Below are 57,671 nucleotides of genomic sequence, written 5' to 3' on the forward strand. Positions count from 1 at the left end.
TATTTAACGGGTAACTCTATATCTGCAAATAATTTATCTACGTCATCTTGGTTACGTAATAAGCTTGCTCGCTCTACTCGCTCTTTAGTTAAGTGCGGAGCAAAACGTTCGATAAAATCATACATGTAAGTACGTAAAAAGCTGCCCTTTCTAAAGCCAATTTTGGTCGTGCTAGCTTCAAATAAATGGCTTGCATCAATACACACTAAATCTGTGTCGTTTTCCTCGTTAATTGCCATAGAAGCAACAACACCTACGCCAAGGCCTAATCGTACGTAAGTTTTAATAACATCAGCATCAGTGGCTGTAAATACAATATGAGGTTCAAGTCCGTGTGCGCTAAATGCTTTATCAAGCTCTGAGCGACCAGTAAAACCAAACACATAAGTAATAAGTGGATACTGAGCAATATCTGCAACCGTCAGATTATTTACTTTTTTTGCTAATGGATGGTCTTTAGCTACAACAATACTGCGGTTCCAATGGTAACAAGGCAACATAACTAAATCTGAATACAAATGCAGAGCCTCTGTGGCAATAGCAAAATCGGCATCACCACGTGCTGCAGCATCAGATATTTGCTGTGGTGTCCCTTGGTGCATATGAAGTGATACCGCTGGGTATTTTTTCATAAAGCCTTGAATAACGTTAGGCAAAGCATAACGAGCTTGGGTATGTGTAGTTGCTATGTTTAACTTCCCTTGGTCAGGTAACGTATGCTCATTAGCGACAGCTTTAATACCTTCTACTTTAGAGAGTATTTCACGAGAAATATTAATAATATCTTCGCCGGCACCGGTTACATGCGTTAAGTGCTTACCACTGCGACCAAAAATTTGCACCCCTAACTCATCTTCTAACATTCGTACTTGTTTAGAAATTCCTGGCTGCGAGGTAAATAAACTCTCAGCAGTCGCTGAAACATTTAATTTATGATTTTGTACTTCTACTATGTATCTGAGTTGTTGTAATTTCATGGCTGCAAATTTTAACGTTATTATTCATATTATTTATAAAGGCAATACCACTTAAAACCAAGTGTTATTTACATAAAATAGTACTTTAAGGCTTTAGGTATGCAATTATCTGATTAGAGCTCAAGGCTAGCATAATAAATATGCTTGAGGTAGCGATGATTATTCAGCTTAAATTTATAAGCCCTTAGGCTTATTACCGTTTATAAAGGGTTGAACCTATCAATTTTTGGTATATATTTTAAGTTAATCAGCGCAAAGCTACCCTGTTAACACATATTTAATGTAAGATTATAAAATTAGCTTATATATCCGAGAATTACACCATGATCGTTTCTATTATAATAGTGCTTATAGTTGCATTGATTGTGATTGCACTTTGGGTAAGTGCTGTACAGCAATATAAAGAAAAACAAGAAGCTGAACGCCGCAAAGAACTAACCAAACAAAAAGTAATACTTGGTGAAACCGAAGAAGCACTAATGAATAGTGTAAACATACCACTATCTGAAAACATAGTGCGCGCATTACAACGCCGTATTTACGAAGCACTCAATACTATGGTTATTAATTCGCCAAATTCTAAAGCATTAAAGAGCCGTCTTAGCGAAGCAAAAACACATTTATCCAACCCTGTACAAAACAGTAATAACGAAGTTCTATCTTTGCCTAATAATGATAAGCAGCTGGTAAGTTTAATTCAAGGCATTAAAAGATTACGCGCTATTCTACGCTCAGAATATAATAAAGGTCGTGTAGATAGCCAAATTTTTATAGTTGAAGATAAGCGTCTCGAAAAACTTCAACTGCGAATTAATATTGAAAATCAAATAAAACGAGGTCTATCTGCTCGCTCAGCCAATATGGTTGGCTCTGCTAGACAATATTTTGAAAAAGCACGCGCAACGCTTAATGCAGTCACTTACTCTGATGAATATATAACATCTAAGCATCAAGAAATAGAAGGTTATTTAGAAGCTATAAGTATTGATCTCAGAGCCTCTAACGCAAGCGCACTTAAAAAGAAAACCGAAGAAGAGCAAGACGACTTAGACATATTGTTTGCCCCGAAAAAGAAATGGTAGTGTTTTTATAAAAGCATTAAAAAGCCTGCACAAATTAAATTTGTGCAGGCTTTTTTTATTTTTCGTTAGCCATTAAGACAAAAATGCAAACTTGAAAACAAACAAGGCTGTTAATATCCAAACACTAATACTGACTTGATCTTTTTTACCACACAAGACTTTAACCGCGGTGTAAGATATAAAGCCAAGCGCAATACCGTGCGCAATCGAGAACGTTAATGGTGTCATTAGCAACACAACCGTTACGGGAATTGCATCGGTCATATCATCCCAATTTACAAACTTTAAATTTTGCAGCATCAACACAGCTACGTACAAAATAGCGCCCGCCGTTGCATATGCCGGTACCATTTGTGCGAGCGGTGCAAAAAACATCATCAGTAAAAAGCAAATGCCAACAACAACGGCAGTTAAACCCGTACGCCCGCCAACAGATACACCAGCGACCGATTCTATATAAGATGTAGTAGTCGAAGTACCTAGCATTGCACCTGCGATAGTTGCTGAGCTGTCAGCACTTAATGCGCGCCCTAAACGAGGCATATTGCCCTTTTCATCCGCTAAACCCGCTTTTTGGGTTACAGCAACTAACGTACCTGAAGTATCAAAAAGATCGACAAATAAGAAGGCAAAAATAACACTCATCATTGATATATCAAAAGCGGCTGCAAAATCTAGCTGCATGAAAGTAGGCATTATTGATGGTGGCATAGCCATAACACCGTGATATTCAACAAGCCCAAAACTTAGAGCAATGCCAGTCACTAATAAAATACTAATAAGTACGCCACTTTTAAAATCGCGGTATAAAAGCGCTGCAATTACAAAAAAACTTAGTATTGCCAATAACGGCCCTGGAGAAGTAATGTCACCCAACTGCACTAATGTTGCTGGGCTTGAGACAATAATGCCTGCATTTTTAAGTGCAATTAATGCTAAAAAAGCACCTATGCCCGTAGCGATAGCTCGCTTTAGCACCAGAGGTATAGCATTAATAATCCACTCTCTGACTTTAAATAAACTTAAAAACAAAAATATACAACCCGACATAAATACAGCCCCTAACGCGGCTTGCCAGGTATAACCCATGCCTAACACGACACCATAAGTAAAAAAAGCATTTAGTCCCATACCAGGGGCTAATGCTAATGGATAATTAGCCCATAAACCCATTATGAAACAGCCTATCGCAGCTGCTATACATGTCGCTACAAATGCAGCCCCTTGATCCATCCCTGCCTCAGCAAGCATAGCTGGGTTAACAAATACAATGTATACCATGGTTATAAAGGTAGTTAGGCCAGCAACGCATTCGCGTTTAACTGTTGAATTATTTTCGCTCAGTTTAAATAAGGCTTCGAACATAATGAACTTGTGATAGTAAAAAGTGGCGAGATTTTAACATAAAAATTATCTTTTACAGGACATTTTACCTTGCTATATACTAAAATGTTAAAATAGTTAAAATAATAAATGAACCAATATGCTTAAAACAACACCTTGTGAGCAAGACTTAGAGCAACAGCTAGATAATATTTTAGGTTTTGTTACTCAACCCGAAAATACCTCTGTGCCCGTTGATAATAAAAAAAATGAGCAAAGTACTTTAAATAAAGCCCTATACTATTTAAAAAATAATCAACCTCCATTAGCTGCAAAATGGATGCGACTTGCTGCAATGGCGGGAAACCATAGAGCACAGTTTTATTTAGGTTTATTTTTTGTGAAAGGTGAAGGCGTGCCACAAAGTGTGTTTCATGCTGCTGCTTGGTTAAGCTTAGCAAGTAGTCAAGGCTACGCACCTGCCACTGCAGCGGTTACAGATATACGTAAGCATATTGAAACTAAGCGATTTAAAGATGCCCAATGTTATGCAGCAAGTTTGTACGAACAAATCCATCAACTCCAGTTTTCTCATATGATCCCTCGCACGAGTGAAAACACATAAGCTAACTATGGAAAAAGTACTGTATACAGTGTTTGAAAGTACTGTGTATGGTCGTAGCAATAGGCCTATACAGTATAAAAGCCAATAATGAAGACACCACTAAAAAATTTATTTTAAGATTACCCTCTCAAAAATAAAAATGTAAAGCCATGATTAATAATCAATTATAAATTAAAAACAAAAATAAATGATTAAAAGCTGAATAACTGTACAAATAAATAGCATAAAATGCTTGCACGAAAGCACTGTATAAACTACTGTATATGAATACTGTATAAAAACCCAGTGAGTGAAATTATGTTACAGACTATTACCGTAAGAACAGTTAAAAGTTACCAACAAGATGAACAAAGCGATTGCGTAAATTTGATTCAAATTGAAGATGAAATTTCAGCGACCTTTGAGCTTTTAAAAGTATTACACCAATACAATAGTTCTAATGCTTGGACGTTATTAATTGCTCCAGACCATGTACCGAGTAAAGCTTTACTTGATTCATGCTCAATTGATACAAGTAAACTCTTAGTAATTAGGCAAAAACACCTAGTAAATTTAGAGTACGTATTAAATTCTGCATTACATAACGGAAATTTTGCAGCAGTAATTACCTGGACCGATATAGTTAATAACCAATTACTTACTAATCTATCGTTCGATTTGAGCAAAACGAATACAAAACTATACTGTTTTACTAAAAATGCTCAAACAACAGAGATACCACTCGCCCAACAAGCTTGTTAAACTAATGTTTTAGACTCTGTATTATTATTATGACCTCACTCAATACCACATTATGTTTTTGCAGCAGTGGGCACGATTATGCCAATTGCTGCGAGCCGCTTCACTTATATGTTAAGCAAGCTGACACTCCAGAACAACTTATGCGCTCACGATTTAGTGCTTATGTTATTAAAAATGCAAAATATGTTTATCAAACCTACGCTGAAGAAAAACAAGCTGAAAACCCTGTTAAAGAAATCAATGATTTTGCTAACAGTTGTCGATTTATCAATCTTGATGTAATTAGTTCAAGCTATGATGAAGACACTGGCAATGTAGAATTTAAAGCCCAATATTTTTATCAAAACTTATTTTGTGAACTTCACGAAAAATCGCAGTTTATTAAAGAAAATTCCAAATGGCGTTATTTAGATGGTGCTATATACCCAGTTGAAGATATTAAAGTGGGCAGAAATGATGATTGCCCGTGCGGTAGCACTAAAAAATATAAAAAATGCCATAGCGTGTAATAATTTTATTTGATCATTTATTACCTACAAAGTGTTTTTAAGTATCACCTAGGGCGTATTGAACTTTGTGGATTGAAATTTGTTCAATCTAGGGACGATTTAATCGCGGCGCGAGGTTTGTAACCTAGTGGGCTAAGTAAAAACCGAGCAACAAAGAGTTAATCGCCCCTATAAAGAACCCAAAGGGCAGCGCATGTTTGGCATTTTTGCTGCGTTATCGCCTATTTATGGGGAATAACCACACTACATAGGCTCTGCCTTGCCTAAAAACCAAACATACAGCTGCAAAATTAATCACGAAAGGTCAACACGCCCTAGTCTTATTGGCTCGCTAAGCTTAAAAGCACACTTTGTTACGCCCTTGTGTTTTAGACTCATACATTTTTTCGTCTGCGATCTGCAACGTATTTTTGTTACTTTCGTAAGGTTGTAAAGTTGAACCGCCAATACTAATGGTAACAAACCCGTACTCTGAATATTTATGAAGGATTTTTAAGTCGATTATATTTTTTTTGATTTTATCGGCAACACAAATTGCACCTTCAGTGCTTGTATGAGGTAAAACAACTACAAACTCTTCGCCGCCATAACGCGCTACAAAATCTGTTGGCCTTTGCAAACTATTAGTAATAGTTTGTGCAACAAGGTTTAATACCGTATCACCTTGCACATGACCATAAATATCGTTGTATTGCTTAAAGTAATCTATATCGATAAGTAATAGTGCATAGTCGACTTTTTCTCGTAAGGCACTTCGCTCCATTTTACTAAAGTGTGCATCAAAATAGCGCCGATTAAACACTTTAGTTAAATCATCTAAAAATACTTTTTGATTGAGTAAGTCGTGCTGTAATTTTAATGTTATATGTGCACGAACTCGCCTAAATAATGTTTCTGTATTAATTGGCTTTTTAATAAAATCAACAGCTCCAGCTTCCCAGCACTCTTCTTCTTCATTTTCAAATGATGTAACAAAAATAACCGGGATATCTTGTGTTTCAGTATTATTTTTTAATTTTAAGCATGTTTCAATACCGCTCATTCCACCCATATTAATATCGAGCAGTACTATATCGGGTACGTCTACATTACAAATTTCAATCGCCTCTTCACCACTTCCAGCGGTTACAACATTAAAATGCTCAGATAATATTTTTCTTAATACAATTAAGCTTAATAACTGATCGTCAACTACAAGTACTTTAGAGTTCTTCAAACTTAATTTTAATTGATGGTCAGAGTAATTTATCGGCATGATACAACTATTTTATTTTATTAATTAAATACACCCTATAGCACTATGTTTTGTTGTGCAAATGTTAATAAAGTAGTTGCTACTTAATTACCAATAAGAATTAGTCCATCGAAAACTTTTAAAGTATAAAAACAAAAAATGAGCCACTTGGGCTCATTTTTATAACTTCTAATACTTAATTAAATTAAGTATTATTCGTCATCATCTAAATCTAACTGTTGACGCTGAGCAGGTCGAGCTAAAATCTCTACATAGAAAGAGGTCAAACCTTGCTTTTCAATTTCGCCAATTTGGTTACTTAATTCAGCAACGTGCACAACTTGCGCATCTTCAGCTGTATTACCAAACTTACAGTCAAATGCCCAATAGTCAGCATCTTCAGGTAGCGTTTTATTACGCTCTCTTTTCAAATATTTTTTCACTTCGTGCTTTGCAGCATCAACCATACGAGGGTATTTGATTTTCTCGTGATTTAGCGTGAATGTTTTCTTCATTACGTTCCTAATTACCTTGGTTTAATGATAATGGCATTTCATGTCATACCATTTGACGCCATTATAGCAACTGCATTTAATTTTTGGATGCTTTTTTTTCATTAAATCAATTATTAGCAAATATATAAAGCAGACCCGTTATAAAGCATATATTAACTGATGATTATTACAATCATATATCACACCGCAATAAGCTGAAGTGGTTGATGTATTGCATCATTATTAAGGCTGTCATAAAAAGCTGCTGCATCTATTGGTGGATTAGCTAATTGCGTTTGTTCGCTTTTAATCCTTCTTCGAACAGCAAGTTCACAGTTATCTATTATATTAAGTGGAATATGCTTAGCATCATTTCTAATCGCAAGCGGTTCAGGGTTTAAGCATTGTATTAGCTTAATGCTCGTCATGCCGCTACGCTCTCCTTCTTGAGATATTAATGCAGCATTGAATTGTCCAACCAACATATTATATTCATCAGAGGCTAAAAGTTGTTTTGGGCCTGCGCCAAATTGCTTTCTTAATACCTCTTCTTCTATAACTAAATTATCTATTTCAGTTTTTGGTAAATGAAATTGACTAAAGTCGAGTGCGTCATGTGACAACATTGCTAATAATAGTGAAAATTCGCCACGACGATTTTCATGCACACTATTATTGAGTCGACTGTTTAACTGACTCTCTGTGATTAACAAATCATCTATTTGCATAGTCTTTAGCCGATTGTGGTAACTGATAGATATTTATCGGCTTTATTTCAATTTTCTTTAGCTTTTTTCTTTACTTAAATACGCAATTTGCTATTATCAGCGCCGTTGCATTGGAGGGGTTCCCGAGCGGCCAAAGGGATCAGACTGTAAATCTGACGGCTCAGCCTTCGCTGGTTCGAATCCAGCTCCCTCCACCACTTTTCTTACCGCTAAGTTAAGTGGGGCCAAATGCAATAAAATTAGTGTGGAGGGGTTCCCGAGCGGCCAAAGGGATCAGACTGTAAATCTGACGGCTCAGCCTTCGCTGGTTCGAATCCAGCTCCCTCCACCACTTCTCTACTATTCCTATATTCCTATATTCCTATATTCCTATATTCCTATATTCCTATATTCCTATATTCCTATATTCCTATATTCCGCAGTATCAAAACACCCACTGCAAACTCATACCATTTTGTTTTAACCAATTAGAGGATGCTTTGTAATCGGGGAAAAATGCCTCTACTCGTTGCCAAAAAGCTTTGCTATGGTTCAAATACTTTAAATGAGCAAGTTCATGAACAATCACATAATCTATAGCATGATAAGGAGCACCGATAAGATGCAAATTAAAAGTGAGTTCTCGCTTACTATTACAACTCCCCCACTTTCGCTTATAAACCCCTATTTTTAGATCGTCCGGTAGCTCTTCATTCATCTGAGTGCAAAAATACGCTAAACGCATTTCTATATAAGCAATAAGCTGCTCTTTTAGATAAGTCTCTAATAGCTGTTGATACTTTTGAGAAGTGTTTTTAACTCGAGGGGATAGTGTAATGAGCAAGTAGTCATCATACTGGGTTACTTTGGAATCTTGGCCTGAGTCCAGTTTCAAATAAATAGTTTCTGAAAAAACACTGATTTTTTTAGACTCAAAAGGATATTGCTTAGTGTCCTCAATTAAAAATTGCTTTTTTAATTGCTCTGCAACCCACTCTTGTTTGTCAAACAGCCAAGTGTCAATTTGCTTTTTTGCGACAAAATGTGGTGCATACACAGTTACCTTTTGATTGTGTACTTTTATAGCAACTGTTTTGCGCCTAACACTTTTCTTTAACTTATATTCAAACACTCAATTTCTCATAAAATTTTTATTATAACTCAACCCTGCGTAGGCTAAAAACAGGCGTATTAAAACTTAACATTATAAAATCTGTGATATTAAAACAAAAAAACAGATTTAGAAAAACAATAATTGCTGATTAAAAAGTAGTATAAAGTTATAAAGACATTATTTTAGACGGTTAACTTAATTAAAAGTTTATTTATTAGTAAATTAGATTAAACTTATGCAATAAAGACTATATTTTGAGCCATTATGTTATCAGCTTTTTTCATTACTGACCAAGATCCAAGCTTAATTATTAATGGCGTTTATGATCCTGTTTTAGTTTCAATGTCTATCTTGATTGCTATTTTTGCAGCTTTTTTTACGACCCGTCTTATTGATTTAGCAAAAGAAACTGAGTTCCCTGGTTATCAACGTATAGCAAATATGACCGCAGCGACTGTTTTTTCAGCCGGTATTTGGAGTATGCATTTTATCGGTATGCTCGCGTTTTCATTGTGTACCAACATTAGTTACGATCCAACCATTACACTGCTGTCTTTTTTACCTGCATTTTTTGCTTGTCAGTATGCAATATCGATGCTGGTGAACAGTACTGGTAACTTAAAAATATTATCTATTTGTTCCGTACTGTTTGGCGCTGGTATTGGCACTATGCATTACAGTGGCATGGCTGCAATGGAGCTTGCCCCACTTCTTCGGTACGACCCTCTCACATTTGGTTTATCAATTATAGTTGCCGTTGTTCTTTCTTTTATTGCTTTGTACAGTCGCTTTAATCTTGAACGTGTTTTACCAGGCCTAACACCGCTGCAAAATAATTTAATCAGCGCAACAATTCTTGGGTTAGCTGTTGCCGGCATGCATTACATGGGAATGGCTGCTACGCGATTTGTTGCAACGTCCCCCCTCATTTACGATGATGTAAACGCTAATGCGGGCCTTACTTTTGTTGCTATTGCTGTAGCAACAGCAACAATTGCAATCACGAGTATTGTTGCTGTTATAAATGGCATGGTTCGATACCGTATGTTGCTCGAAGAAAAGTCAGCAGACGAGTCTCGCTTAAACGCAATTTTAGGCACTGCCATTGATGGAATTGTAACGATTGATCATACAGGCATTATTTTAAGTTTTAACGAATCAGCCAGTAAAATTTTTGGCTGGCATGAAAATGAAGTACAAAATCATAATATTAAAATGCTAATGGATGATGCTATCGCGATGCATCACGATAGTTACCTTTCTAAAGCTAAAAATATTGATTTAGGCAAAGTAATCGGTGTTAACCGTGAAATTTTTGCAAAGCATAAAAATGGCCACTTATTCCCGATTCGCTTGGGGATTGGAGAAGTTAATCAGCCTGGGCAAAATCCTCTATACGTTGGCTTCATTACAGACTTATCAGAGCAGCGAGCTTTACAAAAAAGCCTTGAAGAAAAAGAACAAAAATACCGCTCTTTAATGAATAACATGCCAGGTGTGGCTTTTAGATGTAAGTTTGATGATAACTGGACCATGCTTTTTATTAGTCCGAGTATCAACGATTTAACGGGTTATAATCCAAATGAATTTACTGAACATTGCATTGAATTTAACGACCTGGTTTTAAAGTCCGATCAGCAGCCTATTGTAGATGCCGTAACAAAAGCAGTAGATGAAAAACGTCAGTATTCAATCGAATACAGGATTCGCCACAGAAACGGCAAAATCTTATGGCTTTTAGATAAAGGCAGTATCGACTTTGACCCCCAAGGCCAAGCAAAGTGGATTGATGGTGTTTTAGTTGATATTACAGAACGCAAAGAATATGAAGAAAAACTAGAGCAAGCTAAATTTAAAGCTGAAGAAGCCGCTCATGCAAAGCAATCTTTTATGGCTAATATGAGCCATGAAATACGCACACCTATGAACTCTATAATAGGTTTTAGCGACCTGTTAATGGACACCCCACTCGATCAAGAACAACAAAAACATTTAGTGACCGTAAATAATGCAGCGCGTTCATTACTTAGATTATTAAATGAAATTCTCGATTCTGCTAAGCTAGAGCGCGGTAAGCTCACTATTGAGCCAATACACTTTTGTTTAAAGCCAGTAATAGACAGTATTATTTCTACTTTTTGGCTAGAAGCTAAAAAGAAAGATTTAGAACTTAAACTTCATATTAAAGAATCAGTAAGTGCTACTTATTACGGTGACCCAGATCGACTCAGGCAAATACTTACTAATTTAATTGGTAACGCTATTAAGTTTACCGAAAAAGGCTCTGTTACCGTAACCGTTGGCGTGACACAAAATCAGCATCTGTTTTTTGAAGTACAAGATACAGGTATTGGCATTGCAAAAGATCGTATTCAAGCAGTGTTCCAACCTTTTGAGCAAGCCGATGGCACTACTACGCGCCGCTTTGGTGGAACAGGTCTTGGTACAACCATAAGTAAACAACTTGTAGAGCTTATGGGCGGAACAATAAACTTAGTAAGTGAACTAGGTAAAGGCACCTGCTTTTACTTTTCATTGCCGCTTAGTTTAGGCGACGAAACTAAAATAGATCATTTTGATGGTCTACACACACAACTGCCTGCACTTAGGGTGCTAGTAGTTGATGATATAGAGCAAAATACAGAACTGCTTTCTTTACTCCTGTCACGCGATCAGCATGCAGTTACCAAGGCATCAAACGGACTTGAAGCGATTAAAGTATTTGAAAATCAAGATTTTGATGTCATTTTAATGGATATCCATATGCCATTGTGTGATGGCATACAAGCAACACAAAAAATAAGAGCAATAGAAAACCAAAGACAAATTAAATACACGCCAATTATTGCGCTTACAGCCAGTGTATTACAGCAAGATAAACTCACGGCTAAAAAAGCAGGCATGAATGGCTTTGCACATAAACCCATTGATATAAATCAGTTAAACCAAGAAATAGCACAAGTGCTTGGCCTTGGTATTGCAAAAGAAATGGTTATATCGCAAAGCGATCCTAAAGCACAGCACATAGATTTTGAAAAAGGGCTCGCACTCTGGGGCTCTAAATGTAAGCAGCTTACCGAGATTACTAAATTTATTAGTGATAGTAATAAGCGGTTCGAGATGCTCTTTAATGATAAATTATCAAATATAAAAGATTCCGATAGCCCCATTCACGCACTCAAAGGTGTTGCTGGTAACTTAGGCCTAATAACATTAATGAAGTTATTAACGGATTTAGAACAAAAGCAAAGTGATGCTAAAGTTATTAGTACTTTAGACGATATAAAAAGCGAGTTACTTGTCATCTCACAACTGCTGTCATCAAATACCTGCAATAAGCCAGGTAGTAACTCTGAAGATAATAGTTCAGACACGCTATCAATCGATGAAATTAAGTCATTGTGTGAAATACTTTATCAAGATGTACAAAATGCAGAATTAAATGATGAACTACTAGCAAAACTGCAACGCGGCGCACCTTCTATCTATAAAAATGAAGTTGATGATATAGCCGAGGCCTTTGATGAATTTGATTTTGATAAAGCACACGTAATTCTAGAAGCCTTACTTGAAAAACTAACAAATAATGAGTATTAATTAATGGACTTTACGTCAGATAGGCCACGAGTATTAATTGTTGACGATGAGCCTGCAAATCTAAAAGTAATGCGCGAAGTGTTAGGTAATCAATATCGTATGTCGTTTGCTAAATCGGGTGACGCTGCACTGGCATTACTTGAAAAAGAATTACCAAAGCTAATTTTACTCGACATAATGATGCCAGATATGAATGGTTTTGAAGTCTGTCAAATAGTTAAAGCTAACCCTAAAACATCACATATCCCCATTATATTTGTAACTGCCCTTGGCGATGAAAGCGATGAATATAAAGGCTTTGAGCTGGGAGCTGTAGATTATATTACAAAACCAATAAGCCCTGCTATTGTAAGAGCAAGAGTTAAAACACACTTATCGTTAGTCCAGGCTGAGCAATTAAAACAAGCTCATGTAGATTTAGTACAACGCTTAGGCCGCGCTGCTGAATATAAAGATACCGACACTGGCGAGCATATAGTCCGTATGAGCCAATACAGTAAAGTATTAGCGTTAGCGCTAGGGATGCCAGAACACCAAGCTGAATTACTACGCCAAGCGGCACCAATGCACGATGTAGGGAAAATAGGTATCCCCGATGCTATTTTATTAAAACCAGGGCGCTTAACCAGCGAAGAATTTGAACACATGAAAAAGCATGCTCTAATTGGTGCACAAATTTTAGCAAACTCATCTTCTCCTTTATTACAACTTGCGCATACACTTGCAATTGAACACCATGAAAAATGGGATGGTTCAGGCTATCCAAATGGTATAAAAGGTGAAGATATATCAATTGAAGGAAGAATTGTTGCCGTTGCTGATGTTTTTGATGCTCTGACCTCAAAACGCCCTTATAAAGAGGCATGGAGTGTAGAGAAAACAGTTTTGCATATGCAAGAGCAAGCAGGAGCTCATTTTGATCCCGCTCTCATCGAACTATTTGTAAAAAACTTAGACGATATTCTTGCTATAAAAAATGCAAATCAAGAAAGCTAATTATTTTTAGCGCTGTGAGAGCCAAGCTCAACATTTGGGTAGTAAGACTTTATATAACGATAGTCATGTGAGGTAATTTCATGGCTATTACCGCTTTCATCTTTAAAGTACATAGAAAACGTTACGCCATGATCCGCTAGCACTGCTTTTATGTTTAAACTCTCAAGATGATTTAGCCACTGTATAAATTGCTCCCCCGTGGCTAAAAATGCAATTCCTTTGCTGCGTCCTTCGCCTTCAAAAAGAGCTAAACGCGTGGTCGAACTAGAATCTTCAAGGGTTAAAGGCCCTCGTCCGTCCTCATCCCAAAAGGCAAGTTCGGGTACTACACTAAAACCTAAAACACGCTCATACCACTTAACCGCATTCGATAAGTTATCAACATTTAAATGGCAATGATCAATCCCCGATAATTTAGGTATGTTTGTATTATTCACGTTACTCACCAATTTCTGACTTTAATTGCTCTAAAAACTCACGCATATATGCTGTACGTCTATTTGCCTCGGCTTTAGCTGATGGCGTATTCATACTATCGGCAATATGTAATAACTTTATAAAAAAGTGATCAAGTGTGTATGTTTTATCATCAGCCTCGCGTTCAATACAAAAAGGGTCTTCTGGGTTATACAATAAACGACTAATTGAGCCGCCTACTTTCATACACCGGCTCACGCCAATAGCACCCAATGCATCCATTCTGTCGGCATCTTGTACTATTTGTGCCTCAATTGTTTTAATTTTTATATTTGCGCTGAAGCTATGCGCCGCAATGGCATGATGAATCTCATCAAAAAGTGACTCGTCATAATTAATAGATTTTAAAAATTCCAATGCCTTATCGGCTGCCATCGTAGAAGCTTTTGCGCGATCGGGATGGTTTTTAGCAACTGCCACACAGTCGTGCATCCATGCTGCAGGCAATACAACTGACATGTTTGCCTGCTCTGCATTACATAACTGTATTGCAACGCGCACCACCCGTTCTATGTGGGTAATATCGTGAGCTACATCGGCACACACCAAAGAGGTTATAAATTCTCTACATTGTGAATTAAGTATTTCTAAATCGGGGCTTAAAACGGCGTCAGGCACTATTAGGTTCCAAAATCTAATGAATGGATGAATTATCCGTACTTTACCGTGCTTTATGCTCCCCTTGCAAAACATTCATTGTATGTTGAGCCCTGCTTGACTAAAATACAGCGCTTATTTATTACTACTGAGAAGCCCTATGTCATCTGCCGTTTACCTACAAGCTGGTCGCGATAAATCATTAAAAAGAAAACACCCTTGGTTATTTTCAAAAGCCATCAAAAAAATTAAAGGTAAACCAGGATTAGGCGACACAGTAACAATTCACGATAGTGAAGGTAAATTTTTAGCAACGGCTGCTTATAGCCCTCATTCACAAATTCGCGCACGTGTTTGGAGCTTTGACGAAAAAGAAGTCATCGACCAAAACTTTTTTGAACGCCGTTTACGTCGCTCATTAGAAGCACGTAGCCAAGTAATTGAAGAAGGCGGGTTAACGGGCTTTAGATTATGTGCTGCTGAATCTGATTACTTACCAGGCGTTACAATCGACAAGTTTGATAATGTATTAGTGTGTCAGCTACTAAGTGCTGGCGCTGAGCGTCATAAAGGCGAGATTGTTGGCGCGTTGATGTCTATTTTCCCGGGCAGTAGCATATACGAGCGCTCAGACGTAGAAGTACGTACTAAAGAAGGCTTAGAGCCAATTAAGGGTGCTCTGTGGGGGAATGAACCAACACAGCCAGTTCTGATTGATGAAAACGGTTTTAAAATTGAAGTCGATATAATAGACGGACATAAAACAGGCTTTTACTTAGATCAACGCGATAGCCGCGCCGCACTTGAACGCTTTTCAAAAGGCAAAACGGTACTTAACTGTTTTAGTTATACAGGTACGTTCTCGTTGTACGCCCTACGTGGTGGATGCGAGCATGTAACTAATGTTGATGTATCGCAACCGGCTTTAGATACAGCAAAACGTAATGTTGAGCACAACAACTTAGATTTAAACAAAGTAAGCTTTGTTAAGCAGGATGTATTTAAGTTACTACGCCAGTACCGCGACGAAGGCAGACAGTTCGATACCATCGTAATGGACCCACCAAAGTTTGCTGATAATAAAGCGCAGCTAACGGGTGCGTGTCGTGGTTATAAAGATATCAACATGATTGCTATGCAAATATTAAAGCCAGGCGGAACGTTACTAACATTCTCATGCTCTGGTTTAATGGAACAAAACTTATTTCAAAAAGTAGTCGCCGATGCGGCACTTGATGCAGGTAAAGACCTACTTATAATGGAGCGATTAAACCAGGCAGCCGATCACCCAATTGCTGGCAGCTACCCTGAAGGCTTTTACTTAAAAGGCTTAATCTGTAAGGTTTTTTAATATCTAATCATTGAGTTTAACTGGATTCGACTTAGTTAAACTGAATGATTTCAAGTCCTGCGGTTACCGTGCCATCATCTTCTTTGCTGGCACGTATTACTTTTGCTGTTGCCTTTAACGGCTCAATACTTGGATGAGTAGATGCTATATCGACAGACAAGATAGTGTCTAGTTCGAGAAAATCATCCAAATGAAGTGACAATCCCGTTGCACTTAAATCTACACACTCTGCGGTATAACTCAAGCCGGCTATTGGTTCTATACTCGTTAAATTTGCAGTCGTATTTACCTGCATACGCCTAAAATTTCGTTTGTCATCGTTAAACATAAGTTCCCTCTAAACAACTGTATTAATTTCTTCTAATAAAACGCCCACTGAAAATGGTTTTACAACATATGCGTTGCAACCAGCATCAAACCCTGCTTTTTTTTCAGATGGAGACTCAAGACCTGATACCATAACAACAGGAATATTTTTTGTCTCAGGAGTATGCTTAAGCATCCGACATGTATCATAACCATCAAGACCAGGCATACAAACATCAAGCAAAATTATATCTGGCGGATTCGCAATTGCCGATGCAAGGCAACTTTGCCCTGAATCTGCATAACTAACATCAAATTTCGACGCCAGTGCAGCTTTAAGCATTTCAAAATTAAAATACTCGTCATCTACCACTAATAGCCGCTTTGTTTTATGTTCAATCGATGAGGACATAACTATGTCGCTTCCTTTTCAAAACAAAAATAAATCCTTCTATTAAGGTACTAAGCTTAATAGAAAATGCAAGTTTTATTCTATCTCTTTTATCGCATTGAGAACCCGTTTAGCCGATATTGGGTAAGGTGTGCCAAGCGTTTGAGCAAATAAAGACACTCTAAGCTCTTGTTGCATCCAAAAAATAGCGGTTACTTCTTGTGGTATAGGCAAGCCTTTAGGTGTTTTATTAACTACTTTTTTATACTCTTGAGCAACTTTATCCAGTTCCAATACACATAATCTATCTCGATTAGGATCTACAGGCAGTTTTTCTAGACGTTTTTGAATCGCTTTTAAATAACGAATTAAATCCGTTATTTTATCTGCTCCATGTGCGCTTACAAAACCTTTAAATATAAGCGACTCAAGCTGTGATTTTATATCGCCATGTGCGGTGATCATGGTTAAATCTACTCGCCCTTTCATTTTTTTATGCAGCGTATGAGCAATACTTAATACCTGCTCAACTTGCGTTGCAATAGATACAACCGCATCACCGAGCTCACCACGTATTTGCTCTTTTACTGTTTCAAATGCTTTTTCGTCGCGTATATCGCCGTGTTTCACTAATAAGCTATCAACGCCTGCCGCTATACAGTCATCAATTAAATCAGCTATTTTACCAAATGGGTTAAAATACAAACCCAGCTTTGCCTTATTCGGTAAGTTTTGTTGTAAGTATTTAATTGGCGACGGCACATTTAATAGAACTAAACGGCGCAAACCTTGTTGATGTGCTTGCTGTGCTTTGGCTTCACTATCAAAAAGCTCCACTGCAGCAGCTGATTTTTTATCCACCAGCGCAGGGTATGCTTTTATTTCGTATTGACCTTGTTTTTTCACATAAGAAGCGGGTAATTCACCAAAGTCCCATTGTGTTAGGTCTGATTTTTCAATGCCTTTATCGGCTACTTTAGACAGCGTTTCGGTGACTTCACCTTGCAGCTCTGCTTTAAGTTTGGCTAAATCAAGTCCTCGTGCAAGTAACTTATCGTGCTCATCACGTACTTCAAACTGCAATCGTAAATGCGGTGCAAGCGCGGTCAAATCCCACGCTTCTGCATCAACTCTTACACCTGTCATTCTTAGTAAACGCGTAGTTAAGGCATCAATTAAACCACCTTGCATTGGCTCAATAGCTGCAAGCACTGCATCCGCATAATTAGGTGCTGGCACAAAATTACGGCGAAGCGATTTAGGCAATGACTTTATAAGCCCACTTATTAGCTCATGTCTAAATGCAGGTATGTGCCAGTCAAAACCACTCTCTTGCACTTGATTTAAAAGCGCTACCGGTATTTGTACCGCAACACCATCAACCGCTTGTCCTGGATCAAAGTGATAAGCAAGCGGCAATATAATATTGTCTTGCTGCCATGTATCAGGGTAGTCAAACTCAGTGATATTACTTGCGCCGTGCTGCATTAACTCTTCGCGAGTCATGTGTAAGTAATGTTTGTTTTGTTGTTTTTGTGTTTTATACCATTTTAAAAATGCAGCGCGGTTATTAATTTCTTTAGGTATTTTTTTATCGTAAAACTCAAATAAGGTTTGCTCATCAACTAAAATATCACGGCGACGTGATTTATTTTCCAAAACTTGAATATCTTCAATAAGCTCACGGTTAAATGCTAAAAAGCTCTCGTTTAAGCCCAGCTCTTGCTCAACTAATGCGGTGCGTACAAAAAGCTCTCGGCTCACTTTAGGGTCAATATTGCTATAAACACAGCGGCGTTTATTTACAACGAGTAGGCCATACAGAGTTTGCTGTTCAAACGCGATTACCGCACCTGGTTTTTTCTCCCAGTGTGGCTCGGTGTAACTACGTTTTACTAAATGCTGTGCTAATGGTTCTACCCAGTTAATATCTATTTTTGCATTTGTACGGGCATATAACTTACTGGTTTCTACCAGCTCTGCCGACATTATCCATTTAGGGCTCTTTTTAAATAAGCCTGAACCCGGAAAAATATGAAACTGGCTATTACGTGCGCCTTTGTATATTTGTTTCTCATCTTTAAAGCCTATATGGCTTAGCATTCCGCTTAATAACGCTTTGTGAACAAGTTCGCCATCAGCCGCTTGGCTGGTTGCTTTCATGCCCATTTCGTTACACACAGTACTTATTTGATAAACAATATCTTGCCACTCACGCAGGCGCATATAGGCCAAAAAGTCTTTTTGACACAACTTTCTAAACTGGCCGTTGGTTAGCTCGCTTTGCTGCCCTTCTAGGTAATTCCATAAGTTTAAAAAAGCGATAAAATCTGAATCTGGGTCATCAAAGCGCCCATGCTTTTCGTTTGCTGCGGCACGTTTTTCTTGTGGGCGTTCGCGGGGATCTTGAATCGACAACGCCGCCACAATAATAATCACTTCACGCAATGCGCCAAGTTTGTGAGCGGTGAGCACCATTTTAGCTAAACGAGGGTCAACCGGTAATCGGCTAAGCTCTCTACCCGATTGAGTTAAACTGGTTTTGCTATCGCGTTTGTCTGGTTTTACTGCTTGTAGCTCTTCTAATAACGATAAACCATCGCTTATATTACGGCTATCTGGCGCTTGCACAAACGGAAATTGCGCCATGTCGCCAAGCCCTAACGCCAACATTTGTAAAATAACCGAGGCAAGATTAGTACGCAGTATTTCAGGGTCGGTAAACTCCGGGCGCGATAAAAAATCATCTTCAGAGTACAAGCGAATACAAATACCGGCCTCAACACGTCCACAACGACCCATACGCTGATTAGCACTTGCTTGCGATATAGGTTCTATTGGCAAGCGCTGCACTTTTGTACGATAGCTATAACGGCTTATACGCGCAGTACCTGGATCGATTACATAACGAATACCCGGCACCGTTAGTGACGTTTCGGCTACGTTAGTTGATAAAATAATATGACGACGAGAATGCGGTGCAAATATACGGTTTTGCTCTGCGTTAGATAAGCGCGAGTAAAGTGGCAATACATCAGTGTGTTTTAAATTACGCTTGCTAAGTGCATCAGCGGTATCGCGTATTTCACGTTCACCGTTTAAAAATATCAGTATGTCGCCAGGGCCTTCTGCGCACAGTTCATCAACCGCATCAAATATACCTTGCAGCTGATCACCCTCGGCTTCCATATCTTCTTTATTAATATCGGCCGTTGGGTTGTAACGTACATCAACGGGGAAAGTACGACCCGATACTTCTATAATGGGCGCATCATCAAAGTGCTTTGAAAAGCGCTCAGGATCAATGGTCGCAGACGTAATAATTATTTTTAAATCAGGGCGTTTTGGAAGTAGGTTTTTTAAGTAACCTAAAATAAAGTCGATGTTTAAACTACGCTCATGCGCTTCATCTATAATGATGGTGTCGTATTGATTTAAAAAACGGTCTTGCTGAATTTCTGCCAGTAAAATACCGTCAGTCATGAGTTTAACGTAGGTGTTATTAGAAACCTGATCGCTAAAACGAATTTTAAAACCGACTTGCTGACCAAGTTCACACTTCATTTCTTCAGCAATACGATTAGCCACTGTTCGCGCAGCTAATCGGCGAGGCTGCGTATGACCAATCAAGCCATCAACACCACGGCCAAGCTCTAAACACATTTTCGGTATTTGCGTTGTTTTACCTGAGCCCGTCTCACCGGCAATAATAACCACTTGGTTATTTGCAATGGCGTCTTTAATTACATCCTTTTTTTGACTTACTGGCAATTGCTCAGGGTAAGTCACTTTAGGAAGGCCCGCTAAGCGTTTATCACGTAATTCTTGGCTACGGGTTATATCAGCCGCTATTTTTTCAAGCGCGTTGGCATGCTTGTTTTCATCGGTTATTTTTTTTACGCCATGTAAGCGTTTTTTAAAAATAAATTGATCTTTTTTCAAGCACGTTTTTAGCTCGCCAAACAACTGACCTAGGTTAACCACCCGCATACCTTATAATATTAATAATAGAGCATTAATTGTATCAAACTAAATGCTCAGGGTTAATCCTACAAAGCGCATAACTGCCCAGATATATGTACTTATGCGCTATTCGTCGTTAAATATACCTACATAGGTCGCTTGTGTGTTCGATTTACTCGCGCGATACATACCCGAGGTATTAAACGGTAAGCTAATATTTCCCTTCGTATCAACAATAATTACACCACCCGTACCGCCAATCGGCGCAAGTACTTGGTTAATAACTTCATCGCCTGCTTGCTCAATCGTTTTATTTTGATACTTAACACGTGCACAAATATCACTTGCTACGTTATAGCGAATAAAATACTCACCATGCCCGGTTGCCGATACAGCACACGATTCGTTTTCAGCAAATGTCCCGGCACCAATTACTGGCGCGTCACCCACACGGCCATAACGTTTTGCGGTCATACCGCCTGTTGATGTACCCGCTGCTAAATTACCGTTTTTATCAAGAGCCACGGCACCCACAGTGCCCATTTTATAGTTATTAGGTAATGCTTTGTGCGCTGCTTGATACTCTTTGCTGGTTGCTTTGGCTTTATCTAATTTTTGTTTTGCTTTTAAAAGCGCTTTGTAACGAGGCTCAGTATCAAATAAGTTATTTTCGATAAGCTCAATACCTTGCTCTTTAGCAAACTCCTCGGCGCCTTGGCCGCTAAGCATTACATGCACAGAGTTATCCATTACCAAGCGCGCTAACTTAATCGGGCTCTCAATATGTTTTACACCTGCAACAGCGCCGGCTTCACGGTTTCGACCATCCATTATGGATGCATCAAGCTCATGCCCGCCATCATAAGTGTATACCGCTCCGCGCCCTGCATTAAAATAAGGCGATTGCTCTAATACTGTAATGGCCGCTGTTACCGCATCTAAGCTTTCACCGCCTTGCTGCAATACTTTATAACCGGTCTCTACGGCCTCTGTTAATTTAGCGCGGTACTGCTTTTCTTGAGCCGGTGTGAATCGTGCTTTTTCGATTGTCCCTGCCCCACCATGAATCGCAATGGCAAACGGCGTCTCTGCAGCTAATGCGCTATTACTTAAGGCTATAAGGCTGCTTGCAAAAATTGCTAATAAGGGTGTTTTCATAATAAATTCTTTTATGGGGAAGTTATAAACTAATGTGAATGGTTGCCGGCTTAATTTCAACTAAAGTGAGTTTAATGGCATAAAAAAAGCGCCTTAAGGCGCTTTTTAAAATTTAACGTGTTTGTAATACCAATTTTATTAAAAACATGATCATTCTAGCGTATTAAATAGCTCACTAACTACGTTGAAAATTATTTATATAGAACAACTATGTATCATAATTTTAGCCTTGTTATTGAGCCATTTTCTTATCGCTATAATAGCTCACTAATTTAATGCAATTGGTATAATTAAGCTTGTTTAGCTTTTAAACGCGCTAAACGTGCTACTTGATGCGTAGACGTTAAGAAAGAATAAATTGGTGCGAGGTAACCGCGTTTACGAAGCTCAAGGAAATCAGCATCGCTTAACTCGTTTAGCTTTTTCTCATCGATAAGGTAAATACCGTTGATGTCTTTTTTCTCGCCTTTAATGTCTACTGTTAGCGTTTGTGCAATGAGTAGCTCTTTATCAGCAAGGAATTTAGTGAACGCTTCAGTTACTTGAGAAAACTCAATGAAAGATACAAGCGCTTCTTTACGACGTTTTAAGTAATCTGTTTCTTCGCCGTTTTCAAATAATGCATTGCCTTCGTCTTCACCAACAAGCGAACTTGCTTCGTCAATTACGATACCGTATTGATCTTGATCTGGGTGTTTAACTAAGCCCAGTGGGTAACGAGTCGTTGCCATAGGTGCAAATGCTGCAGTCCATTTACCATCTTCTACAAAAAGGTTTTCGCCTGGCTCTAAGCCAAACATAGCAACAGCTTGAAAAGTGCCGCTTTCGTTATTTTTAACGAATGACATTGGAAACTCGTTTGCTACGCGTGCAAACTCATGTGCTACTACTGGCACTAAATGTTGAGTTTTCATAAATTCTACATTGATGCCGTTTTGAATTTTAGTGTTGGCATGTTTTTCGTTGTGTAAAGGCTGTACTTGTTGCTCCGCCATGTTACTGCTCCGTTTATTTTAATTTATATGTTTCATTGTTAATACCTTTAGGCTAATGCTTTTGAGCAAGAAAAGGAAGGGAAACTTTTATGACAACGACCATGAAAAAATAAAATCTAACCAAATCTTAGCGTTGCTAAAAAACACACAACTCAAATTCATAAATTTTGTGCAAAAACAACACACTTCGTGGTTGATTTTAATACAAACCAAAGTTACTCATTAACATTGGTTAACAGTTCAGGACTATTTTTTTGCCGTGTTTAGACTTAAATTTGAGCAAATAAAAAAGGCCGCTTACATAAGCGGCCTTTAAAAGTTAAATTAGCACCTAAATTAAGGTGCCCAATATACTTCAATATTTATACTTGGGTGATTAAGCACAGCGCGCAGTGGCATGTCGTTAACATCACCTCCCGCTTTTGCTTGCTTATAAACAGCGAGTTTTTCTTCACCGCTAATTAAAAGCTTAACCACTTTAGATTGCGCAATGGCATTTAAAGTAAGTGTCATTCGCTCAGTGATACTACCCGTCACATCACTTTGTATTGCATTGATAGCACACACTGATTGTGTGGTTGTTAAACCGTGCTCTAAACCGTCTGCATTTGGAAATAACGACGCGGTATGGCCATCTGGGCCCATGCCTAAAATAGTTACATCGTATGGGCTTTTTAGTTCGCTATAAGCCTCTTCACACTCTTGTGCGCCCTGCTGGGCCGTTGCAGCTGCGTTCTTCATCGTAATAAAATTAGCTGCGCTACCGTAGTTTTGTAATAATGTACTTTTAATAAAAGCTTCGTTACTTTTTTCATGGCTTGGCTCTACCCAGCGCTCATCAACCATAGCAACATCAACATGTTGCCAGTCTAAATCAAGCGTTGATAAATGTTTATACGCAGGCGCAGGAGACGAGCCTCCCGATACCATTAATACAGCACGGCCATCGTTTTTAATACCATCACGTAGTGATTGCTCAAGCGTTGCAGAAAGCTCAGCTGTTAACGCGTCTTTATCGTCAAAAAACTTTTCAACTAATGTTGCCATGCTTATACCTTATCGCCTGTGTTAAACCATACGTGGTTTTTTTCTGCCAATAATTCATCCGCATCTTCAGGACCCCAGCTACCAGAACGATAAAGCGCAGGTTTGCCTTTGTCTTGCCAGCGGTCAATAATTGGATCAATCCATTTCCACGCTTGACGAACTTCATCACGGTGAATAAATAACGATGGGTTATTTGCAGCAGCATCAAGCATTAAACGTTTGTACGCATCTGAGTGAAAGCCATTACTGTAAGCTTGTGAAAGCTCAATGTTCATTGTTACGGGTTCAAGTTGCATTTGAAGGTTATCAAGACGCTTAGACATAAGCGTTAATTGAATGGTTTCCTCTGGCTGCAAGCGAATAACAAGACGGTTTGGCTCAATGTTACCCACGTTATCTTCGTAAATATTGTGTGATACTTTTTTGTATTCAACCACAATTTCTGCACAGCGCTTAGCCATACGTTTACCCGTACGAAGGTAAAATGGAACACCCGCCCAGCGCCAGTTATCAATATGCGCACGAATAGCTACAAACGTTTCTGTTTTACTAGAACCTTCATTTAGCTCTTCTAAGTAACCCGGTACAATTTTACCGTTTAAGTCACCTGGTACGTATTGACCACGCACAATATTTTCATCAACATCACCACCTACTAGTGGGCGAAGTGCTTCTAATACTTTTAATTTTTCGTTACGAATACTGTTAGCATTAAGCTTATTAGGCGCTTCCATTGCAACTAAACACAGTAGCTGTAACAAATGGTTTTGAACCATGTCACGAAGTGCGCCCGCTTTATCGTAAAAACCAGCACGGCTTTCAAGGCCAACCGTTTCTGATAAGCTAATTTGAATGTTATCAATAGATTTAGCATCCCACATATTTTCAAACAATGAGTTTGAAAAACGCAGCGCCATTAAGTTTTGTACTGTTTCTTTACCTAAGTAATGGTCAATACGGAAAATTTGCTCTTCGTTAAAAAACTCTGCAATTTTTCCATTAATTGCTTCAGCAGAATCACCGCAATAACCAATTGGCTTTTCAACAACAACACGTGATGTAGGGGTAATTAAACCTTTAGTTGATAATATTTCACAACATGTGCCGTAAACAGCAGGCGGAAGCGATAAATAAAACACGCGAGACTTAGTACTTTCGTGCTCATCTAAAATGCCTTTTAGCACATCCCAGTTGTCATCTGCTTCTGTAACATTACTTACCACTGGCACTAGAAAAGTAGAAAACGCTTTCCAATCTTTAGCGTTAAACTCGCCTTTGCTTAAAAATTCTTGTAATGCTTTATGCGCTGTTTCTATGTATTCAGCACGTTTAGATTCTTCGCGCACTGTTGGTAGGATACGTGAGCCTTCAGGTAAGTTACCTTCTTGATATGCTCTGTACATTGCAGGTAGCAATTTGCGTAACGCAAGATCACCACCGCCCCCAAAAATTATAATATCAAAAGGATTAAGCATAGTTACTCTCTACGTTGTGATACCCAGTACATTTTATAAATGCGCGGGTATGCCTATTTATTGCTAGATTAGATGGCTTTCATAGCTGTACTTAAATAAAAGCCTGCTGAATTGTTCTGTATCGATGATTTATTGTTATTTTTTATCATTGCGCTTATTAAATGAGCCTTAGGGGCCCTGTATCTCCTCTCACAAAAATACAGACCCTAAGCACTCCAGCGCTACCCGTTCAAAGGTACTCGGTTTACTTACTTGAGTAAGCGAATTTTTTATTGCGTACGGTTTTGCTTATAGTACGCCATTAAGCCGTTTGTCGAACTATCATGAGCGTGTTTAACGCTTTCATCAGTGAGTTCACTTTCAATTTTAGATGCTAAACCTTTACCAAGCTCTACACCCCATTGATCAAACGAACATATTTCTAAAATAATGCCTTGGCAAAATATCTTGTGCTCATACAGTGCAATTAAACGACCCACTGTTTTAGCATCTACTGTATCTAATAGCATAGATGTTGTAGGGCGATTGCCTTGATGAATTTTATGATTTAATAACGCATCAATCTCTGCTTGCGATTTACCCTTAGCGGTTAAATCAGCGGTAACCTGCTCTGCATTCATACCGCTCATCATCGCTTCTGTTTGTGCAAAGAAGTTTGATAATAAAATATCGTGATGCTTATCAACATTCACTTGTGGCTTAACTGATGCAATAAAATCTGCAGGTACAATTACATTACCTTGGTGTAAACACTGATAAAACGCGTGCTGACCATTAATACCCGTCATGCCCCAAATAATTGGAACTGTAGTATAAGGTACCGTTTCGCCTGCAAAGTTAACGTGTTTACCGTTACTTTCCATTTCGCCTTGCTGTAAATAAGCAGGCAACATATGCAGTGCTTGATCGTACGGTAATATAGCTTGGGCTGTATAGCCTAAAAAGCTTGTGTTCCATACGCTAAGTAATGCCATAATTAATGGTATATTTTGTTCAAACGGCGCGGTTTTAAAGTGCTCATCTACTTCAAAGGCACCTTCTAAAATGGCTTCAAAGGCTTCATAGCCTAAATATAAAGCAATTGGTAAGCCTATCGCACTCCAAAGTGAAAAGCGACCGCCAACCCAATCCCACATAGTGAATACGTTTTCGTCGCTGATACCAAAGGCTGCTGTTTTTTCTAAATTTGTACTTACCGCAACAAAATGTTTAGCAATTGTGCTTTCATCTTTTGTTGTTTGTAAAAACCAATCAACCGCTGTTTTAGCGTTTGTCATGGTTTCTGACGTCGTAAATGTTTTTGACGAAATAACAAATAATGTTGTTTCAGGGTCAATAGCTTTCAATATAGACGAAATTTGTACGCCGTCAGCATTAGATACGTAATGAACATTTAACGTATCATCAGCAAGTGCTTTTAACGCCTCGGTTGCCATTTGTGGGCCAAGGTTAGAACCACCTACACCAATACTTACAACATCTTTTACAGCTTTACCGGTATAGCCTAGCCATTTGCCACTACGAACTTTTTCTACAAACACTTTAATTTTAGCTAATTCGTTATCTACTGCTTGCGTTACGTTCTCGCCATCAACAATTAATGGAGTATGAGTGCGATTACGAAGTGCCGTATGTAGTACTGAGCGATCCTCAGTGATATTTATTTTTTCACCGCTAAACATTTTATCGCGCCACGACGCAATATCGCATTCTTTAGCAAGCGACATTAAGTTAGCAAAAACATCGTTATCAATAAGTTGCTTAGAATAGTCGAATAATACGCCCGGTATTTGAGTCGAAAACTGAGAAAAGCGCGTGTCATCTTGTGCAAATAACGTTTTTAGATGTGTTTGTTTCATCTTAGCTGCACTTTGTTCTAGTGCTTGCCAACTTGCTAGTTGCGTTCGGTTAGACATGGATATACCCTCTAATTCTTTCAATCTATTGATTTGAAAATATTTTTTATAAAAGCGAAAATACTAACATTGCTTTTTTACACTAAATTAAAGCGTAAATAGTATAACTAAAAATGCAAAAAAAATGCTGTTTTTATAATTTTAGATGCAGATGATAACGCAATTTTTAGCTTTTGACACCGGTATCATAAAAATTTTATAAATTAATTTATCCGCAGTTTTAAAGGTACCAGCTAACATTAAGCCCTAAAAATGAAATATTAATGAATTTTCACAAGTCCTGCCATATAAGCCCCGCTAAAATAAGTCCCGCTAATTACTTTTTATAATTATTCACTAATTGCTATGGCTTGCTTATCTCTAGAACAAATAAACCTTAAAAACAAAAAATCGGCCCTAAAGCCGATTTTGTACTAATTACAAACGTTGTTTAATTACTAAGCGCTAAACCGCCATTTAGGTTATAAACGGTTTTATATCCTAGTTGCATTAAGTTAATTGCAGCAACTTTTGAGCGGTTGCCACTACGGCATAATAAAATGTACTTGTTATTTTTGTTTAACTGGCCTTCAAATACCGCATTTGCCATTCTGCTAAGTGGTATATTTAATGTTTTTTCATCTAGCGTATTAAATAACTGAGCAACATTATTTGCTCCGTGCTCATACGGCTCCCGAGTATCTATTAAATATGTATCGCTGGTGTTTAACATTGTTTTAGCGTCATCAAAATTTAATTGCTGTGTATCAACCTCAGGTAACGCATTTACATAACCACACAATTGCGTGTTATTTACTTTTTTTGAAGCATCGTACTGCTGCTTTTGCACTGCAAATTCATCAACCGAAATACTGCCGTTCACTAGCGCGTTGAGTAATGGCGTTTGGCTTTGTTGTACAGCCCAGTTCATGGCAAAACATTGCTGGTAGTCATGCCCTGAGCAAATAATACTGCTGTTATTAAGTTGCTCACTTATTACTAAAATAGAGTGTGCCATTGCTTTTGCATCCCCACCTATAAGCGATGTATTACCAAGCCCTGCAGGCAATATTAAATCACCACAAAAACAGTAACGCGTTTCACCATTACTGTTTTTTAATAAATAACTTATGCTATCTTTGCTGTGCCCAGGTGTCGCTACTTTTTCAAGTACTTCATTTGCCAAACCAATATTTGCTGTATTTAACGGCCAACCTAGCGAATCAACCTCGCCTTTGACAACTCTTGATGCAAGAACGCTGGTAAGCAAATTAGTCGCAGACTCTCGCTCTTGATGAAGATGAGTATTAAGCACCGCTGATATAGTTAAGTTTTGTGTGTTCGCTATTTTTTCAAAACGCGGAATAAGCTCAATAATAGGGTCTATTATAACTGCGTGTTTATCATCGCTTACATAAAGCCAACTACATGCCCCTTGATGCCTAAATTGAGTTAAACCAAGCGCGCATACTTCTTGTTGTGGTGTAGTGCTGTCAGACACAATTAAACAGTTTGCTTGCAAAATTGCTTTTAATGCGCGAATACGCACACAAGCATCATCTATATCGTGCTGCGTTGCCGCTGGCCCAAACGATAGCCTAATCGCATTTTCGCTTTGCCACTTACTTGCCCCCATTGCATCTAAAACAAAACTTGTTGATGCGCCCGTACTACAAGCCGAGCCACCGCTTACGCGAATGCCCGCAGCGTCAAATAAATCAATCACTTCTTTGCTCGTTAAATCGTTAACAGCAAAGTTAAGTGTGGTTGGCACGCTATAAGCAAAATCATGATTGAATGTAATATCGCCAAAGGTATCTTTTATCGCGCTTTGTAACTGGCTTCGGTAAGCATTAAGTACGCTAACCGATTTAAACGTGTCGTCTGACTTATCAAGCAACATACTAAATAGCTTATTTAGCCCTGCAATACCGGGTAGGTTTTCGGTGCCCGATCGCATACCACTTTCTTGACCGCCACCCGCTATAAAAGGCGTGTACGCACTACCACTACGAATATATAAAAAGCCAATACCTTTAGGTGCATAAAGCTTATGTCCAGAAAAAGGGGCATAATCTATTGTTGTATCGCTCAGCGCGAGCGCTTGTTTACCGAGCGCCTGCACGCAATCAACCATCCACGATACATTTTTATTGCGACTACGAATTACCTGCTCAATAGCGGGTAAATCTTGATACACACCGGTTTCGTTATTAACAGCCATGGTGCAAATCATCAATGCGTTATCTATATGTTGTGCTATAAAATCTAAATCTAAAATACCGTTGCTATCAACCGGAATAGCAAGCACCTCAGCATTAACGTCAAGTACGCTATTCCAATGCTTAAGTGTGTTTGGCACCGCTTTGTGCTCAGTAGCGCCATATAACAATACGGGGTTTTTAATCGGGTGTTTTTTAGCCTCTATTAGCGTTGAAACCACCGCAGTTTGAATACCTTCTGTTGCGCCAGAGGTAAATAAAATATCGCCAATAGTTGCGCCAATAACCGTGTGTGCTTTTTGACGTGTTTGTTCTAATAAATGCTTGGCTTGAATACCTGTGATGTGCGGGCTTGAAGGATTACCAAAACATATTTGCATGGTATGAGAAACAACATCAGCTATACAAGGCAACACAGGGGTCGTTGCGTTTGCATCAAGGTAAACTTGTTTTACTGGCTCATCGTGCAATAAAAACTCAGACATTAAAAAACGCACCTTATTACTAAAAAATATATCTTATTACCAATAGTACATAAATTTACAGGTAATGAGTAATAATCAATTAGCACTAGAGATGCGTTTACTATTCTTTTTTAGACTAAAAGTCTGTTTACGTAACTATTCACTGAGCTCTTTACTTATCTCTTCATGCGTAGACGACCACGCTGTTATAAGCGCTTTTACTAATGAAGCCAACGGGATGGCAAAAAATACGCCCCAAAACCCCCACAAGCCACCAAAAAATAATACAGCGACAATTATAAACACCGGATTTAAATCAACCGCCTCAGAAAACAACAGTGGCACAAGTACGTTGCCATCAAGCGCCTGAATAATTCCATAAATAATTAAAATGGTCCAAAACTGGGTTTCTAATCCAAATTGAAACAGCGCAACTGCCGCTACCGGAATCGTAACCAGTGCCGCACCAATAAATGGAATTAACACTGACAAACCCACAAGCACGCCAAGTAACGCAGCGTAACGTAAATCTAAAACAGTAAATGCAATAAACGACACACCACCAACAATCAAAATTTCAAACACTTTACCGCGAATGTAATTCATAATTTGTTGATTCATTTCGTGCCACACTTGCAAAATTAAACGTCGTTGCTGCGGGATCAATTTAGCGATACTGCCCGTTAGTTCAAGCTTATCTTTGAGCATAAAAAACACCAGCAACGGCACAAGCACTAAGTAAATAAGCCATGCAACAACATCTTTTAAAGAGGTTAGTGAAAACGACAGTACAGCCTGACCAAACTCGATTATTTTAGCCTCTACCGTTGCAACAATAGCTTGCACTTGATCTATATTAATTAAACTTGGGTATTGTTCAGGTAAAGCCATTAAATAAGACTTACCCTGCTCTAACATATGCGGGGTTTCTTGCACTAAGTTACTGGTTTGCTTCCAAAGTACAGGGCCAATAACTAAAATAAGGGTGAGCATAATGCTAATAAATATCAACATTACAATAATCGTTGCAGTAAAACGTTTTAAGCCAACGCGCTCTAAATGAACAACCGGCCAATCAAGTAAATAAGCAATAACTAATGCCACAAGCACAGGAACAATTAACGAGCCAAAAAAGTAAAGTAAGGCAACGGAGGCTAGTAATAAAAATAATAAGGTAGACGAATGAGGATCCGAGAACTTCCTTTCGTACCATGTTTTTACGTATTCAAACATGTAATGGCTCCACTAATAACAACCCACGTTGTTTATCAAAATTGTAACTATAAGCATTTTTTTGCAAAAAACGTTCAATATCGTTCGCACTTTCACCTTTATTAAGACTAAAAGTGATGCGGTGTTTTGATGACTGTGCACTTCGTAGCGCAAGTTTAAACTGCACAAATTGCTGAGGACACTCAAACTCTTTTAAATCGCGCTCCACCATAACTACTTTATCCGTATAGTAAATGAATAATAAGTCCCATATTGTCGGTCTACGTATTTATAAAACGTGAACCGTTGTAACTTTTTTTTAAAACAACACCTGCAATAGTTTATCCTTATAACATAACTAGCAGTAAGGATAAGTTAATGCCTGGAACGCATAATAAAGCGCAACTACCAAGTAATCCAACACTCAAAGAGATTAATTGCTTTAAAAAATTTAATTGTATCGAACTGCCGAAATAGCTTTACTGAAATATACATCAAAAAACACCTCTGTATCGCTCTAAACCACATATTTATAGATAAACGTCTCGAGCTTTAATACAGCCTTTTGCGTAAAAATGTTATTGTTAGCCAACATATTAAGTAGTACATAAAATTATTACTTTTTTGCAGCGAGAATTGAACGTTGTAAAGCTTGATGGAGTCACAATGAAAGAACTATACCAATTGTGCGAAAAAGACAGCCGTGCAAGCAGTGACGAAATAGACATAGCCAAAATTGCAATTGGCGAACCAATTAACAAGGAATAAAATGCAGCTAAAATCAGCATTTATCACTTTATGCAGTGCCACGCTTACGTTTAGCTTATTAGTAAGCGAACCTTTAAAAGCGCAAACTAACTTTACTCTTCCTGATTTAGGAACGTCTGCATTACAAGCGCTGCCACTTGAAAAAGAAAAAGCTATTGGCGAAGTAATGATGATGCAAATACGCGGCTCATCGCCCGTTATAAACGACCCGGTGCTTGATGAATACCTGACCACTATTGGCCGTAAACTCGTTGCGAATGCTAACGATGTACGCTTTCCGTTTTCATTTTTTTGGATAAACAATTCAGAAATAAACGCGTTTGCGTTTTATGGCGGGCATGTAGGTGTGCATACAGGGCTAATAGCTCAAGCCGATAACGAGAGCCAGTTTGCCTCGGTACTTGGTCACGAAATTGCGCACGTAACACAGCGCCACTTAGCACGTAGAATTCAACAACAACAAGATAACAGCGCACTGACCATTGCCGGTATGATTGCCGGAATACTCGCAACCGTTGTTGCACCCGACGCGGGCATTGCCATTATATCAGCGAGCCAATCGCAATCTGCTTTTAGTCAATTAACGCATAGCCGCTCAGCCGAGCAAGAAGCCGACCGTATTGGTATGCAAACTCTTAATAATGCGGGTTTTGATGCACGTGCATCGAGCGAGTTTTTAACTAAACTTGCAGCGCAAATTCGCTATAAATACAAGCCACCGGCGTTTTTGCTGACTCACCCATTACCAGAGAGTCGTGTATCAGATGTACGATTGCGTGCAGAGCAGTATCCTCAGCGCCATATAAACGCGAGCCTTGAGTTTAATTTAGCAAAAAGTCGCGTACTGGCACGTTATTACAACAAACCAGAAAAAGCGGAAGAGCTATTTAGAAAGCTCCTTCGCGAAAATACCTACAACAACACAGCATTAAAATACGGTTTGGCTATTAGTTTACTTGATCAAAAAAAGCTTGATGAAGCGGCCCCAATGTTAGATGAGCTTTTAAAAAACGATCCTAAAAACCTATTCTATATAGATACTCATACCGATTTACTCATCGCACAAAAAAAAGCGGGAGAAGCCGTTAAATTTTTAGCTGATTTAAATCAGTATCGTCCTAATAATCAGGTGATTACGCTTAACTACGCCAACGCTGCACTTGAAGCTGAGCAGTACGAACTTGCTGAAAATATACTTAAAAGCTTTTTGCTTGAAAAGCCCGATCACAACCTGGGTAAACAACTTCTTGCTGATGCGTATAAAAAACAAGATAAATTAGCCTCTTACCACGAAGCAAATGCTGATGTATTAGCGCAATATGGTGCTTACTTAAAAGCCGCCGATGAAATCCAAAAAGCGCTTAATTTCGTAGAATCAACAGAGCTTGTAAAACAACAGCGTTTAAAAGCACTACTTACCCAGTATCGACTTTTACAAAAAGAGCTTGCGAGGCTTTAAGTCTGCAAGCGCTTACCCTAAAATAGACGCAATTCACACTTTGGAATCATTTTATGTCTGTTACTATTTACCACAACCCTCGCTGCTCTAAATCGCGCGAAACGCTAGCGCTACTGCAAAGTAAAGCGGTAGAGCCAAATATTGTAGAGTATTTAAAAACGCCTCTTAATCGCGAGCAAATATCAACGCTTGTAAGCCAGCTTGGTTTTTCATCAGTACGCGAACTAATGCGCACTAAAGAAGATGCCTACAAAGAACTTAATTTGAAAGATGAAAGCAGTGAGTCAGCATTAGTAGATGCCATGGTACAAAATCCAAAGCTAATTGAACGCCCAATTGTTGTTAATAACAATAGAGCAGCGATTGGTCGCCCGCCTGAAAACGTACTAAGCGTTTTATAATGAGTGCAACCATAGTGGTGTTATACCACTCAAGCCATGGCTCAGTTGAAGCAATGGCTCACGAAATAGCAGAGTCGATAGAGCAACAAGACGCTACAGCACTGCTTCGCACCTTTGTGGCTAAAAATGCACACGACATTGTGATCACCAAAGATGATTTAATTAATTGTGATGGTTTAGCATTTGGTACACCAACCCGATTTGGCATGATGGCCTCCCAAGCAAAAAGCTTTTGGGAAACCACCAGCGATTTATGGCTAAAAGGCCAATTAATCGATAAACCAGCCTGTGTGTTTTCGTCATCAAGCAGTATGCATGGTGGTAATGAAGCAACCTTACTTAACTTATCTCTGCCACTATTACACCACGGTATGATGCTACTGGGCGTGCCGTACGATGTACCCGAACTACTTGCAACACAAACGGGTGGAACGCCATATGGTGCAACACACGTTGCTGGCAGCGCTAACAGTGCACAACTAAGCAAAGACGAAATTAAAATATGCCAAAGCGTTGGTAAACGCCTTACTCACATTGCGAGAAAACTAAAATGAATACAGCTGACAACCCAGCTAAAAAGCCGATTACGATAAAATTCCAGCGCACAGCACTCTTTGGCTACATTGGATTATTTATTTTAATGCCACTGTGGATGTATGCAGTCCCCCCTCAAGAAGCCCCTCTTGATGTGGTGTCGCTTTTTCTACCAATCATTCCGTTATTACTCCCGCTTAGAGGGATAATAAAAGACAACACTTATACTTACGCGTGGGCTAACTTTATTGTAATGCTGTATTTTATACACGGGCTTACAATGTTATGGGTTGCACCAGATGAATTAATTTGGGTATTGCTAGAGCTTGTATTTGCCTCTGCTATGTTTATTGGTTGTACTTACTATGCAAGACACCGAGGACAAGAGTTAGGATTAAAAATCCGTAAGCTTAAAGAAGAACTAGCTGAAGAAAAAGCAGCAAATGAGCACGGTAAATAGCCTCTTATACCAATCTGCTTATATAAGGGGTCTATTTAACGTTAAGAAAATTACGCTATAACTAGGCAAAAATTTTTATATCTAGTTGTTCTAAATAAAAAATTTTTAACAACGTTATAGTGCAATTTAATTCGTTAAATTGATAAAATATTTATGCAGGTTGGTATTACTTAAACCGATTAGACCACCCATAAATACTATAAACAAAAAACGCGCTTAAATTACTTTAAGCGCGTTTTTTATTAGCTGTTTAAAAGTGACTAAACTAAATCACTTAAGGCAGCTAGCACCACAATACTCGCCAACCCTATTTGAGCAATTAAGCTAATAAACGAAAAGCCTCTAAGTACAAATAAACCCCAAGGGTGTTTAATATGTGGATATAACGCACAGCGTTTTAAGGTAGTCGCAAAGAAAAAACAAATCACTGCCGCCATAGATAAACTCAGCGTCAGCTCACTTTTAATGGAGAGTGTTTCATCAAAAAAGAAGAACAACTGCAAAGGCAGCAATATAGTGACAATAGCGTGCAGCACATGTACTTTTTTAATACGATCAAATTGCCCTTCCGGCGAAAGCTCTTTAATACCAAAGTCACGCTCTAAACATTTAACCAAGTTATTAGCTTTAATACTAACCGCCAAACGGTAACAACTTAAGCCTTCTTTATTGCGCGCTCTAAAGTTATAGCCCGCTTTAATAAGCAGCACCATTAACGATTCATTTTTAGCAAATACGGCATAATGAAGCGCTGTGTTACCTAAATCATCAACCGCTTTTTTGTCTTGCTTTGCAAGTAGCGTTTCAACCACATTTACAAAGCCTTTTTCCGCGGCCCACATAAAGGCTGTTTTATTGTTTTCATCAGCAAGAACACCGGTAGCGCCTTGCTCAATAAAACGCATTGCCATTGTTTGCTTGGCTGTTTTTTTACGTAGGTGCGTTAATAATGCTTTTTCTAGCAGTACAACAGAGTCAACATCAGGAGAAACCTGTGTAAGCAACGTAAAGTAGTCTTTCCCTGATGCCACTTTTTCGCTGGCAAGTTCACTAAGCATTTCTAAATCAGCAATAGACTCTGGAATATACGCACTTAAACGCTCTCTAAAGTCAACTTCTTTCCAAAGGGCTAATGTATCCTTTGCTGAAAGTTTACTGCTATTATTTAGCGCATGCTCAATTAACGTAAAATAGCGTTTACTAAAAAACAAATCGACTAAAGACAGTGGTGTATCTATGGTATTTTGTGCAGCCACACTTGCATATTTTTCAAGACGTTGACACAACATAAGTACTAAGCTTTCAGGGGTAAATTCATTATCATAGTAATGGCTTTTAACCGCACTAATATACGCTTGTCCGTCTTCGTCATACTCAGAAATATGTTGAAAGTAACATTCTTCAAATGGTTCTAGCGGGGTTAGCCATGCCAAGTAATAAATAGGCGGCAACACGGTGGTGCATACACCATCATCTTCATTTGTAGAACGACAAGCAGGCCAGGCTTCCAAAGCATCTAAAATAAAGGCACCGTTTTGTTCTACTAGTCCTTTAATGAGTAATGGGTATTCCTTTGGCCAAATCAGTACATTTTCCATTAAAACAACACAACTCCAGTGTGGCTTGGGGGGGTGGTAAGTTATATCAGTTTTTAGCTGACACCACGCTTAATCAAAGTGCCGATATTCTAGCACACCTTTGTTTTGCTGCTAGCGCAAAATTGAGCAATAACAACAATCCTTTAGGATTACAGTAGACAAGAATATAAAAACGGCCAAGTACATAAGTACTTGGCCGTTTGTGAGGTTGGGGTTGGGCTTAATCAGAGCCAGACAAATAGTCTATTTACTTTTTAATTCGCTAATAACTTGATCTAAACCCACTTCAGAAATGCGTTGAATAATCTCTTTTTGCTTAGCACTTAATAGTGAAATACCTTCGGCAACAATATCGTATACTTTCCACTCATCGTTTTTACCTAAACGAAGCTTAAAGCTCAAGTCGATTGTAGGCGCATTTGGCTCAATAATTTGCGTATTAACTGTTGCGTACTCAGAGTCGCTTTTTGCGTTGTTACGCTCAAATACAACTTTTTGGCCTGTGTACTTCATTAGTGCACCGGCGTACGTGCCTGTTAAGTAATGCTCTACTGCATCTATAAATTGAACAGCTTGCTCGCGCTCAATACCTTTAATGTGTTTACCTAATAATTTAAACGACACAAACTTAACATCAATGTGTGGCATTAAACGTTTTTCAACAATGGCAGCCATCGCATCTTTGCTAGCTGTCCCTTTTGAGTTTACTTGACCAATGTCTGCAAAAAGTTTATCTGCTACTGATTCTAATAACTGATCAGGCGATTGCTGAGCTTGTGCAAATAACGAACCACTAAAAAAAGCAGTGGCTAAAACGAATAGTTTAAAGAGTTTCATAATTGTATATGTCTGTGTGATTAAGATGGTTGTAATTTACCCGTTCTATACGCAACAAAAAAGGCACAAATAAGCAATTTATTAATGCTCAAATTGCACCAATTGAATAAACAATGAAAATTCAAGCAGTTACAAACCTACATTAACAGCCTATATACAACCGGCATTTTGTCCTCATTGTAATTGTTAACAGATCGCCCTTATCATTTAGTTATCACTTTGAACTAAACAAACAATTGGCACCTATGAAAACGTCACTTAAAACACTTTTTATCTCTTTAGTATTAGTAGTTTCACTTTTTGGCAAACTTGCTTTTGCTCAATCGAATCACGGTTATGCCGTTGATTTTCTTAAAGGCGAAGGCAACGTAAATGGCGTTAAGCTTGCGTATCAGTATCATGCGCCGAGTATGCAAAACCTTATTGGTGATGCACGCTTTTACTTTGAAACCAGCGTAAATATGTGGGAATACCGCCATGGCGATGAAACACAATCAAACCTAGTACTTGCTATGTCACCTGTACTGCAGTTTCCTGTATTTAGTTTTAACAATACCCCATTTTATGTAGAAGCAGGGATTGGTGTATCACTTATTGATGAAACGCAGTTTGCCGGTAAAAACATAAGCACTCACTACCAGTTCGAAGACCGAATAGGCCTTGTTGCCGACTTAGGTCACACTAACGTTGCCCTAAGAGTAATTCACTATTCAAACGCAGGCTTTAAAAATCCAAACCCAGGGCTTAACTTTTTAACGCTTTCGGTAGCTAGACGTTTTTAACGTTATTGATTGTGTTTAAAGTTATTGATTATGTTTTGAGTAATTTAATTGCTGTTATAGTGTAAAACAGTCACACTTAAAGTACTAAATATTAAGTGATACTGCGATGCAAACTTGGCATATTGTAATTATTGTCGCCGTTGTTTTTGCCATTATTATTGGTAATATTGCGCTGATTAGACTCTCTGCAAAAACTGAGTTTAAAAAGTCCGGCGCCAATATAAAAAATACAACAGACACAAAAAAGCCCTGATTAATCAGGGCTTTTTAATACGTGCTAAACCTAGCCTACTAACCAATGCGCCATCAGCGCAATAACAGGTAAAGTAATTAGCGTTCGCAAAATAAATATAATAAATAACTCTAAAATATTTACCGGTATTTTACTGCCAAGTAAAAGTGCGCCCACCTCAGACATATAAATAAGCTGAGTTACACTCATTGCTGCAATAATAAAGCGCGTTATATCACTTTCAATTGTACCTGCTGCTAATATTGATGGAATAAACATATCAGCAAAACCAACCATAATAGTTTGTGACGCGGCTGCCGCTTCTGGGATTTGCAATAACTCTAAAAATGGCACAAACGGCATACCTAAATACTCAAATATAGGCGTGTGCTCAGCAATGATCAGTGCAAATGTACCTACGGCCATAACCACAGGCAGTACACCAAATACCATATCAAGCGCGTTGTGTACGCCCTCTTTTATAGTGCCTTTAACACCTGTTGAGTTATCAGCTTTAGCTAATGCAACATCTAACGAATGGCTAAATAAAGTTTTATGGCCCGGAATTGTCTCAGCGTCTCTATCTGGTTCAGTGCCATCAATTAGTAAATCTTTTTTAAAGCGAAGTGGTGGTAATCGCGGCACAATAATAGCGGCAACAATACCGGCTAAACATACCGTTGCGTAAAACGGAGCAAATAGGTATTCAAGTTTAACTTGTCCAAGCACCACTAAACTAAACGTAATTGAAACCGCTGAAAACGTAGTACCAATAATAGCCGCTTCACGTTGTGTATAGTGTTTTTGATCGTACTGCTTTGCAGTCATCAAAATACCTACACTACCATCACCTAACCATGATGCAGTACAGTCAACCGCGCTTCTACCCGGTACGCCAAATACAGGGCGCATGACTTTAGTCATTAACGTACCAGCAAGCTCTAGTAGACCAAAGTTAATTAATAGCGGCAGTAATAAGCCCGCTAAAATAAATACCGAAAACAACACTGGCAATAAGTCATTTAATACCAGCGCGCCAGTATTGGCCGAGGTAATCATCTCGCTGCCTAAACTTAAGTACGTCATTAAACCAAACGCCATACCAAATAAGCGCACCACCAGCCATGTCCAGCTCACATCAAACAAATGCTTTAACAAAGGTGAGTTACATATAGCGGCGGGTTTAAACACTTTAGTAATTACAGAAAGAACCCCTGTAATACAAATAATGAGAGTAATAATTGCTTGACCAGAGCCAAGCATCATTGCTTGAACTGCTTTTGCCATAACAGCAATAGGAATGGTCATCCCTTGCGAGGTACTAATTGGCGTCATAAATAAAAACACACCAATTAACGAAGGAACCAAAAAAGTAAACCAAGTGCGCCACGTATAGTGTGAACGTTCAGGTAGCTGAGACATATTTTTTAACCTATAAAAACCACAAAAAGAGCATAGCGCTCTTTTTGTGGTAAAACTTATTATTATTTAAATTTTAATGCCGCGCTGAATGAGTGCTGCTTCTAATGCTTCTTGTAAACCATTCATAGTACCTGGTTCAAGCGTTTCGCCTTTGTCATCCATCCACGTTAAGCTAGTACCGCCTTCTTTAGTTTTACTTACTAAAATTTGGTATTGGCCTTCATCAATCGGTAGTTGAGCTACCTCATCACCCCAAATTGAATCCCATACACTACTTTCAGGTTTAGTATAATCAGCAGTAATTAAGCCAGTATCTGGGTTAACTTCAACAATAGTGAACGACAAGCGCTCTAAAAACCCAGAAAAACGATCAAACACAGCGTCGTAAGATTGCTCAGTTACAAGTGCTGCATTACCTTTGTTATCAAAGCCCATTTCAAGAGAAATAATACCTTGGCGTTTACGCATATCAACTTCAAGTTGACGGTAACGGTAATCAAACTCGCTCACTACTTGGTTAAGCGCACGAACTTCTAACTGCTGTTTAAGTAAATCGGTTAGCGTTTTATCACCTTTAAAATCTATCAGCTCTACACGTAAAGACGCTGTACGCTGATGTGATTTTTCTTCAATAGTGAATCTAAACTTTTCTAAGTCATCGTTTACTTCATCGCCCCACCACCAAAAACTTTCTTCTGTTTTAATGATTGAGTACCAATCGGTTTCAATTGTCCCTAAAAGCTTATCTTCTTTAATTGTGCCTGCGTTATTCTCAGCAAGTACCGATTGAATCGTGTCCCAAAGAAACTCATCTAAATCAGCAATGCCATCGTTTTTATCAAAATAAATACGCGCTTGTTTATCTGCTTCTTCTACCCAACTGCCTTTTGCAATTGTTAATACTTGTGCCGGTGGGCGGTAATTTGTAGCTTCAGGATTGTTGTCGTATTGACCTACGTCCATTTTATAAACTGGGTCTTGAGCTGGTTGAGATAGCGACGCTGGTGCTTTTACAGGCTCATGCGTGCGATAGTTACGCTCGTCATGTGCTTGATTAATAAATACACTACACCCTGATAAACTTACCAATACACTTACTGCAAGTGCTTTTGGGATCCAATACTGCACAGATATTTCTCCTTAGCAAACCCTTTAATTGTTTTAACAAATATATGAGTGGGTAATGCCGATTTGGTTCAGTGTAAAATCAATATTAACTTTACATTTATTATTTGGCTGCCTAAATGCAATAAAGTTCAGTACTTCAACTTAGCGATAAAACTAAGCGCAAATAAGCAAATTTTAGCTATGGTACTTTCCCGTGCCAGTAAAAACAAGAAACACCGCACTTTAAAAGCGCTTAATTAGCCCGCATTGTAGTTTAGAGCCCTTTTTGTGTTAAACTTCGCCGCCGTGCAACCTCTCATGTGTATTTTTGGTGTTGCCAACTCGGTTGATATAATTCAAGTAACAAGGTATTTGAACTCATGACTACATTTTCAAATCATCAAATTGTTTTAACAGCGATTGGCGAAGACAGACCCGGTATTGTAAGCGAACTAACCCAACTGGTTAGCGATTGCCACTGCAACATTATTGACAGCCGCATTGCAATTTTAGGCTGCGAGTTTACCTTTATAATGTTACTCAGCGGCGATATGTCGGCAATAAGCCGCATTGAGCACGGACTGCCAACCAAAGCTATGGAACTTGGCCTACTAACCATGATGAAGCGCACAGCAAGCCATACACCTGAAGAGTTTTGTGCAGGTTACACGCTTGAATACACAGGCATAGACACTCCCGGCACACTGAGCAAAGTAACGCGCTTTTTTGCCGACAGCAATATTAGCATTTGCTCGTTAAAATCAGACACATTCGATGAGCTAGTCGATACCAAAATGCGCTGTGAAATCGAATTTAATATTCCGGTTGATGTAGATATAGATCAATTTAAAGTAAGTTTTGAAAACCTTTCTCATACACTAAACGTAGATTATATTTATAAACGAATTCGTTAAGGATGCTAAACATGAACACAATTAGTCCATTACAAGCTGGCGATACTGCACCCGCTTTTAGCCTACAAAACCAAAACGACGAAACAGTAACATTAAGCGAGCTGTTAAAAGAGCAACAAGTGCTTGTGTACTTTTACCCTAAAGCGTCAACACCGGGTTGTACTGTACAAGCCGAAAACCTACGCGATGAGCAAGCACAGCTTGCTAAATTTAACACCCGCGTTGTAGGCATTAGCCCAGATCCAATTAAGCGCCTTAAAAACTTTGAAACTAAAAAAGAACTCAACTTTGATTTATTAGCCGATGAAGACCATGCCATTGCTGAAGCATTTGGCGTATGGGGCTACAAAAAGTTTATGGGTAAAGAGTACGATGGCATTCACCGCCTAACGTTTTTAGTAGGCCAAGACGGTAAAATTAAACACCTATTTGATAAGTTTAAAACTAAAGATCACCACCAAGTGGTTTTGGATTATTTAGCTGCGGAATAAGTTAGCTGCAGAGTAAGTTAGTGGTTGGGTAAATTAGCTACCCGCTATTAGACAAATACAGAAAAGCGTTGCTCAAAGGCAACGCTTTTTTTATGCCTATACATTTTCGCTATGTAAAACTTATACCAACCTGCTTATATATGGGGTCTATTTAACGTTAAGAAAATTACGCTAGAACTAGGCAAAAATTTTTGTATCTAGTTGTTCTAAATAAAAAATTTTTAACGACGTTATAGTGCAATTTAATTCGTTAAATTTATCAAAGATTTATGCAGGTTGGTATTAATATAGTAATCGAATAAATAATTTGTTAAAACTGCTAAAGCACTTATTATTAGCCCCTTACCAATTGGATATTTAAACCTTGAATAAAAGCCTAAAATTTAAACTTTATTTAACTGCCTTAATCATCTGTATTATCGGTTTTAATTTTTCAGAGCCAAGTATGCAATTTTACTCAAATCCGTTTTATATCGGTAGTTTCGTTTTTGCTATTGCACTTATAATCTCTGTAATTAATTACGCCTGCCCTGCCTGTAAGAAAAACCAAGTAATGCACTCTATTTCTAGTTATAAGCTCCCCACTAACAATTGTTATAATTGCGGGAAAGAGATTGATGAGAAAAGTAATTAAGTAGACGGAGTTATTACTGGTGGGTGTGGTAGTCAGGATTATTCACAAATCCACCTGGTATATATTAAGTTGTTGTAGTGTATTATCAACCGATACAAAGTTTGGAATAGTACCAACTAAACTTGCGCCTGATTTTAAAGCAATTTTAATACTAGCTACATTTTGTTCTAAGCATCTAAACTCAATGACTTTAGCGCTTGTATTTTTGAGTATGTTTGGCACTCTTGTAATTACTTGACTGATAATACCATTGCCTTGTGCATCACTACTTAACCAGTAACCAAGTTCCGCTACATTCAACTCAGGACAAATAGACTTAACTGCAAAAACACCACTCAGATTATCTTTATAATAAATTTTAAACCACCGCGAACCATTAAGCCCGCTGTTTACTCTGTCGAGTATGTACTTTTTAGCTGATTCAATATTGTTTACCCCTTCTACCCAAGGCAAAAATTCACCTAAACTTGCCCGACTTAGATTAACAGTCTTTAAAATGTCCGCAGCATCGCTTTCCACTAAAGGAGCTAATTTAATGTGTACTGCAATTTCGATATGCAAGTGCTCTTCCTTGTGAGTATTGATTTTATAGTCATAAATTTAAAGCTAAAGATCACTATTAAGTAGCCCCTAGCTTATTTAATGACTGAATAGCCTTTGAGCTATTAAAAAGATACAGAAAAGTATTACTCTAGGGCAACGCTTTTTATGTTAGTTACTAAAAAAGCATGTTCAAGGTATGAATATGCAATCGATAGTTTTGATGCATGAAGTCAAGGCTTGATGCCTTTGGTTTCTACAGATTTCAATAAGTAAGCGTGGAAATTCATTAGATAGTTACATTTACCTAAGTAGTTAGGGTAAATGTAACTTATTCAAAGTGATAATTTAATTTTGAATTGTTATTTGAGCATTGCTAAATAATTTAGAAGCAATTAATTCATTCTTTGCTTGGCTAGGATCAGGGGTAAATAAAATGATACGAAGATCTTTCTCTGCCCTAGAAAAACTGACATAGGCTAAATTTAAGCTTTTGGTTTTTTGACCATCTGTTGGTTCTTTTCCAGCCGCTAGGGGAGTTAACAATTTAGAAAAGCTATAATTATTCCAACTTGCTTCAGTATCATCAAAAACTACAAGAACCTTACTAAATTCATCCCCTTTTACACCATGCTGTGTACTATAAGGTGTCAGCTTAAGTACAAAGTGCTGATATTTGGTAAGTTCAGAAGTCTTAAGCTCAAAGAATAGATCTGCTAACCAATCTCCTTTTTCTATAATATGTTCAACCTCATTATAATCCTCAACTCTAGGCGATCTTTCTAGATGATCGGTTAATTTTTCAGATGAAGAAATAATTTTATATTGAATAGCTATTTGTAATATTACCCGTATTGTATTTTCTGTCCAGGCTTTGAATAATTGATTAATAGCAATTTTTAATTCATCAGATACTTGTTTCAGTGTCTTATGTTCACTTTCTCCTGTAGGGTCTAAAAGCGGGCTATTCTTTCTCATTATTTGTGTTATTTCGGCCCAATCATTTTGCTGAAAAGCCTCCATTAATGGAATGATTGTCTCAACAAAAGGACGAACTAAAAAATGCTTTCCTTCTTTGAAAGCATCTTCCGATGATTTTGAAGAGTAAATACCTGTAAATAGTCTATTAAGTGAAGAGAAACCTAAACGGTGAGCTATCATTTGTCGAGTAAGAAACAATCTCTTTACATCATTATCCTGTGACCAACCAAAATGCAATAAAGCTTTATCAAATTCTTGTACAGCATCTTCTTTTTGCTGCTCACTATATGTTTTTCTATTACCTTCACCAGCCTTTGCTTTTATTAAGCGGATTTCCACACTGCCAATAACATTTTTATTGCCAGGTTTTTGCTTTAGTTTTGGACGAATAGCATTTAAAAGTTTAATAACTTCAATTGAACACCTGAAATTTTCTTCTTTATTTATAAGTTCTGCACCTTCAGGGGCTGAAAATTGCCCAGCCCTTTTTTCGTATATTTGTTGCATAGGATCGCCAAAATAGCCAATCATTGGTAAGCCATCATTAGCAGTAACTGCATTTAATGCATCTATTACATTAGGGAAAGTATCTTGAGCTTCATCTATAAATATATAAGGATAGTTTTGACCAATAATTTTTTGTAAATTTTCAAGCCGTAAAATCATTAAAGAGGAAAGATCTATTACATCATCATGGTCTAAACGGCCTGAAGCATAATCACGACGACCACTATCATCATAATGAAATGTACTAACTGAATCTATTACTTCTAGCGCACTTTCTAATCGAATCAACTGTTTTCTGGCTTTTTTAGCTTCTTTGCTATTCCCTCCATTATCATCTTTTCTTTTCTTAACTATTCTTCCAGGTAGTAACTCTGATTTAATGATGCTCTTTATATCTTTCTGATATAACTTGACTAACGACCATAGAAAGCCGTGTATTGTTGAAACCCAAAACAAATCATCTAAATCAGTTCGCTTTTTAATAACTTCCACAGCGGCATTCGTGTAAGTAATACAAGCTACTTTCTGTCCTTTAGATCTTAATGTAGAACCAGATGTTGAGCGCACATATGCAAGTGATTTGATCAATGATCCTGTTTTTCCTGAACCAGCCCCCGCTACAACAGTAAAGTTATTTGTATTATCTATACAACGCTTAATTCTCTTATCTGCTATTGAATCTTTAAAAAACATTATTTATTCCCAACAGAGGCAATGTCATCTGGTTTTACACGTTTTAATTCTTTAGATAGCCATTCTAATCCTTCAGATATATAGCTAGGAACAATCCAGTTATTTGAATTTTCAATTTGCTTAAGAGCAAATTCAACTTTCTTAAAGTTAAGACTAACTTCGCTGAAGACATGCTCATAGTCTGCTTCATAATCCAATTTGTCGGGTAGTGCTATTAAAGCATCAATTTTACCACTTCTAATATTAACAAAATTTTCATAAATAAAAGCCTCTTCAAACGTTCTGGGGGTCATCATCTTATTGTCGCCATAACAAAGCACTGAAACAGGTTGCTGAAATGTGACATATAAAGATGAATTCAAAACTTTTTTATCTTCATTTGTCATCGAATTTAAATAAGTGATTTTCGTTTTTTCTTTATAAATAGCTTCTTCTTCCGACTCAGCCTTCTTAAATGTTTTTTTCCAACCAAGTAATAAAGCTTTTATGGATGCATTACTCGTGACTGAGTCAACAGTATCAGCTCGACAAGATTTACGGTTATTCGATGGGTCTACTGAGTCTAGATCTGTAATTATTAATGTAGGTAAATTCAAGAACCTAAGTAGAGAAGCAAACTTATGAGAATAAGCTCCACCAAGCTCAAGAATTGTGATGTATGCTGATTGTAACTCATCGAAATGGGTTTTGATTATTTGGGGCATCAATAATCGTTCGACAGTACCCTCTATCAGAATAATAGCATCAGAAAAAAACAGATCACAATGAGTTAAAGCCAAATACTTCTTTAAAAACTCCAAATTCTCTTGTTCATCTTTATCGAACTCAAACTGAGCCAAATTTAGAACTTTGCTTGATTGTAGTTTCGATATAGAGGTCTTAGGTAAATTACAGCGTTGAAAGTACCTAATAGAACTGAAATCAGATTCAGCAATTATATGAGATGAATGAGAAGTAATCACAAGCTGTGGAACGTGCTTAAGGCAACCAAGATCTTCCGTTGTTCTTTTAATAACATCCCTAATTTTTCGTATAAACACCTGCTGTATCTGAGCATGTAAATGAGCCTCAGGTTCTTCAATAAATATCACTTGGCAAAGAGGTCTATTAGTTTCAGTATTAAACCACTGAATCTGAAAGTGAGCTATTTGTATAGCCATGAATATTAAATTTTTAAAGCCTAAACCATTATACGCTTCTGGTAATGCATGATTTGTATCTTTATCAATATATGTTAAAACAGCACTACCACTCAAAGCCTGTTCAGCATTAAGGTTTGAAATTATCTGTAATTCACGATCATTAGTTGCTGGAAAGCCCAAATCGCTTATGGTTTTTATAAGCGAGCTAAACTCTTGTTTATAATGCGAAGATAACTCAGTATTGCTCTGTTCAATGACTCTTTGTGATTCAATACTGTTTTCGTGCTTAGATAAATTACTTTCGTAGAAGTCCGTAAATACATTAGATAATCGATTACTTCTCGACGTACTATCATCATCAATTTTACGTTGGGCTTCAACGTAATCAACTCTTAACAATGAAGATAATGTTGCTTTCCCATCCATTTCATCTAAAGGGTGGATACACAGTTCGTTTTCTTTGATCTTTTCGAGTTTAAAATACTTTAATGAAAAGTGTTTTTTTAAATTAGAATCTAGACTTAAATAATGAGATAACGTTTTTTGTTGAATAGTATCGTCTTCCTCAGGTTTTTTAGCCCGTGGATATACTTCTAAGTATGACTTATATAAATATTCAAGATCTTTAACTGAAAAGGATAGCCTGACTCCTACTTCTGCGCGTAATGAAGCTAAATCCGGCAAAAATTTAGCAACACTGCCATAGTTTGTTGACGGATCAATTGTAAACCACAAATCTAGCTCAATAGTTGGTAGTTTTATATCATTAGAGAAACATTCTGTTGAGCCAAAAGTGTCGAACTCATGAATTAGATTTGACGGAAAATCATGAATCTTGAAATCACCTTTGCGTGAAACAAAAAGTCTAAAAGCAGCTGTAGCGGATGTTTTACCAGAGTTATTTGCACCCACAAATATAGTATCTTGATCTTCCAGAGGAATATTAACATCCTCTAATCGACGAAAATTTCGTAAACAGTATCGATTTAGATACATATTCTATCCTTAGATTTTATATTTAATTACATCAAAAATGCGACGTTTTTATTAAGCAATAACCTAACTTATTTTATCAATACCCACAAGTGAAACAAGACCTTGAATCAAAAGAAAGCCAAAGGGTCAAATCTTGACTTCATACATCATAATTAATTAGCTGTTGATATTCGCAAAAACTCAAATACGTTACTATGTCGGATGGCGATTCGCTTATCCGACCTACGTTTTCAAATATATAATGCAGGTTATTGGGGGCGTGGGTATTGCAGGTTCGTTGGGTTTCGCTGCGCTCTACCCAACCTACGTTGTTTGTCTTATAAACCAGAGGGATCAAATCTTGACTTCATACTTTGACTGCCTAGAAAGAACGATAGCCGTTCCACTAGTCCCTAATAAGACTCACCTACTGCGTATTGTTGACAGTTTTTTAAACCATTTCATACATTAGCGCTTGAAGTTTTATTAATTTCAAGCGCTTTAATTAATATGAACTAAGTTTCTTATTTATTTCTTTAATTCGTTGCATCGTCCGCGAATTGAATAAAAACCCTGGCTACTGTGTCGTTCAATTTCTGAATAACCTGAAGTACAAAACTTGCTGCTTGCTAATTCTTTTTCTAATGCGACTTCTAATTGAGTATAAAATTTACTGCTTTTATCTGTTCCTGTCTGGTCACTATTTTGATTTCGATCTCCACGGCCACCACCATTTCTACCTTCACGCCCACCACCCTTTCTACCTTCACGACCAGAAGATTCTTGCTTATTTCGTTCTTTAAACTCTTTAGAAATTGAAAATTCTTTTACGTTGTTTTGTGCAATATTAGTATTGAAGTAGTATTTATTATCATCTCTTTTGGCGTTTGATGTACACCCTAGCAATGAAAGCAATAAAAGTGCTATTAAGTGATTTTTGTTCATTTGTGCATCTCTCTTTATTGTAGAAGTCATAAAATGCTTATAAAGGCGGAAAAAAGTAAGCTAAAGTTAACAACTTTAGCTTGGATTACAGCGTTGAAATATTCGAGTAAAATATTGCCTAAAAGAATACAACTATAAGAAATCATCACTCAGATCAACCCACTTAGCCTACATAAGGTTATTGTAGTGGTCAATAAAATTTGCCCACTGTTTTAAAGCCAAAGGTAAAGCCAAAAGGGTCAAATATTGACTTCATACATCGCAATTAATTAGCTGTTTATATTCGCCAAAACTCAAATACGTTAGGGTGTCGGATGGCGCTTCGCTTATCCGACCTACGTTTTCAAATATATTATGCGGGTTATCAAACTATCGGGGGCAGGTCTTGTTTTTTGCCACTAATTACATAAAGGCAAAATGCAAGACCTGACCCGAATGGCACTGCATTAAGCTTTTCCTCCCTTTACTCCAGTATTTTTCCTCTGCTTTGCCGGGTGACCATTTTTCAATATCATAGCTCTAGCTACATGTCTTGGCACCATTAACAATGAATAGGCTGAAGCTCTTCGTTTTATTGCTCGGGGCTCCAGTCTACCAGGTCTTTTCCCTACTTGATGACCTGCAATTAAAAACAAAAAGTCTTCAATGATCATCATCGCATTTTTAAATTTTGAAGTGACAGAGTTCCAAACTTGTAACGTGTTCTTAAAGCTAATTCCCCTGATCTTTAGTTTAAATTTTTTAGCTGTTTGCGCCATTAAGATTCGAATTATATTATTAGCCAAAAAATAGACCCATATTTCTTTTTCACACATTTCAGGGGACTTACAACTAAGCTCCGACATGCCCATTGTTGTCTTCAAATTTCTGAAATCAACTTCAATATTCCACCTACTTTGGTATAGCTTAGCAATATCGCTTTTACTATGTTTCTCTGCTTCAAATAAGGTCGTCACAATAATTTTGTGTTTTACTTTTAATTCCCTAACTTCAATTGTTTTGGGCGTGGATTGATATTGTTCAATCGTCATCCACTCTGGTCTTTGTGGTCGATCATAACCTACAATATGATCACATTTATCCATTGTTTTACCTGTTCTAAAATCATTTTTTTTAGCCCTAGCCCCATTTTGCTGAAAAACCCCATTTATACCGTTACGTTGTAAATAGGCCAACAACCAATAACTGCTGTAGAGTGCATCGCCTATGATTAAATCGCCTTTTTTGAATGTATTTAATATAGCTCTCAGCATTGAATGCTCACTTGCTCCTTTCCCTTTGTAAGGGGCAATTTCTGCATTAATAATAGCCCCACTTTCTAAGCAAAAAATACCTAATGAGCGACAAATTGGAAATCCTAGACCTGCTTTTTGAGCGAACTGCTGCGGATATTTTTCTTGATTTTTAATCGTGTCAGGAAGCGTAAAAGTTGTGCCGTCAATTAAGTAAATATTTCCCTCAATATCACTTCTATTATGTATTTTTTCTGTGATAGCACTCCCAGTGTAATGCACTAATTCCTTAATAAGTTTCAAAGGTAATTTTTGTCGACTACGACAAAAAGGACCTGTTGATTTACTGATGTTCCTTGGTAGTTCATTAATGTTATCAATAATGAAATCATTAACCACACTTACACATGAACGGTCAAAATTTAGCGCCTGTTTAATAAACATTGCGAGGGTTACCGTTGGCGTAAAAATCCGTTCACGATACGCAGGAATATTGCGTTCAATAATCGATGCGATGTGATCTGATTTTAAAATATTTAGAAAATCTGAATCAATAAAATTAGGGGTGTTTTTTAATGCGTTTTGAGGGGATTCAGTGATAAAATAATTCATGCAGTCAGGATCTATTATATTGGTTTGTGGTGAATCAATTATATAATTTTTCTGACTGCTTCTTCTGTATTTTTAATTTTTTAATGTTTATATTCATATGGTTATCGCTTAATGCAGTGCCATTCAGACCTGACCCTATTCACCTTGTTTGGTATGGCTACAGCCCACTCAAATAAACGACAACGTTCAAAGTTAGATAAATGTGAATATTGGGTACCCATGGCACACCTCCTGAACTTATAGTTTAGTAAAGATGGTGCACTTTGACCTTGAATCTGGCAAGATTTGCCCCCTTTGGTTCTTGGTTATAAGCATATAGCTATAGTTGGATAACGATATATGCCGCAAGGATAGTTCAATTTTTGGTTATTTAAAATTATCTATTGGGGTTGTTTTAGGTAACATTTCTCTTATAATGGACTTAAATTAAAGGATTAAATTAACGAGTTAAGGATAAAATACATGCCAGGTCCGTTTTTGAATCATCGACCTCATAATCACCCAAGTATCAAAAGAGATAAGCTGCGCTCAAATCTAGAAAGTGACTTTAATAAATACCAAACAGATATTTTTGTACTTACTCATGAAGAGTTTTTTAAACTATGGGTGGCAGTTCAGGCTGCGCGTGGAAAATCTCAAGCGGAAATTGAACAGTATCTTGCAGAAGTTACAGGTTTATCTATTGCTCAAATCTCACTAGCAAGTGCTGCTACATTTGGTTCTGCAATAAAAGATACACCTTCATTTCTGGCTATAGTAAACGACTTTAAGCGTTCAGGAAACCTCCTTGGTAAATACGAGAGCACTACCCGCAATGGAAAGAAATATATCGTTTTTAAAGGTAACCACAAAGTCAGAACTATTCTAAAAGGAACAAGGTATCTCGCTAATAATACACAAGTAGTAAATGTTGGTGTGGGTAAAGAGGCTTTGAAGCAAGGAGCCAAAAGCGGGTTTTATATTTCAGTATTTTTTTCTGTAACTCTAAATAGTATTAATTGGCTATTTGAAGAGGATTATCGTTGGACAAACTGGTTGGCGACAACGAGTACCGATATCGTTAAAGCTGTTTTAGGTGCCTTAGGAGGGATTCTCTTTGGTTTATTTGTAGCTAAGGCAGCAATTGCTGTAGTAGCAATAGGTGCTGGTATTATTGTGGGAGTTGGTATTAGTATCTTATTAAATAAAGCAGATATAAGACTTAAAATTACCGAATCATTAATAAAATACTTAGAACAAAGAGAAAAAGAATTTATGAGAAGAGCTTCAATAAATATCGGAGAAGAGCTTCATAGAGTCTATTTAGTTACTTCTGAATCAATAGTGAAATCCGTTAAGATTAAAGTAAAAAAAGAGTTGAATGGTTTTATAAATGAGTTAGTTAACCCATGGTAAAAAGTTTAAAACAACGATTTAGTAATATCGACGCTACTTTTTTAATTGCGTTAGTTATCGCAATAGCCCTTACTATTTTAGCTACATGGTTTATGGCGTCTTATGTACTCAATGAAATAATACAAGGGCTACTATATCCATACAGTGATTACCCTGTAATTGTCTCATCGAGTGTTGATATTCTTATTTTTCCTGCTTGGGCTGTAATGTGTTTAGCTGTGTTGATAGGTATTTCTGATGTTTTATTGGACTTAACAGAGAAACCTTTTTTTGACAGTTTAAAAAAGAAATTAGGGTTAGCTGTTGGTGTAATGCTAGTTGTTTCAATAGTAACGCTTATTGCGAATTATGTTACTTGGCAAATTGCAGCTCGCGCTAATGGTTATACCCAGTGCACAAGTGGCAGTAAGCTTTTAGTTGGAAGCAAAACGTCTTCAGTGTGGAGTAAAGAAGAGTATTTATGCTACGACTACGATGTAGACAGACTTTTACCTACAGGAACTCATGAGCAAGTACTTGAGGTAGCTGAGTACCTTAATAAAGACTAATTACTAAGCTTTTACTCAAACAATTGCAATAAGAAAGTAACACACATCTGTTTTGGTGTTGCGAAGAGTCACAGCCCCAAGCTGTTTAAAGAAAGCTTGAGGCTGGTCAGAAGAGATGATATCTACGTGTTTTGTCTTAAATTTTTACGCAGACAAAAATGGCGTTGCCTGAGCGCTGTGCCCATGGGGTTATTTTGTCGTAGTCATGTTCAAATATGTGAATTTCGAAGTACGTCTTTAGGGCTTCTTTAAGCTCGGTATAACTAAAAGCGACCATTGGGTGCTCATCGTGCCATACGAGTGTTTTGTCTGCGGTGGTTTTTTCTATGTTGAGTTTTAACAGCTGTTTATTGCCTGTGCCACTGTAGTGCCAGCCAGATCGAAATGTGAATAAGCTATTTTCACTTGTTGCGGTGTGCTCTACAAATGAATCGCTGTCGATTTTGTTTTTATCAACGGCGTTAAAGCAAAATATTCCACCTGTATTTAATGCACTGTGTACGCTAGCCAGGCATTCTTTTAACTTATCAATACCGTCGCAGTAATGCAGTGAATACAAAAAGCAGGTAATTAAATCCAAGTGCTCTGTGACTTTAAATTCGCTCATGTTTTGCAACGAAAACTGCGCTTCTGGGCAGCGAATTTTTGCTTTATCAAGCATTGGCTGGTTTAAATCAAGACCACTACTTTGGTAACCGTTATCTATAAAATGGCGTACATGCGGGCCGGTGCCACACGCTAAATCGAGATGGGCATTTCCGCCATTGCCAAAAATTTGGTGCAGCCTGTGAATAGAATTGCTTTGGGCTTGATAATCTATATCTGCGCACATTAAATCGTAGTAATCAGAAAGGTCGGTGTAAAGCGCATTTGCGGACATATAAGCCTAGTGGTAAGTAGTAAAATATTTTTAAGTCGCGCATAGTAAACTAGTTACGGCTATTAGCGAAGAAGATATGAGCTTTAGGTTTGTCGGATGGCGCTTCGCTTATCCGAGCTAAGTACACGACCTACGTATTTAAATATTATAGAACGTTGTTATAAAACGGTGTGGAAGTGGAGATTCGTTGGGTTTCGCTACGCTCTACCCAACCTACGTACTATAACTTTAAACTGCGCTTTAACTAATTCCTAAATACTTATGTACTTGTATTGATAGGCGCCAGTTTTTGGCAATACAGGTGTCGATTGCTAATTTGGTTGCTGATACTTTTTGGCTAATTGGCTGTAAGTAAACAAGCTTTGGATTAACGCCTGTTTTAGCAAATAACTCTTCTAACTCTTCTACGTGCTTTTGCATAGCAACGGGGTGTTTAATTTCGTTTGCACGCTTCATGGTGCTGGTAAGTACTTCATAACCGCCGCGCATGTTGATTTTTGGCGATACCGTAACCCATGTTTGCTCTGGGGCAAGTATTTCAAACGTGCCGCTGGTTTCTATTTGTGTGCTAAAACCGTGTTCGTGTAATAAGTTACATACTGGGTTTAAATCGAACATACATGGCTCGCCGCCAGTAATAACTACATGCTTTGCGGTATAACCACGCGATTTAAACAACGCTAAAATTTGCTCTGCGCTGGCGTTAGCCCAATGATCTGAGTCGGCTTTTTTTTCTACGGTTTCGTCCAGCGATACTTTATATACGTTATCAACATCCCACGTTTGCTTAGTGTCGCACCAAGAGCAACCTACTGGGCAGCCTTGCAGGCGCAAAAATATTGAGGGTGTGCCAGTAAAACTTGCTTCACCTTGAATGGTTTCAAACACTTCATTAATTTTGTACAAAAGAGATCTCACTTACTACCTAGCAGCCAAATTGCTACTATTAAAAAACCAAAAAGCGCTGTGCAAAAATTGTTATTTAAGCTGCGGCCGTGTAGTATATCGCGCCCTGATATAAACCTCTATTAAAACTAAGAGCAAAACAGATATGACGCAAAAAGTAGTTGTTATTTATTCCGGCGGTATGGACTCATTTACCGTATTAAATAAAGCCCTGCAACAAGGCCATGATGTGTATGCCCTATCATTTGACTATGGTCAGCGTCATGTAAAAGAGCTTAAAGTGGCAGCAAGTGTGTGTGAAAAATTAAACGTTCCGCATAAAATTGTTGATATTTCGGCGATTAACCAACTTATTGGTGGCTCATCACTTACTGATGATATTGAAGTCCCTGAAGGCCATTACGAAGAAGAAAGCATGAAAAGTACGATTGTACCTAATCGTAATATGATTTTGCTCTCGCTTGCTGTTGGTTACGCGGTATCACTTAAAGCTGGCCAAGTTTATTACGGCGCTCACTCTGGGGATCATGCTATTTACCCTGACTGCCGTCCTGAATTTGTGCAAAAAATGGATGATGTGTGTCGTATTGCTAACTACGACGCTGTAGAAATTTTTAGCCCATACTTAAACAATACTAAAATTGGTATTTTAACCGACGGTATTGAAATGGGTTTAGATTACAGCCAAACGTGGACTTGTTATAACGGCCGTGAAAAGGCCTGTGGTAAATGTGGCGCGTGCCAAGAACGCCTTGAAGCATTTGCACTAAATAACATTACAGACCCGTTAGAATACGAATAAGCAGCAATTAATTAGTAATACAATTGCTGTAAACAAAAAAGGCTATCATCGATAGCCTTTTTTGTTTGTTTAATTTAACGTAGAGATTACAACCAGCGTTTTACCCGCGCTTTATAAGCGGTAAACTCTTCGCCAAATAATTTAGTGAGCGCACGCTCCTCAGGTATTATTTGAAACAACGTTAAATACGCAATAAACCCTATAATACATAAAAGTGCCCACAAGGAACTTAACCAAATACCCCACCCTGCTAAAATAAATGCAAAACCCACATACATAGGATTACGTGAGATTTTATAAATGCCGCTAGTAATAAGTTTTGACGCTTGCTCTGGTTTATTAGGGTTTACTGTGGTGTTTGCTAGTTTAAAGCTCGCCACACCTGCAATACAAAAAACACACCCTATAATGACCAAACTTGCTGCTAAGTAGGTAATAAATGCGGTGAAATCAATAACACTGTAATGCGCAATAAGCGCCATTATGCCTGCAAAAAACAGCACAACAATAACGGGAGGTATTTTATTATTTAACATGGCAACTCACTGTATTGACTAAAGTATGTTTATTATAGTAGCCATTAAACAATATCTAAAGTGTATAAATGATGAACACGCTCAAAGCTGAACTTAAATAAAGTATACAAATTAAGTTACAATTGTCAGCTTTGTCAAAAGCGCTTAAAGGTTATACTTTAACCATAAACGAATAATAAAATGATAAGGAATGAGATTATGTCTGGAACTACGATGATTGTACTTATTGTGCTAATTTCGGTTGGCTCAGGAGTGGTTTACGATATGTACAAAAAGCATCTTGAGTTTAAGCATAAAATGCAAAACAACAACAGCGATGCTCATAAACAATTAGCTGAAACAAACGCACAAGTGCTTGCATTAAAAGAACGTGTACAAACACTTGAAGCTATTGTTACTGATTCAAGCTTTAATGTTAAAGATGAAATTAATAAGCTTTAAATTGTTATAAATAATTTGGATATAAATGCGCGTTTTCTGGCTGCTCAATACCATGTGCAGCTAAAAAGCCACCAATAGCTTGCCCGCAGCCCTGTGGTGCTCGCCCGCTGTCTATCTCAAAGTTTAACTTGTTAGCATGTTGCTTACCCATAGAGCACAGCCCTACGGTACTTGGTGAGCGCATAGCGATACTTAAGTTACCTATTTGTTCAACCGCAACGTGTTTACTAAAGCGGGCAAAACCTTTGTACTTAAATTGCTCGTCTACGTAGTCATTACTTGTAGCTACCAATGTCGCAATTAAGGCGTGTAAAAAGCTATTAGCAGATGAGTCTGCTGTTAAAAACGAAATACTTTTGTTATTAAACTCGCTAAGTTGGCAAACCCCGCATAAAAGCTCAACGGTATATAAATGTTGCTCGGCTATTTGCTGCTGGCTTTTAAGCTCAATACTTTTTCCTGCAAATACAATGCGTTTAAGCACTTCATCAACACGGCTTTTTGCACTTTCGCTTTTAACAAGCTCAGGGTTTTGCGCCATAACAGGTAAGTCGTGGTGGTTATTAAATGGCGTGCTTGTTGCGCCGCTTTGCATTAACTGAAATAGCTCTCTTACTTCATGTTCACGCGCTACTTTTAACGCTAAAAATGCAGTTTGAATAAGCTCTGAAGTAGGTAAGTTTGGCTCTATTATCCAGCGTCTACCAAATAACAGTTTTTTAGCTTTGGCTTCATTTGCAGATGCACTTTTTTGATAGTTGTCGGGGCTGAGCACTGCTACTTGCAGGTAAATTTCGTCACCTTTTTGTGCAGCAAGCACTCTAAAGTGAGCCGAAAACTCAATACTCTCAAGTACTTCGTTTACGCTTTCAAGCGTGTGCTTGTAACGTAAAAAATGTTGTGGTACTACCCAGCTACTATTAGCCAATTGCACAAGGGGTGCATAAGAAATAGGTTGCTCGTAACTGTGTTGCCATTTTTGCTCATTACTAAGCAAATGTTCTATGTGACTCTTGTTATCTGACATAAATAAACCAAATAAACTCGCGTTGTGCGATATAAACTATGAACACATTACGTCGTCAATGTCGTAATTAGATCACATGTACGCCCTACTTTCGGGCTTTTTTAATTATCGGTGAGTCCTTGATAGTCTGTTATGACTTTTTGATAGTATGGCTTATCTTTATTGAGCATTTTATTATAATGATTTATGAGTTGCCGTTGGTAAATACCGTGCTCTGCACAAGTAAAATCCCACATATTATTGCCGGTATGACTAATCTCATTATTGCTACTAAAGCTCACTTCAATCACTTCATAAAAACGTTTGTTGTCGTAAACTATTTGCTCACTTACAAGCCCTAAACCTAATTGCTTTAAACCGACTCGCAACTTATAAGTGTGATGCACTGGGCATAATATAAACCGAACATTATTTAAATGTTCCACTGCGTTATTAGCAATAATTTGTTGTATTAAACTTAACAACAGCTCACCGCCAACACCTGCTATTACAACTGCTTGGCTTTTACTTTGAGCAATTTCAATTTTGCCTACATCCTGACATAAGACCTGCCACTGTGGTTTTTTATTACAGTTTTTTTGTAATTTATTAATCGATGATAATTGCGCTTCTAGGTCGCTCATTAAAGTGGCGACTATATCCACAAATATGACTTGGTTTGCAGCTGCGCGTTTTAATAGCGCCATGCCTAAATAACCATGGTCGCAGCAGCAATCCCAAATAATATCGTGATGCTGCGAAATTAATATATCAATGGCAGTTAGGCGTTTACTAAGCTTCATTTAATCAGCAGGTTGTGACGTTTTGTAAATAAGGGCTTTTAAGCTTCTGTCGCTGTCTACTTCAATAAAGCGTTCGGTAGGGGCTAGGCGCTCAACAAATTCAATGGCGCCTTCGGTGTGCTCGTTTATTAATGCT

The 57,671-nt window shown here is 37.9% G+C and carries 53 protein-coding genes and 2 tRNA genes (2 of these 55 cut by a window edge); 21 read left to right on the top strand and 34 right to left on the bottom strand.

The annotated features are described in order from the left end of the window. Nucleotides 1–977: the 5' portion of an HTH-type transcriptional regulator CysB gene (gene cysB / locus PX700_RS01785; protein WP_415638611.1), read on the bottom strand. The gene continues 1 nt to the left of window position 1, outside the view; 977 of the gene's 978 nt are visible here — the first part of the coding sequence; its start codon is at nucleotides 975–977; only part of the stop codon is in view: it crosses the left edge, with 2 bases visible at nucleotides 1–2. Nucleotides 978–1,300: 323 nt separating this feature from the next. Between cysB and PX700_RS01790 the strand changes: the two genes are divergently transcribed. Beyond that, nucleotides 1,301–2,059, top strand: coding sequence for a hypothetical protein (locus tag PX700_RS01790; RefSeq protein WP_415638610.1), 759 nt, complete (start codon nucleotides 1,301–1,303; stop codon nucleotides 2,057–2,059). 72 nt (nucleotides 2,060–2,131) lie between these two features. On the opposite strand, the gene PX700_RS01795 is transcribed toward PX700_RS01790, so the two are convergent. Then, entirely contained in the window at nucleotides 2,132–3,424 is a 1,293-nt protein-coding gene (locus tag PX700_RS01795; protein WP_415638609.1) for an NCS2 family permease, read from the bottom strand. A 118-nt stretch (nucleotides 3,425–3,542) separates the two neighbouring features. On the opposite strand from PX700_RS01795, the gene PX700_RS01800 reads away from it, so the two are divergent. From PX700_RS01800 to PX700_RS01810, 3 genes are all read left to right on the top strand, one after another. Then, nucleotides 3,543–4,007, top strand: coding sequence for a tetratricopeptide repeat protein (locus PX700_RS01800; protein WP_415638608.1), 465 nt, complete (start codon nucleotides 3,543–3,545; stop codon nucleotides 4,005–4,007). A 297-nt stretch (nucleotides 4,008–4,304) separates the two neighbouring features. Continuing rightward, nucleotides 4,305–4,748 (top strand): SulA-like leucine-rich domain-containing protein, encoded by a 444-nt coding sequence (locus PX700_RS01805; protein WP_149591965.1) that lies wholly within the window; start codon nucleotides 4,305–4,307, stop codon nucleotides 4,746–4,748. Between the two features lie 29 nt (nucleotides 4,749–4,777). Continuing rightward, complete coding sequence (locus tag PX700_RS01810; protein WP_166420639.1) at nucleotides 4,778–5,257, top strand: YchJ family protein; 480 nt, start codon at nucleotides 4,778–4,780, stop codon at nucleotides 5,255–5,257. Between the two features lie 337 nt (nucleotides 5,258–5,594). On the opposite strand, the gene PX700_RS01815 is transcribed toward PX700_RS01810, so the two are convergent. The 3 genes from PX700_RS01815 to PX700_RS01825 form a co-directional block, all read right to left on the bottom strand. Next, on the bottom strand, nucleotides 5,595–6,512 hold the full coding sequence (locus tag PX700_RS01815) for a diguanylate cyclase (protein WP_479519680.1): 918 nt from the start codon (nucleotides 6,510–6,512) through the stop codon (nucleotides 5,595–5,597). A gap of 191 nt (nucleotides 6,513–6,703) precedes the next feature. Beyond that, the gene (locus tag PX700_RS01820; RefSeq protein WP_002961433.1) at nucleotides 6,704–7,006 is read right to left on the bottom strand and encodes a DUF6172 family protein; all 303 of its coding nucleotides are present in this window, start codon (nucleotides 7,004–7,006) and stop codon (nucleotides 6,704–6,706) included. 179 nt (nucleotides 7,007–7,185) lie between these two features. After that, entirely contained in the window at nucleotides 7,186–7,713 is a 528-nt protein-coding gene (locus PX700_RS01825) for a VC2046/SO_2500 family protein (RefSeq protein ID WP_479519681.1), read from the bottom strand. A 112-nt stretch (nucleotides 7,714–7,825) separates the two neighbouring features. On the opposite strand from PX700_RS01825, the gene PX700_RS01830 reads away from it, so the two are divergent. Continuing rightward, nucleotides 7,826–7,910: transfer RNA gene (locus PX700_RS01830), tRNA-Tyr, on the top strand. A 49-nt stretch (nucleotides 7,911–7,959) separates the two neighbouring features. After that, nucleotides 7,960–8,044 (top strand) — tRNA-Tyr (locus PX700_RS01835). 93 nt (nucleotides 8,045–8,137) lie between these two features. On the opposite strand, the gene PX700_RS01840 is transcribed toward PX700_RS01835, so the two are convergent. Further along, entirely contained in the window at nucleotides 8,138–8,824 is a 687-nt protein-coding gene (locus PX700_RS01840) for a M48 family metallopeptidase (protein ID WP_479519682.1), read from the bottom strand. 246 nt (nucleotides 8,825–9,070) lie between these two features. On the opposite strand from PX700_RS01840, the gene PX700_RS01845 reads away from it, so the two are divergent. Together PX700_RS01845 and PX700_RS01850 are read left to right on the top strand one after the other, a co-directional pair. Next, nucleotides 9,071–12,403: an MHYT domain-containing protein gene (locus PX700_RS01845; protein WP_479519683.1), complete on the top strand. Its 3,333-nt coding sequence runs from the start codon at nucleotides 9,071–9,073 to the stop codon at nucleotides 12,401–12,403. 3 nt (nucleotides 12,404–12,406) lie between these two features. Continuing rightward, a complete protein-coding gene (locus PX700_RS01850; protein WP_415638427.1) occupies nucleotides 12,407–13,399 on the top strand; it encodes a response regulator in 993 nt (330 codons plus the stop codon). Here the strand turns inward: PX700_RS01850 and PX700_RS01855 are convergent. Continuing rightward, complete coding sequence (locus tag PX700_RS01855) at nucleotides 13,396–13,836, bottom strand: VOC family protein (protein WP_415638426.1); 441 nt, start codon at nucleotides 13,834–13,836, stop codon at nucleotides 13,396–13,398. The genes PX700_RS01850 and PX700_RS01855 overlap by 4 nt on opposite strands. 1 nt (nucleotide 13,837) lies before the next feature. Continuing rightward, nucleotides 13,838–14,569, bottom strand: coding sequence for an HD domain-containing protein (locus PX700_RS01860; protein WP_479519684.1), 732 nt, complete (start codon nucleotides 14,567–14,569; stop codon nucleotides 13,838–13,840). Between the two features lie 64 nt (nucleotides 14,570–14,633). Between PX700_RS01860 and PX700_RS01865 the strand changes: the two genes are divergently transcribed. Continuing rightward, nucleotides 14,634–15,824 carry a class I SAM-dependent methyltransferase gene (locus PX700_RS01865; protein ID WP_415638424.1) on the top strand — a complete coding sequence of 397 codons (1,191 nt, stop codon included), beginning with the start codon at nucleotides 14,634–14,636 and terminating at the stop codon, nucleotides 15,822–15,824. A gap of 31 nt (nucleotides 15,825–15,855) precedes the next feature. Here the strand turns inward: PX700_RS01865 and PX700_RS01870 are convergent, their stop codons facing one another. The 11 genes from PX700_RS01870 to PX700_RS01920 form a co-directional block, all read right to left on the bottom strand. Then, a complete protein-coding gene (locus PX700_RS01870; RefSeq protein WP_415638423.1) occupies nucleotides 15,856–16,152 on the bottom strand; it encodes a PilZ domain-containing protein in 297 nt (98 codons plus the stop codon). Between the two features lie 9 nt (nucleotides 16,153–16,161). Beyond that, the gene (locus tag PX700_RS01875) at nucleotides 16,162–16,542 is read right to left on the bottom strand and encodes a response regulator (RefSeq protein ID WP_415638422.1); all 381 of its coding nucleotides are present in this window, start codon (nucleotides 16,540–16,542) and stop codon (nucleotides 16,162–16,164) included. Between the two features lie 75 nt (nucleotides 16,543–16,617). Beyond that, nucleotides 16,618–20,505, bottom strand: a complete 3,888-nt coding sequence (gene hrpA / locus PX700_RS01880) for an ATP-dependent RNA helicase HrpA (RefSeq protein ID WP_479519685.1) — start codon at nucleotides 20,503–20,505, stop codon at nucleotides 16,618–16,620. Between the two features lie 105 nt (nucleotides 20,506–20,610). Then, nucleotides 20,611–21,642: an isoaspartyl peptidase/L-asparaginase family protein gene (locus PX700_RS01885; RefSeq protein WP_479519686.1), complete on the bottom strand. Its 1,032-nt coding sequence runs from the start codon at nucleotides 21,640–21,642 to the stop codon at nucleotides 20,611–20,613. A 290-nt stretch (nucleotides 21,643–21,932) separates the two neighbouring features. Further along, complete coding sequence (locus PX700_RS01890) at nucleotides 21,933–22,637, bottom strand: SapC family protein (protein ID WP_479519687.1); 705 nt, start codon at nucleotides 22,635–22,637, stop codon at nucleotides 21,933–21,935. A 336-nt stretch (nucleotides 22,638–22,973) separates the two neighbouring features. Continuing rightward, a complete protein-coding gene (gene pgl, locus PX700_RS01895) occupies nucleotides 22,974–23,684 on the bottom strand; it encodes a 6-phosphogluconolactonase (RefSeq protein WP_415638419.1) in 711 nt (236 codons plus the stop codon). Nucleotides 23,685–23,686: 2 nt separating this feature from the next. Further along, the gene (zwf, locus tag PX700_RS01900) at nucleotides 23,687–25,159 is read right to left on the bottom strand and encodes a glucose-6-phosphate dehydrogenase (protein ID WP_415638418.1); all 1,473 of its coding nucleotides are present in this window, start codon (nucleotides 25,157–25,159) and stop codon (nucleotides 23,687–23,689) included. Between the two features lie 269 nt (nucleotides 25,160–25,428). Further along, nucleotides 25,429–27,075 (bottom strand): glucose-6-phosphate isomerase, encoded by a 1,647-nt coding sequence (gene pgi, locus PX700_RS01905; RefSeq protein ID WP_479519688.1) that lies wholly within the window; start codon nucleotides 27,073–27,075, stop codon nucleotides 25,429–25,431. 430 nt (nucleotides 27,076–27,505) lie between these two features. After that, nucleotides 27,506–29,761 carry an aminotransferase class V-fold PLP-dependent enzyme gene (locus PX700_RS01910; protein WP_479519689.1) on the bottom strand — a complete coding sequence of 752 codons (2,256 nt, stop codon included), beginning with the start codon at nucleotides 29,759–29,761 and terminating at the stop codon, nucleotides 27,506–27,508. 135 nt (nucleotides 29,762–29,896) lie between these two features. Further along, complete coding sequence (locus PX700_RS01915; RefSeq protein WP_479519690.1) at nucleotides 29,897–30,973, bottom strand: AI-2E family transporter; 1,077 nt, start codon at nucleotides 30,971–30,973, stop codon at nucleotides 29,897–29,899. Further along, nucleotides 30,966–31,184, bottom strand: a complete 219-nt coding sequence (locus PX700_RS01920) for a hypothetical protein (RefSeq protein ID WP_165741202.1) — start codon at nucleotides 31,182–31,184, stop codon at nucleotides 30,966–30,968. Before PX700_RS01920 ends, PX700_RS01915 begins: the two co-directional genes overlap by 8 nt. A 537-nt stretch (nucleotides 31,185–31,721) precedes the next feature. Between PX700_RS01920 and bepA the strand changes: the two genes are divergently transcribed. The 4 genes from bepA to PX700_RS01940 are packed head-to-tail and all read left to right on the top strand — an operon-like array spanning nucleotide 31,722 to nucleotide 34,574. Then, entirely contained in the window at nucleotides 31,722–33,179 is a 1,458-nt protein-coding gene (gene bepA, locus PX700_RS01925; protein WP_479519691.1) for a beta-barrel assembly-enhancing protease, read from the top strand. A 53-nt stretch (nucleotides 33,180–33,232) separates the two neighbouring features. Beyond that, nucleotides 33,233–33,580, top strand: coding sequence for an arsenate reductase (glutaredoxin) (gene arsC / locus PX700_RS01930; protein WP_479519692.1), 348 nt, complete (start codon nucleotides 33,233–33,235; stop codon nucleotides 33,578–33,580). Further along, nucleotides 33,580–34,134, top strand: a complete 555-nt coding sequence (wrbA, locus tag PX700_RS01935) for an NAD(P)H:quinone oxidoreductase (protein ID WP_479519693.1) — start codon at nucleotides 33,580–33,582, stop codon at nucleotides 34,132–34,134. Before arsC ends, wrbA begins: the two co-directional genes overlap by 1 nt. Then, complete coding sequence (locus PX700_RS01940; RefSeq protein WP_479519694.1) at nucleotides 34,131–34,574, top strand: DUF2069 domain-containing protein; 444 nt, start codon at nucleotides 34,131–34,133, stop codon at nucleotides 34,572–34,574. Before wrbA ends, PX700_RS01940 begins: the two co-directional genes overlap by 4 nt. Nucleotides 34,575–34,834: 260 nt before the next feature. Here the strand turns inward: PX700_RS01940 and PX700_RS01945 are convergent, their stop codons facing one another. Both PX700_RS01945 and PX700_RS01950 read right to left on the bottom strand, forming a co-directional pair. Then, nucleotides 34,835–36,172, bottom strand: coding sequence for an ankyrin repeat domain-containing protein (locus PX700_RS01945; RefSeq protein ID WP_415638410.1), 1,338 nt, complete (start codon nucleotides 36,170–36,172; stop codon nucleotides 34,835–34,837). A 243-nt stretch (nucleotides 36,173–36,415) separates the two neighbouring features. Next, entirely contained in the window at nucleotides 36,416–37,009 is a 594-nt protein-coding gene (locus tag PX700_RS01950) for an MlaC/ttg2D family ABC transporter substrate-binding protein (protein WP_415638409.1), read from the bottom strand. A gap of 245 nt (nucleotides 37,010–37,254) precedes the next feature. Between PX700_RS01950 and PX700_RS01955 the strand changes: the two genes are divergently transcribed. Then, nucleotides 37,255–37,791, top strand: a complete 537-nt coding sequence (locus PX700_RS01955) for an acyloxyacyl hydrolase (protein WP_415638408.1) — start codon at nucleotides 37,255–37,257, stop codon at nucleotides 37,789–37,791. 106 nt (nucleotides 37,792–37,897) lie between these two features. Beyond that, nucleotides 37,898–38,044, top strand: a complete 147-nt coding sequence (locus PX700_RS01960) for a DUF2897 family protein (RefSeq protein ID WP_415638407.1) — start codon at nucleotides 37,898–37,900, stop codon at nucleotides 38,042–38,044. 30 nt (nucleotides 38,045–38,074) lie between these two features. On the opposite strand, the gene PX700_RS01965 is transcribed toward PX700_RS01960, so the two are convergent. Both PX700_RS01965 and bamC read right to left on the bottom strand, forming a co-directional pair. Beyond that, entirely contained in the window at nucleotides 38,075–39,445 is a 1,371-nt protein-coding gene (locus PX700_RS01965; protein WP_479519695.1) for a YjiH family protein, read from the bottom strand. Nucleotides 39,446–39,511: 66 nt separating this feature from the next. Further along, nucleotides 39,512–40,573: an outer membrane protein assembly factor BamC gene (bamC, locus tag PX700_RS01970; protein ID WP_479519696.1), complete on the bottom strand. Its 1,062-nt coding sequence runs from the start codon at nucleotides 40,571–40,573 to the stop codon at nucleotides 39,512–39,514. A gap of 359 nt (nucleotides 40,574–40,932) precedes the next feature. Here bamC and PX700_RS01975 point away from each other — a divergent pair, with 359 nt between their 5' ends. After that, nucleotides 40,933–41,466, top strand: a complete 534-nt coding sequence (locus PX700_RS01975) for a glycine cleavage system transcriptional repressor (RefSeq protein ID WP_479519697.1) — start codon at nucleotides 40,933–40,935, stop codon at nucleotides 41,464–41,466. A gap of 11 nt (nucleotides 41,467–41,477) precedes the next feature. Further along, complete coding sequence (gene bcp, locus PX700_RS01980) at nucleotides 41,478–41,957, top strand: thioredoxin-dependent thiol peroxidase (RefSeq protein ID WP_002963124.1); 480 nt, start codon at nucleotides 41,478–41,480, stop codon at nucleotides 41,955–41,957. A 676-nt stretch (nucleotides 41,958–42,633) separates the two neighbouring features. Here bcp and PX700_RS01985 read toward each other — a convergent pair. From PX700_RS01985 to PX700_RS02005, 5 genes are all read right to left on the bottom strand, one after another. Beyond that, nucleotides 42,634–43,152 (bottom strand): GNAT family N-acetyltransferase, encoded by a 519-nt coding sequence (locus PX700_RS01985; protein WP_479519698.1) that lies wholly within the window; start codon nucleotides 43,150–43,152, stop codon nucleotides 42,634–42,636. 327 nt (nucleotides 43,153–43,479) lie between these two features. Next, nucleotides 43,480–45,312, bottom strand: a complete 1,833-nt coding sequence (locus tag PX700_RS01990; protein ID WP_479519699.1) for a UvrD-helicase domain-containing protein — start codon at nucleotides 45,310–45,312, stop codon at nucleotides 43,480–43,482. After that, nucleotides 45,312–47,450, bottom strand: a complete 2,139-nt coding sequence (locus PX700_RS01995) for an ATP-dependent nuclease (protein ID WP_479519700.1) — start codon at nucleotides 47,448–47,450, stop codon at nucleotides 45,312–45,314. Before PX700_RS01995 ends, PX700_RS01990 begins: the two co-directional genes overlap by 1 nt. Nucleotides 47,451–47,957: 507 nt before the next feature. Then, a complete protein-coding gene (locus PX700_RS02000; protein ID WP_479519701.1) occupies nucleotides 47,958–48,374 on the bottom strand; it encodes a hypothetical protein in 417 nt (138 codons plus the stop codon). A gap of 446 nt (nucleotides 48,375–48,820) precedes the next feature. Continuing rightward, on the bottom strand, nucleotides 48,821–50,218 hold the full coding sequence (locus tag PX700_RS02005; RefSeq protein ID WP_479519702.1) for an IS4 family transposase: 1,398 nt from the start codon (nucleotides 50,216–50,218) through the stop codon (nucleotides 48,821–48,823). Between the two features lie 462 nt (nucleotides 50,219–50,680). On the opposite strand from PX700_RS02005, the gene PX700_RS02010 reads away from it, so the two are divergent. Both PX700_RS02010 and PX700_RS02015 read left to right on the top strand, forming a co-directional pair. Then, on the top strand, nucleotides 50,681–51,613 hold the full coding sequence (locus tag PX700_RS02010; protein ID WP_479519703.1) for a hypothetical protein: 933 nt from the start codon (nucleotides 50,681–50,683) through the stop codon (nucleotides 51,611–51,613). Next, the gene (locus PX700_RS02015; protein ID WP_479519704.1) at nucleotides 51,607–52,161 is read left to right on the top strand and encodes a hypothetical protein; all 555 of its coding nucleotides are present in this window, start codon (nucleotides 51,607–51,609) and stop codon (nucleotides 52,159–52,161) included. The genes PX700_RS02010 and PX700_RS02015 overlap by 7 nt, the downstream gene beginning before the upstream one ends. Before the next feature lie 136 nt (nucleotides 52,162–52,297). On the opposite strand, the gene PX700_RS02020 is transcribed toward PX700_RS02015, so the two are convergent. Beyond that, entirely contained in the window at nucleotides 52,298–53,041 is a 744-nt protein-coding gene (locus PX700_RS02020) for a class I SAM-dependent DNA methyltransferase (RefSeq protein ID WP_479519705.1), read from the bottom strand. Nucleotides 53,042–53,281: 240 nt separating this feature from the next. After that, a complete protein-coding gene (queE, locus tag PX700_RS02025) occupies nucleotides 53,282–53,947 on the bottom strand; it encodes a 7-carboxy-7-deazaguanine synthase QueE (protein ID WP_415638432.1) in 666 nt (221 codons plus the stop codon). 145 nt (nucleotides 53,948–54,092) lie between these two features. Here queE and queC point away from each other — a divergent pair, with 145 nt between their 5' ends. Continuing rightward, entirely contained in the window at nucleotides 54,093–54,749 is a 657-nt protein-coding gene (queC, locus tag PX700_RS02030; RefSeq protein ID WP_165740065.1) for a 7-cyano-7-deazaguanine synthase QueC, read from the top strand. 86 nt (nucleotides 54,750–54,835) lie between these two features. Here the strand turns inward: queC and PX700_RS02035 are convergent, their stop codons facing one another. Continuing rightward, nucleotides 54,836–55,285, bottom strand: coding sequence for a methyltransferase family protein (locus tag PX700_RS02035; protein WP_479519706.1), 450 nt, complete (start codon nucleotides 55,283–55,285; stop codon nucleotides 54,836–54,838). A 198-nt stretch (nucleotides 55,286–55,483) separates the two neighbouring features. Between PX700_RS02035 and PX700_RS02040 the strand changes: the two genes are divergently transcribed. Then, nucleotides 55,484–55,726 (top strand): hypothetical protein, encoded by a 243-nt coding sequence (locus PX700_RS02040; RefSeq protein ID WP_010553668.1) that lies wholly within the window; start codon nucleotides 55,484–55,486, stop codon nucleotides 55,724–55,726. A 4-nt stretch (nucleotides 55,727–55,730) separates the two neighbouring features. Here PX700_RS02040 and PX700_RS02045 read toward each other — a convergent pair whose 3' ends face one another. From PX700_RS02045 to PX700_RS02055, 3 genes are all read right to left on the bottom strand, one after another. Continuing rightward, nucleotides 55,731–56,753: a hypothetical protein gene (locus PX700_RS02045; protein WP_479519707.1), complete on the bottom strand. Its 1,023-nt coding sequence runs from the start codon at nucleotides 56,751–56,753 to the stop codon at nucleotides 55,731–55,733. Nucleotides 56,754–56,854: 101 nt separating this feature from the next. After that, nucleotides 56,855–57,535, bottom strand: coding sequence for a tRNA (adenine(22)-N(1))-methyltransferase TrmK (locus tag PX700_RS02050; protein WP_479519708.1), 681 nt, complete (start codon nucleotides 57,533–57,535; stop codon nucleotides 56,855–56,857). Then, a protein-coding gene (locus PX700_RS02055) for a class I SAM-dependent methyltransferase (RefSeq protein WP_479519709.1) crosses the window boundary here: on the bottom strand, nucleotides 57,536–57,671 show its end. The gene runs 803 nt beyond the window's last position; the window shows 136 of its 939 coding nt (coding positions 804–939); its start codon lies beyond the right edge, outside the window; the stop codon is at nucleotides 57,536–57,538.

The sequence above is a fragment of the Pseudoalteromonas sp. TP27 genome, from assembly GCF_056470645.1.

What these genes read in the sequence shown, in the direction of transcription:
- PX700_RS02035 (WP_479519706.1), bottom strand. Translation starts at nt 55,285, where the DNA reads ATGTTAAATAATAAAATACCTCCCGTTATTGTTGTGCTGTTTTTTGCA.
- bepA (WP_479519691.1), top strand. Translation starts at nt 31,722, where the DNA reads ATGCAGCTAAAATCAGCATTTATCACTTTATGCAGTGCCACGCTTACG.
- PX700_RS02040 (WP_010553668.1), top strand. Translation starts at nt 55,484, where the DNA reads ATGTCTGGAACTACGATGATTGTACTTATTGTGCTAATTTCGGTTGGC.
- PX700_RS01850 (WP_415638427.1), top strand. Translation starts at nt 12,407, where the DNA reads ATGGACTTTACGTCAGATAGGCCACGAGTATTAATTGTTGACGATGAG.
- PX700_RS01870 (WP_415638423.1), bottom strand. Translation starts at nt 16,152, where the DNA reads ATGTTTAACGATGACAAACGAAATTTTAGGCGTATGCAGGTAAATACG.
- PX700_RS01845 (WP_479519683.1), top strand. Translation starts at nt 9,071, where the DNA reads ATGTTATCAGCTTTTTTCATTACTGACCAAGATCCAAGCTTAATTATT.
- PX700_RS01890 (WP_479519687.1), bottom strand. Translation starts at nt 22,637, where the DNA reads ATGGCGGAGCAACAAGTACAGCCTTTACACAACGAAAAACATGCCAAC.
- PX700_RS01945 (WP_415638410.1), bottom strand. Translation starts at nt 36,172, where the DNA reads ATGGAAAATGTACTGATTTGGCCAAAGGAATACCCATTACTCATTAAA.
- PX700_RS01950 (WP_415638409.1), bottom strand. Translation starts at nt 37,009, where the DNA reads ATGAAACTCTTTAAACTATTCGTTTTAGCCACTGCTTTTTTTAGTGGT.
- PX700_RS01790 (WP_415638610.1), top strand. Translation starts at nt 1,301, where the DNA reads ATGATCGTTTCTATTATAATAGTGCTTATAGTTGCATTGATTGTGATT.
- PX700_RS01860 (WP_479519684.1), bottom strand. Translation starts at nt 14,569, where the DNA reads ATGTTTTGCAAGGGGAGCATAAAGCACGGTAAAGTACGGATAATTCAT.
- PX700_RS01865 (WP_415638424.1), top strand. Translation starts at nt 14,634, where the DNA reads ATGTCATCTGCCGTTTACCTACAAGCTGGTCGCGATAAATCATTAAAA.
- PX700_RS02045 (WP_479519707.1), bottom strand. Translation starts at nt 56,753, where the DNA reads ATGTCAGATAACAAGAGTCACATAGAACATTTGCTTAGTAATGAGCAA.
- PX700_RS01995 (WP_479519700.1), bottom strand. Translation starts at nt 47,450, where the DNA reads ATGTATCTAAATCGATACTGTTTACGAAATTTTCGTCGATTAGAGGAT.
- PX700_RS01875 (WP_415638422.1), bottom strand. Translation starts at nt 16,542, where the DNA reads ATGTCCTCATCGATTGAACATAAAACAAAGCGGCTATTAGTGGTAGAT.
- PX700_RS01965 (WP_479519695.1), bottom strand. Translation starts at nt 39,445, where the DNA reads ATGTCTCAGCTACCTGAACGTTCACACTATACGTGGCGCACTTGGTTT.
- PX700_RS01810 (WP_166420639.1), top strand. Translation starts at nt 4,778, where the DNA reads ATGACCTCACTCAATACCACATTATGTTTTTGCAGCAGTGGGCACGAT.
- PX700_RS01885 (WP_479519686.1), bottom strand. Translation starts at nt 21,642, where the DNA reads ATGAAAACACCCTTATTAGCAATTTTTGCAAGCAGCCTTATAGCCTTA.
- zwf (WP_415638418.1), bottom strand. Translation starts at nt 25,159, where the DNA reads ATGCTTAATCCTTTTGATATTATAATTTTTGGGGGCGGTGGTGATCTT.
- PX700_RS01955 (WP_415638408.1), top strand. Translation starts at nt 37,255, where the DNA reads ATGAAAACGTCACTTAAAACACTTTTTATCTCTTTAGTATTAGTAGTT.
- PX700_RS01825 (WP_479519681.1), bottom strand. Translation starts at nt 7,713, where the DNA reads ATGCAAATAGATGATTTGTTAATCACAGAGAGTCAGTTAAACAGTCGA.
- PX700_RS01795 (WP_415638609.1), bottom strand. Translation starts at nt 3,424, where the DNA reads ATGTTCGAAGCCTTATTTAAACTGAGCGAAAATAATTCAACAGTTAAA.
- pgi (WP_479519688.1), bottom strand. Translation starts at nt 27,075, where the DNA reads ATGTCTAACCGAACGCAACTAGCAAGTTGGCAAGCACTAGAACAAAGT.
- arsC (WP_479519692.1), top strand. Translation starts at nt 33,233, where the DNA reads ATGTCTGTTACTATTTACCACAACCCTCGCTGCTCTAAATCGCGCGAA.
- PX700_RS01820 (WP_002961433.1), bottom strand. Translation starts at nt 7,006, where the DNA reads ATGAAGAAAACATTCACGCTAAATCACGAGAAAATCAAATACCCTCGT.
- PX700_RS01815 (WP_479519680.1), bottom strand. Translation starts at nt 6,512, where the DNA reads ATGCCGATAAATTACTCTGACCATCAATTAAAATTAAGTTTGAAGAAC.
- PX700_RS01940 (WP_479519694.1), top strand. Translation starts at nt 34,131, where the DNA reads ATGAATACAGCTGACAACCCAGCTAAAAAGCCGATTACGATAAAATTC.
- bcp (WP_002963124.1), top strand. Translation starts at nt 41,478, where the DNA reads ATGAACACAATTAGTCCATTACAAGCTGGCGATACTGCACCCGCTTTT.
- PX700_RS01975 (WP_479519697.1), top strand. Translation starts at nt 40,933, where the DNA reads ATGACTACATTTTCAAATCATCAAATTGTTTTAACAGCGATTGGCGAA.
- PX700_RS01805 (WP_149591965.1), top strand. Translation starts at nt 4,305, where the DNA reads ATGTTACAGACTATTACCGTAAGAACAGTTAAAAGTTACCAACAAGAT.
- PX700_RS02020 (WP_479519705.1), bottom strand. Translation starts at nt 53,041, where the DNA reads ATGTCCGCAAATGCGCTTTACACCGACCTTTCTGATTACTACGATTTA.
- PX700_RS01915 (WP_479519690.1), bottom strand. Translation starts at nt 30,973, where the DNA reads ATGTTTGAATACGTAAAAACATGGTACGAAAGGAAGTTCTCGGATCCT.
- PX700_RS01910 (WP_479519689.1), bottom strand. Translation starts at nt 29,761, where the DNA reads ATGTCTGAGTTTTTATTGCACGATGAGCCAGTAAAACAAGTTTACCTT.
- PX700_RS02005 (WP_479519702.1), bottom strand. Translation starts at nt 50,218, where the DNA reads ATGAATTATTTTATCACTGAATCCCCTCAAAACGCATTAAAAAACACC.
- PX700_RS02015 (WP_479519704.1), top strand. Translation starts at nt 51,607, where the DNA reads ATGGTAAAAAGTTTAAAACAACGATTTAGTAATATCGACGCTACTTTT.
- PX700_RS01920 (WP_165741202.1), bottom strand. Translation starts at nt 31,184, where the DNA reads ATGGTGGAGCGCGATTTAAAAGAGTTTGAGTGTCCTCAGCAATTTGTG.
- PX700_RS01800 (WP_415638608.1), top strand. Translation starts at nt 3,543, where the DNA reads ATGCTTAAAACAACACCTTGTGAGCAAGACTTAGAGCAACAGCTAGAT.
- PX700_RS02050 (WP_479519708.1), bottom strand. Translation starts at nt 57,535, where the DNA reads ATGAAGCTTAGTAAACGCCTAACTGCCATTGATATATTAATTTCGCAG.
- queC (WP_165740065.1), top strand. Translation starts at nt 54,093, where the DNA reads ATGACGCAAAAAGTAGTTGTTATTTATTCCGGCGGTATGGACTCATTT.
- PX700_RS01990 (WP_479519699.1), bottom strand. Translation starts at nt 45,312, where the DNA reads ATGTTTTTTAAAGATTCAATAGCAGATAAGAGAATTAAGCGTTGTATA.
- wrbA (WP_479519693.1), top strand. Translation starts at nt 33,580, where the DNA reads ATGAGTGCAACCATAGTGGTGTTATACCACTCAAGCCATGGCTCAGTT.
- pgl (WP_415638419.1), bottom strand. Translation starts at nt 23,684, where the DNA reads ATGGCAACATTAGTTGAAAAGTTTTTTGACGATAAAGACGCGTTAACA.
- PX700_RS02010 (WP_479519703.1), top strand. Translation starts at nt 50,681, where the DNA reads ATGCCAGGTCCGTTTTTGAATCATCGACCTCATAATCACCCAAGTATC.
- PX700_RS02000 (WP_479519701.1), bottom strand. Translation starts at nt 48,374, where the DNA reads ATGAACAAAAATCACTTAATAGCACTTTTATTGCTTTCATTGCTAGGG.
- PX700_RS01960 (WP_415638407.1), top strand. Translation starts at nt 37,898, where the DNA reads ATGCAAACTTGGCATATTGTAATTATTGTCGCCGTTGTTTTTGCCATT.